The sequence below is a fragment of the Kribbella sp. VKM Ac-2569 genome (assembly GCF_004216905.1).
Lineage (GTDB): Bacteria > Actinomycetota > Actinomycetes > Propionibacteriales > Kribbellaceae > Kribbella.
Map to the genome: position 1 here is coordinate 115,344 of NZ_SGXJ01000003.1, position 57,671 is coordinate 173,014.

46 protein-coding genes (2 of these 46 cut by a window edge) are annotated in these 57,671 nt (G+C 68.0%); 27 read left to right on the top strand and 19 right to left on the bottom strand.

Annotation, left to right across the window (positions count from 1 at the left end):
- The 10 genes from EV649_RS20825 to EV649_RS20870 all read left to right on the top strand — a co-directional run.
- Nucleotides 1-2,425 carry the 3' portion of an alkaline phosphatase family protein gene (locus EV649_RS20825; RefSeq protein ID WP_241998485.1) on the top strand. The gene continues 242 nt to the left of window position 1, outside the view, so 2,425 of the gene's 2,667 nt are visible here — the last part of the coding sequence; the start codon falls outside the window, past its left edge; the stop codon is at nucleotides 2,423-2,425.
- Nucleotides 2,426-2,472: 47 nt separating this feature from the next.
- Entirely contained in the window at nucleotides 2,473-3,126 is a 654-nt protein-coding gene (locus tag EV649_RS20830) for a DNA/RNA non-specific endonuclease (RefSeq protein ID WP_130385229.1), read from the top strand.
- Complete coding sequence (locus tag EV649_RS20835) at nucleotides 3,123-3,515, top strand: immunity protein YezG family protein (protein WP_130385230.1); 393 nt, start codon at nucleotides 3,123-3,125, stop codon at nucleotides 3,513-3,515. Before EV649_RS20830 ends, EV649_RS20835 begins: the two co-directional genes overlap by 4 nt.
- A gap of 119 nt (nucleotides 3,516-3,634) precedes the next feature.
- Nucleotides 3,635-5,662, top strand: coding sequence for an AAA family ATPase (locus tag EV649_RS20840; protein ID WP_130385231.1), 2,028 nt, complete (start codon nucleotides 3,635-3,637; stop codon nucleotides 5,660-5,662).
- Between the two features lie 54 nt (nucleotides 5,663-5,716).
- Entirely contained in the window at nucleotides 5,717-6,985 is a 1,269-nt protein-coding gene (locus tag EV649_RS20845; RefSeq protein ID WP_241998487.1) for a hypothetical protein, read from the top strand.
- Between the two features lie 37 nt (nucleotides 6,986-7,022).
- Nucleotides 7,023-8,408: a glucose-6-phosphate dehydrogenase gene (locus tag EV649_RS20850; protein WP_198682609.1), complete on the top strand. Its 1,386-nt coding sequence runs from the start codon at nucleotides 7,023-7,025 to the stop codon at nucleotides 8,406-8,408.
- Nucleotides 8,409-8,498: 90 nt separating this feature from the next.
- The gene (locus tag EV649_RS20855; protein ID WP_157996270.1) at nucleotides 8,499-10,103 is read left to right on the top strand and encodes a carboxylesterase family protein; all 1,605 of its coding nucleotides are present in this window, start codon (nucleotides 8,499-8,501) and stop codon (nucleotides 10,101-10,103) included.
- Nucleotides 10,104-10,164: 61 nt separating this feature from the next.
- Nucleotides 10,165-12,627, top strand: a complete 2,463-nt coding sequence (locus EV649_RS20860; protein WP_130385234.1) for a X2-like carbohydrate binding domain-containing protein — start codon at nucleotides 10,165-10,167, stop codon at nucleotides 12,625-12,627.
- A gap of 169 nt (nucleotides 12,628-12,796) precedes the next feature.
- Nucleotides 12,797-13,714, top strand: a complete 918-nt coding sequence (locus EV649_RS20865; RefSeq protein WP_130385235.1) for a GTP-binding protein LepA — start codon at nucleotides 12,797-12,799, stop codon at nucleotides 13,712-13,714.
- On the top strand, nucleotides 13,711-14,310 hold the full coding sequence (locus tag EV649_RS20870; protein ID WP_130385236.1) for a TetR/AcrR family transcriptional regulator: 600 nt from the start codon (nucleotides 13,711-13,713) through the stop codon (nucleotides 14,308-14,310). The genes EV649_RS20865 and EV649_RS20870 overlap by 4 nt, the downstream gene beginning before the upstream one ends.
- Before the next feature lie 17 nt (nucleotides 14,311-14,327).
- Here the strand turns inward: EV649_RS20870 and EV649_RS20875 are convergent, their stop codons facing one another.
- Complete coding sequence (locus EV649_RS20875; protein ID WP_130385237.1) at nucleotides 14,328-15,128, bottom strand: NPP1 family protein; 801 nt, start codon at nucleotides 15,126-15,128, stop codon at nucleotides 14,328-14,330.
- 221 nt (nucleotides 15,129-15,349) lie between these two features.
- Here EV649_RS20875 and EV649_RS20880 point away from each other — a divergent pair, with 221 nt between their 5' ends.
- Nucleotides 15,350-15,631: a hypothetical protein gene (locus EV649_RS20880; protein ID WP_130385238.1), complete on the top strand. Its 282-nt coding sequence runs from the start codon at nucleotides 15,350-15,352 to the stop codon at nucleotides 15,629-15,631.
- Between the two features lie 10 nt (nucleotides 15,632-15,641).
- On the opposite strand, the gene EV649_RS20885 is transcribed toward EV649_RS20880, so the two are convergent.
- Nucleotides 15,642-17,144: an FAD-dependent oxidoreductase gene (locus EV649_RS20885; protein ID WP_130385239.1), complete on the bottom strand. Its 1,503-nt coding sequence runs from the start codon at nucleotides 17,142-17,144 to the stop codon at nucleotides 15,642-15,644.
- Nucleotides 17,145-17,198: 54 nt separating this feature from the next.
- On the opposite strand from EV649_RS20885, the gene EV649_RS20890 reads away from it, so the two are divergent.
- Entirely contained in the window at nucleotides 17,199-18,875 is a 1,677-nt protein-coding gene (locus EV649_RS20890) for an alpha-amylase family protein (protein ID WP_130385240.1), read from the top strand.
- Here EV649_RS20890 and EV649_RS20895 read toward each other — a convergent pair.
- Nucleotides 18,863-20,065 (bottom strand): MFS transporter, encoded by a 1,203-nt coding sequence (locus EV649_RS20895; RefSeq protein ID WP_130385241.1) that lies wholly within the window; start codon nucleotides 20,063-20,065, stop codon nucleotides 18,863-18,865. The genes EV649_RS20890 and EV649_RS20895 overlap by 13 nt on opposite strands.
- A 122-nt stretch (nucleotides 20,066-20,187) precedes the next feature.
- Here EV649_RS20895 and EV649_RS20900 point away from each other — a divergent pair, with 122 nt between their 5' ends.
- Nucleotides 20,188-20,757, top strand: coding sequence for a putative glycolipid-binding domain-containing protein (locus tag EV649_RS20900; RefSeq protein ID WP_130385242.1), 570 nt, complete (start codon nucleotides 20,188-20,190; stop codon nucleotides 20,755-20,757).
- Between the two features lie 7 nt (nucleotides 20,758-20,764).
- On the opposite strand, the gene crcB is transcribed toward EV649_RS20900, so the two are convergent.
- The 4 genes from crcB to EV649_RS20920 all read right to left on the bottom strand — a co-directional run bounded on the left by crcB (nucleotide 20,765) and on the right by EV649_RS20920 (nucleotide 25,107).
- A complete protein-coding gene (crcB, locus tag EV649_RS20905; protein WP_130385243.1) occupies nucleotides 20,765-21,136 on the bottom strand; it encodes a fluoride efflux transporter CrcB in 372 nt (123 codons plus the stop codon).
- Nucleotides 21,133-21,615 carry a CrcB family protein gene (locus tag EV649_RS20910; protein WP_206751587.1) on the bottom strand — a complete coding sequence of 161 codons (483 nt, stop codon included), beginning with the start codon at nucleotides 21,613-21,615 and terminating at the stop codon, nucleotides 21,133-21,135. Before EV649_RS20910 ends, crcB begins: the two co-directional genes overlap by 4 nt.
- A gap of 81 nt (nucleotides 21,616-21,696) precedes the next feature.
- Nucleotides 21,697-24,039, bottom strand: coding sequence for a GH92 family glycosyl hydrolase (locus EV649_RS20915; protein ID WP_130385244.1), 2,343 nt, complete (start codon nucleotides 24,037-24,039; stop codon nucleotides 21,697-21,699).
- Nucleotides 24,040-24,168: 129 nt separating this feature from the next.
- Nucleotides 24,169-25,107 carry a hypothetical protein gene (locus EV649_RS20920; protein ID WP_130385245.1) on the bottom strand — a complete coding sequence of 313 codons (939 nt, stop codon included), beginning with the start codon at nucleotides 25,105-25,107 and terminating at the stop codon, nucleotides 24,169-24,171.
- Nucleotides 25,108-25,475: 368 nt separating this feature from the next.
- Between EV649_RS20920 and EV649_RS20925 the strand changes: the two genes are divergently transcribed.
- Nucleotides 25,476-25,892, top strand: coding sequence for a hypothetical protein (locus tag EV649_RS20925; protein ID WP_130385246.1), 417 nt, complete (start codon nucleotides 25,476-25,478; stop codon nucleotides 25,890-25,892).
- Here EV649_RS20925 and EV649_RS20930 read toward each other — a convergent pair.
- Complete coding sequence (locus EV649_RS20930; RefSeq protein ID WP_130385247.1) at nucleotides 25,889-26,854, bottom strand: zinc-binding dehydrogenase; 966 nt, start codon at nucleotides 26,852-26,854, stop codon at nucleotides 25,889-25,891. The genes EV649_RS20925 and EV649_RS20930 overlap by 4 nt on opposite strands.
- 69 nt (nucleotides 26,855-26,923) lie before the next feature.
- On the opposite strand from EV649_RS20930, the gene EV649_RS20935 reads away from it, so the two are divergent.
- On the top strand, nucleotides 26,924-27,493 hold the full coding sequence (locus tag EV649_RS20935) for a TetR/AcrR family transcriptional regulator (RefSeq protein ID WP_130385248.1): 570 nt from the start codon (nucleotides 26,924-26,926) through the stop codon (nucleotides 27,491-27,493).
- A gap of 57 nt (nucleotides 27,494-27,550) precedes the next feature.
- Here EV649_RS20935 and EV649_RS20940 read toward each other — a convergent pair whose 3' ends face one another.
- The 3 genes from EV649_RS20940 to EV649_RS20950 form a co-directional block, all read right to left on the bottom strand.
- Entirely contained in the window at nucleotides 27,551-27,787 is a 237-nt protein-coding gene (locus EV649_RS20940; RefSeq protein ID WP_130385249.1) for an antitoxin, read from the bottom strand.
- Between the two features lie 15 nt (nucleotides 27,788-27,802).
- Nucleotides 27,803-28,141 (bottom strand): hypothetical protein, encoded by a 339-nt coding sequence (locus tag EV649_RS20945; protein WP_130385250.1) that lies wholly within the window; start codon nucleotides 28,139-28,141, stop codon nucleotides 27,803-27,805.
- Between the two features lie 160 nt (nucleotides 28,142-28,301).
- Nucleotides 28,302-28,877, bottom strand: coding sequence for a sigma-70 family RNA polymerase sigma factor (locus tag EV649_RS20950; protein WP_130385251.1), 576 nt, complete (start codon nucleotides 28,875-28,877; stop codon nucleotides 28,302-28,304).
- A gap of 241 nt (nucleotides 28,878-29,118) precedes the next feature.
- Between EV649_RS20950 and EV649_RS20955 the strand changes: the two genes are divergently transcribed.
- The gene (locus EV649_RS20955; protein ID WP_157996271.1) at nucleotides 29,119-29,565 is read left to right on the top strand and encodes a GNAT family N-acetyltransferase; all 447 of its coding nucleotides are present in this window, start codon (nucleotides 29,119-29,121) and stop codon (nucleotides 29,563-29,565) included.
- Nucleotides 29,566-29,622: 57 nt separating this feature from the next.
- Nucleotides 29,623-30,120 carry a DUF2505 domain-containing protein gene (locus EV649_RS20960; RefSeq protein WP_157996272.1) on the top strand — a complete coding sequence of 166 codons (498 nt, stop codon included), beginning with the start codon at nucleotides 29,623-29,625 and terminating at the stop codon, nucleotides 30,118-30,120.
- Here EV649_RS20960 and EV649_RS20965 read toward each other — a convergent pair.
- Nucleotides 30,112-30,990, bottom strand: a complete 879-nt coding sequence (locus EV649_RS20965; protein WP_198682610.1) for a LysR substrate-binding domain-containing protein — start codon at nucleotides 30,988-30,990, stop codon at nucleotides 30,112-30,114. The genes EV649_RS20960 and EV649_RS20965 overlap by 9 nt on opposite strands.
- 73 nt (nucleotides 30,991-31,063) lie before the next feature.
- Between EV649_RS20965 and EV649_RS20970 the strand changes: the two genes are divergently transcribed.
- Both EV649_RS20970 and EV649_RS20975 read left to right on the top strand, forming a co-directional pair.
- Nucleotides 31,064-31,444 carry a hypothetical protein gene (locus EV649_RS20970; protein WP_130385254.1) on the top strand — a complete coding sequence of 127 codons (381 nt, stop codon included), beginning with the start codon at nucleotides 31,064-31,066 and terminating at the stop codon, nucleotides 31,442-31,444.
- Nucleotides 31,437-32,981 carry a multicopper oxidase family protein gene (locus EV649_RS20975; RefSeq protein ID WP_130385255.1) on the top strand — a complete coding sequence of 515 codons (1,545 nt, stop codon included), beginning with the start codon at nucleotides 31,437-31,439 and terminating at the stop codon, nucleotides 32,979-32,981. Before EV649_RS20970 ends, EV649_RS20975 begins: the two co-directional genes overlap by 8 nt.
- Here the strand turns inward: EV649_RS20975 and EV649_RS20980 are convergent, their stop codons facing one another.
- Complete coding sequence (locus tag EV649_RS20980; RefSeq protein ID WP_130385256.1) at nucleotides 32,982-34,532, bottom strand: mucoidy inhibitor MuiA family protein; 1,551 nt, start codon at nucleotides 34,530-34,532, stop codon at nucleotides 32,982-32,984.
- A gap of 397 nt (nucleotides 34,533-34,929) precedes the next feature.
- Between EV649_RS20980 and EV649_RS20985 the strand changes: the two genes are divergently transcribed.
- Nucleotides 34,930-37,044 (top strand): DUF222 domain-containing protein, encoded by a 2,115-nt coding sequence (locus EV649_RS20985; RefSeq protein ID WP_130385257.1) that lies wholly within the window; start codon nucleotides 34,930-34,932, stop codon nucleotides 37,042-37,044.
- Nucleotides 37,045-37,255: 211 nt separating this feature from the next.
- On the opposite strand, the gene EV649_RS20990 is transcribed toward EV649_RS20985, so the two are convergent.
- Complete coding sequence (locus EV649_RS20990; protein WP_130385258.1) at nucleotides 37,256-37,627, bottom strand: hypothetical protein; 372 nt, start codon at nucleotides 37,625-37,627, stop codon at nucleotides 37,256-37,258.
- Between the two features lie 356 nt (nucleotides 37,628-37,983).
- Between EV649_RS20990 and EV649_RS20995 the strand changes: the two genes are divergently transcribed.
- Together EV649_RS20995 and EV649_RS21000 are read left to right on the top strand one after the other, a co-directional pair.
- Nucleotides 37,984-39,009, top strand: coding sequence for a LacI family DNA-binding transcriptional regulator (locus EV649_RS20995; protein ID WP_198682611.1), 1,026 nt, complete (start codon nucleotides 37,984-37,986; stop codon nucleotides 39,007-39,009).
- An 11-nt stretch (nucleotides 39,010-39,020) separates the two neighbouring features.
- Nucleotides 39,021-42,425: a sugar-binding protein gene (locus EV649_RS21000; RefSeq protein WP_130385260.1), complete on the top strand. Its 3,405-nt coding sequence runs from the start codon at nucleotides 39,021-39,023 to the stop codon at nucleotides 42,423-42,425.
- A gap of 46 nt (nucleotides 42,426-42,471) precedes the next feature.
- Here the strand turns inward: EV649_RS21000 and EV649_RS21005 are convergent, their stop codons facing one another.
- From EV649_RS21005 to EV649_RS21025, 5 genes are all read right to left on the bottom strand, one after another.
- Nucleotides 42,472-44,565, bottom strand: a complete 2,094-nt coding sequence (locus tag EV649_RS21005; protein WP_130385261.1) for a hypothetical protein — start codon at nucleotides 44,563-44,565, stop codon at nucleotides 42,472-42,474.
- A gap of 44 nt (nucleotides 44,566-44,609) precedes the next feature.
- Entirely contained in the window at nucleotides 44,610-45,728 is a 1,119-nt protein-coding gene (locus tag EV649_RS21010; protein ID WP_130385262.1) for an epoxide hydrolase family protein, read from the bottom strand.
- Nucleotides 45,725-46,555, bottom strand: a complete 831-nt coding sequence (locus EV649_RS21015; RefSeq protein WP_130385263.1) for an alpha/beta hydrolase — start codon at nucleotides 46,553-46,555, stop codon at nucleotides 45,725-45,727. Before EV649_RS21015 ends, EV649_RS21010 begins: the two co-directional genes overlap by 4 nt.
- A 77-nt stretch (nucleotides 46,556-46,632) precedes the next feature.
- On the bottom strand, nucleotides 46,633-48,621 hold the full coding sequence (ligA, locus tag EV649_RS21020; RefSeq protein ID WP_130385264.1) for an NAD-dependent DNA ligase LigA: 1,989 nt from the start codon (nucleotides 48,619-48,621) through the stop codon (nucleotides 46,633-46,635).
- 50 nt (nucleotides 48,622-48,671) lie between these two features.
- Entirely contained in the window at nucleotides 48,672-50,255 is a 1,584-nt protein-coding gene (locus tag EV649_RS21025) for a DHA2 family efflux MFS transporter permease subunit (RefSeq protein ID WP_241998489.1), read from the bottom strand.
- Nucleotides 50,256-50,532: 277 nt separating this feature from the next.
- Here EV649_RS21025 and EV649_RS21030 point away from each other — a divergent pair, with 277 nt between their 5' ends.
- From EV649_RS21030 to EV649_RS21050, 5 genes are all read left to right on the top strand, one after another.
- Nucleotides 50,533-51,354: a nitroreductase family protein gene (locus tag EV649_RS21030; RefSeq protein WP_198682612.1), complete on the top strand. Its 822-nt coding sequence runs from the start codon at nucleotides 50,533-50,535 to the stop codon at nucleotides 51,352-51,354.
- 78 nt (nucleotides 51,355-51,432) lie between these two features.
- Entirely contained in the window at nucleotides 51,433-54,651 is a 3,219-nt protein-coding gene (locus EV649_RS21035) for a BTAD domain-containing putative transcriptional regulator (protein ID WP_130385267.1), read from the top strand.
- A 63-nt stretch (nucleotides 54,652-54,714) separates the two neighbouring features.
- Nucleotides 54,715-55,878, top strand: coding sequence for a CoA transferase (locus EV649_RS21040; RefSeq protein ID WP_241998491.1), 1,164 nt, complete (start codon nucleotides 54,715-54,717; stop codon nucleotides 55,876-55,878).
- Nucleotides 55,879-55,921: 43 nt separating this feature from the next.
- Entirely contained in the window at nucleotides 55,922-56,938 is a 1,017-nt protein-coding gene (locus tag EV649_RS21045) for a LacI family DNA-binding transcriptional regulator (RefSeq protein ID WP_130385268.1), read from the top strand.
- A 155-nt stretch (nucleotides 56,939-57,093) separates the two neighbouring features.
- Nucleotides 57,094-57,671: the 5' portion of an extracellular solute-binding protein gene (locus EV649_RS21050; protein ID WP_130385269.1), read on the top strand. 760 nt of this gene lie beyond the right edge of the window; only the first 578 of its 1,338 coding nucleotides appear in the window; its start codon is at nucleotides 57,094-57,096; the stop codon falls past the right edge of the window.

Consider the following 57,671-nt stretch of genomic DNA (forward strand, 5'->3'; position numbering starts at 1 on the left):
CGCGATCATCGACCTCAAGAACTGGAAGGTCCAGCAGTACATCGGCAACAACGCCGCGGCGGATCTCAAGATCCCCGGCAACGACGTCGGCCAGGAAGGCCCGACGTACTCGCCGGACGGCTCGCAGGTCTGGCTCGGGCAAGCCGACGGCTACCGGAAGTTCACCGTGAATTCGGACGGCTCGCTGGCGAATCCGACGTTCGTGGCGATCCCGGCTGACGGGAGCAAGCGCGCGCTGGCCTCCGAGGCGGTGTTCTCCGCGGACAGCTCGACGGTGTACTCCGCGGTGAACGGCCAGAACAAGGTCGTCGCGATCGACACCGCGACCGGCGCGATCACGCAGAGCTGGGCGACCGGCAACGCGCCGCGCGACCTGGTCCTGGTCGGCGACAAGCTGTACGTGAGCAACGAGGGTGGCCGGCCCGCCAAGCCCGGAGACACCACGATCAATTCGTACGGCACCGACGTCGTCGCGAACCAGAACGCGATCACCACGACCGGTACGGTCAGCGTGATCGACCTGAAGAACCCGAGCGCCGCTGTCGCCGGCATCGACGTCGGGCTGCACCCGACCGCGCTGTACGCGAAGAACGGCGCCGTGTTCGTCACGAACACCGCGACCAACAGCGTGTCGGTCATCGACACGAAGAGCGACAAGGTCGTCCAGACCATCGCCACTCAGCCGTGGCCGGAGGCATCGATCGGTTACGAGCCGAACGGCGTCACACTCACCGATGACGGTCACCTGCTGGTGTCGCTCGGCCGCGCCAACGCGGTCGCCGTGTACAAGTTCAAGAACCCGCTGGAGCCGGTCAGCTACGTCGGTCTGATCCCGACGGACTACTTCCCGGCCGAGCTCGCACAGGTGGGCAAGGACATCGTCGTGTCCAACACCCGCGGTGTGGACGCGCGCCGTACGACGACCGCCGCCGGTCACGGCACGCACGACACCACGTCGAGCCTGACCAAGTTCCAGCTGCCGAACGACCAGGCGATCCGTGGACTGACCGCACAGGTCTTCCAGCAGAACGGCTGGACCCCGGGCTCGGCCACGGTGTCCACGACCGGGGGTGCGGTGCCGAGGCCGGTCCCGCTCCGGCTCGGCGACCCGTCGACGATCAAGCACGTCTTCCTGATCGTCAAGGAGAACCGGACCTACGACCAGGTGTACGGCGACATCCCGGAGGGCAACGGCGACCCGGCGCTGGCGCAGTACGGCGAGAACGTCACGCCGAACCAGCACGCGCTGGCCAAGCAGTTCGGGCTGTACGACAACACCTACGACATCGGCACGAACTCCGCCGAGGGTCACAACTGGCTGATGCAGGCGGACAACCCGGAGTACACCGAGTCGTCGGCCGGTGAGTACCTGCGCAGCTACGACACCGAGAACGATGCCCTCGGCCACCAGAAGAGCGGCTTCCTCTGGACCGGGGTCCAGGCGGCCGGCAAGTCGGTGAAGAACTTCGGCGAGTTCCTGTCGATCGAGCAGAAGCCGGCCGACGGGACCTGGCAGAACTACTACTGCGACACGAAGAACATCATCGCGACCGGGGCGGACACCAAGTACCCGATCACGATCGGGTCGGCGATCCCGTCCCTGAACAACGTGTCCGTGCAGGGCTTCCCGCAGTTCGACACCAGCGTCCCGGACATCTACAAGACGGAGATCTGGCGCAAGGACTTCCAGAAGTTCGGCCCGGCGAACCTGAACATGTTCTGGCTCTCCAACGACCACACCGGTGGTCCCGCCAACGGTCCGGCGCAGGTCGCGGACAACGATCTGGCCACCGGACGGATCGTCGACCAGATCACTCACAGCAAGTACTGGAAGGACTCGGCGATCTTCGTCGTCGAGGACGACTCGCAGGCGGGTCTCGACCACGTCGACGGGCACCGGGCGCCGATCCAGATCATCAGCCCGTACGCGCAGCACGGTGCGGTCGACAGCCACTACTACACGCAGATCATGCTGATCCGGACGATCGAGCAGATCCTCGGGATGAAGCCGATGAACCAGAAGGACACCGCGGCCACTCCGATGTACGGCGCGTTCACCAGCACGCCGAACTACACGCCGTTCACCGTGCTCCCGAACCGGGTTGCGCTGACCGACGGCCTGAAGACCCCGCCCCCCTGCGGTCTGGATGTACCGGCGGCGCAGAACCCGGCCGTCGCGGCCGCGCCGACGGTGACCGTCCCGGCCGGCATGGAGTCGATGGCGGCGCAGTGGTCGGCGTGGAAGGACCAGCAGCGGACCACCGGGCCGAACGCCAGGGCCGACTTCGCGAACCCGGCCCAGATGAACCACTACAACTGGTACGAGGCGCACAACTGGTCCCTGCCGTACCCCGGTGAGGCCCAGATCGTCGCCCCGCAGAACGTTCCGGGCGCGGTGATCCCGGCCGCCGAGAACGATGGGTGACACGCGCAAGTAACCACAAGTTAAGAACCAGCGTGTAGAACTACGACATGCCAGAACGACCGCGGGCGTCGGTCCGGATCGAGCAACCCGCCGATCCGGCCGACGTCCGCGCGGTCGGTTACGGCCCGGACGAGGTACCGGTGGTGCCGGAGAAGTACGCCGGACTGCCGGTGCACAAGGAGCAGTCCGGGCGGGTCGGCCACTGGAACGCCGACCTGATGGACCCCGAGCCGTCGGCCGTGTACGTCGTCGACGATCGGTACTTGTACGCAACCGACAAGGCGGGGCGGGTGGCCCACGCCGAAGGGTGGCTGGGCTGGCTGCCGACCGACGAGAACGACGACCGCCGCAACGTGTCCGCGCAACGGGAGGCCGGCGAGCCCGATCGGCAACGCACCGACGACGGCGGTCACCTTTTCGCGACGGTGTTCGACGGCCCGGGCGAGGCGATCAACCTCACCGCGCAGTCGCAGGAACAGAACCGGGCGCACGCCGGAAGCAAGAACTGGCGGGCGATGGAGCAGACCTGGCAGGCGATGCGCGCGTCCGGCATCCAGGTGCATGCCGCCATCGACGTCCGGCACGAGAACCGTAGGACGGATCGCCCGTCGTCCCGCGGCGTCGTGGACCGGCACAACGGCGAGCACTCCCCGCGGCGTATCTTCAGAGAGACCAAGCCGGCGTCCCGGGAGCGTGGATGAGCGAGATCGGTGTGATCGACACGATCGCCCGCGCCCTGGTCGCGGACCTGCCGGCGGGGTGGCGTGAGGTCAGCGCGGTCTACCGGGCCACCACGTCGTACGCCGAACTGGACGCGGACGTGGTGCTGCCGTCGGGGGAGACCCAGTTGGAGACGCTGCCCGAAGGTCTCGAGGATCATTTCGAGGAGTTGCGGCGGGAGATGTACCAGCCTGGCAAGGGGACCTGGCTGACGGCGAAGGTCACGGTGACGTCGACCGGGCACTTCGCGACGGACTTCGACTACGACCACGAACCGGCGTGGTCGATCCCTGTCGACGCAACGATCTACCCGGCCGATCTGGCCGCCTTTCCGCGGGACGCCGAGCACACGCCCGACTGGCTGAAATAAATCGGTGGCTGCCCACCCTGCCGGCTGGTAACGTCGCCGGTCTGTCTTTTCGGGATCGAATCGAACCGGATGGATCTGCTCCGGGGCGGGACCCAGCTCACGATTCGAGGCTCTCACCGATGGTCGAACCTGAATTAGCGTCCGAACGCGCCTTTCTCGCCACCGCCCGCACCGCACTCACCAAGATGTACGCCGAGGTCGTGGACCGTGACGTCCAGATCATCGGCGGCGAGGACAACGACGAACGCTTCACCAACGAGGCCAACCAGCGGGCCAAGGAGATGCGGACCCACGCGCTCCTCGACCTGCCCGACGTACCACTGTTCTTCGGCCGGCTCGACTACGAGCACGGCACGATCGAGGACATCGACCAGATCTACATCGGCCGCCGGCATGTCCACGACGGGTCCGGCGTACCGCTGGTGATCGACTGGCGCGCGCCGGTGTCGGTGCCGTTCTACCGCGCGACCCCGAGCGACCGGCGACGGGTGCTGATGCGCCGGCGGTACGGGTTCTCCGACCATGCGGACCTGACAGGGTTCGAGGACGAACCGCTGACCGGTGCGGTTGTGTCGGACCAGGCGGACAAGTTCCTGCGGTCCGAGATCGAACGGCCGCGCACCGGTCCGATGCGCGACATCGTGGCCACGATCCAGCCCGAGCAGGACGACCTGGTCCGCGCGCCGCTGCACCCGAGCGTCTGCGTGCAGGGCGCACCCGGCACCGGCAAAACCGCGGTCGGTCTGCACCGCGTTGCGTACCTGCTCTACACCGAACGCGAACGCCTCGGTCGTGGCGGTGTCGTGATCGTCGGACCGAACCGGTCGTTCCTCTCGTACATCCGCAAGGTCTTGCCCGCGCTGGGCGAGGTCGACGTACGACAGATCACGATCGACGAGCTGCTCACCCGGCCCACCGCGGCCACCGACGCGACGGAGGCCGAGCGGCTGAAGGGCGACGCCAGGATGGCCGACGTACTGCGTCGCGCGTTGTGGTCGTACGTCGGTACGCCGACCGAGGGAGTCATTTACAGCAAGGGATCCCGGCGCTACCGGGTCCACGAGTACGAGGTCGTCGACATCGTGTCGAACCTGCGCGAATCGACCCGGTACGCGCCCGGGCGGAACGCGCTCGCGCAGCGGATCGCGCACGTCGTCCTGGTCCGGATGGAGGAGCGCGCCGAGTCGCCGGACGACCGCGTGCAGAACGCGGTCGCACGCTCGAAGCCGGTGAAGGACGTCCTCGACTCGGTTTGGCCGCGCGTCTTCCCCGAGCAGGTCCTGCACCGGCTCCTGTCGGACGCGGACTTCCTGGCCGCCGCGGCCCCCGGCCTGACGGACGAGGAGCGTACGGCGTTGCTGTGGCCGAAGCCGCCGCGCGGGTGGAAGTCGGCGAAGTGGTCGTTCGCGGACACCGTCCTGCTCGACGAACTCGAGGACCTGATCGAGCGGCGTACCGGCTCGCTCGGGCATCTCGTCCTGGACGAGGCGCAGGACCTGTCGGCGATGCAGCTCCGGGCGCTCGGCCGGCGTTGCCGCACGGGGTCGGCCACGGTGCTCGGTGATCTCGCGCAGGCGACGACGCCGTGGGCCGCCGGATCCTGGGACCGCGTGCTCGGTCATCTCGACAAGGGCGACGGCGTCACGGTCGAGCTCGACCGTGGGTTCCGGGTACCGGAGCAGATCATCAGCTTCGCGGCGAAGCTGCTGCCCGAGATCGCGCCGACGCTCGGCACACCGACCGGCGTACGGACGGTCGCGGACGCCCTGAGCATCGTGTCGGCCGACGCGTCCACGTTCGCCGACCAGGTGGTCGCCGAATGTCGGGCGGCGCTCGCGGGCGAAGGTTCGGTGGCGCTGATCGCGGCGGACGATCAGGTCGTGGCCCTGCGGGACGCGATCGCGGCGGCCGGACTCGAAGTGGCCCTGATCGGCGAGACCGAGGACGAGATCGACACCGTGCGCCTGGTGTGCGTGCCTGCCACGCTGGCCAAGGGCCTGGAGTTCGACGCGGTCGTGGTCGCCGAGCCCGCCCACATCGTCGCCGCCGAGCCCCGCGGGTTGCACCGCCTGTACGTCGTCCTCACCCGAGCGGTCAGCCGGCTCCAGATCGTCCATGCCGAACCGCTGCCGAGTGCCCTGGCCTGATCCTGTTCCGGCGTTATCGTCCGGTGTGCAGGCAGCCGGGTCGGGGAGGCATACGTGAGCGGTTTGATCGTCTTGATGGTGATCGCGCTGCTGCTGGTCGTGGCTGCGATCGTGTGGGGGATCGTCGCGCTCGTGCGCCGGCAGCAGTACATCGGGTCGATCCGGCAGCGTGGCTGGAGCTTCGTCAACAGCCCGACGTTCGACACGGTGGCCCGGCTGAGCAATCCGCCGTTCGGGGTCGGGTTCGTGCGCAAACCCGACGACCAGATCACCGGACTGACCGCGAACGGCCGACCCTTCCAGGTGATCGAGTACAAGTCGGCGTACTGGTCGGGCTGGGTCGGCATGGTGACGTTGTCGCGACGGCTGCCCGAGCTGTGGATCACGGGCGGCGAGACCGCACCCCGGTACGGCGTTCTCGCGCACGGCGTCGTCGCTCCGGCGCAGCTCGGGCCGGGGTGGCAGGTCGGCGCGATGGATCCGGCGTTCGCGCACGAGGTGATGACCTCCACGCTGTGCGTGCAGCTGAACGCGCTGGCGGCAGCGCAACCCGGCGTGAACCTCGGCGTCGACGGCGACCAGATCGTCGTATTGAATCCACCCCGCAAGGAGCTCGATCAGCTCGGTCCGTGGCTGGAGCAGCTCGGCGCGATCGCGGCGGCGATCGACGCGACGCCGCTCGACCACTGGATCCAGCCGGAGCCGGAGCCGCGGCTGCGGTTCTACCACCACCCGGACTGGTACTGGATCGGCGTCGACGACAACCTGCTGCACTACACGCCGGTCCACAGCGGCGGTTACGGTCACCGCACCGACGAGGTGATCCGCGGGCGGGACGGTGACGGGCCGCCGTTCGTCGCGTTCAAGCACCACTGGAAGACCTCGCGCACCGAGAGCTACACCGACAGCAACGGCAATTCGCAGACCCGAACCGTGGTCGAGAACCACTCCGAGCCGATCCTCGGCTTCCAGTTGCCGGTCCGCATGCCCCAGCTCAGCGTCGGGCCGAAGGGTTTCCGCAATGGCATCAGCTTCGAGAGCGCGGCGTTCAACGATCGGTTCGCGGTCATCTCGGCGGACACCAAGTTCGCGTACGACGTGATTCATCCGCGCCAGATGGAGTACCTGATGGCGACGCCGGGCGCACCGTTCCGGATCGTGGAGGACTGGGTCTGGTTCACGCCGGGGGAGCACAGCCAGCCCGCGATCGCGGGCTGCTCGGCGTACCTGCGCGGTTTCCTGGGCTGGGTCCCGCGTTTCGTCTGGCGCAATCTCGGCCTGCCGGACACGCCGTACCCAACCTTCGAGACAACCGCCGGGTAGGGGAATGCGGTTGCCGCTCACGTGGTTGAGTTTGACCGTGTTGATTCAACGAACCGTCGTCATCTTCGGCGCCAGCGGCGACCTGAGTTCCCGGTTGCTGTTGCCCGGCCTGGGCAGTCTGCTCGCCGGCACACGCGCCACCGCTGTGCGGATCATCGGCACCGGCCGGTCCGCGCTCGCGGCGGACGAATGGACGGACCGCGTCCGGACTGCCTTCGAGTCCCAGGGCGAGATCGGACCGGTCGCGGCGGAGACCCTGGCAACCACGCAGTACGTCGCCGGTAACCCGACGGACCCCGCGCACCTGCGCGCGCTCCTCGAGCTCGCCGGGCCGGCGCCGGTGCTGTACTTCTCGCTGCCGCCTGCCGTGACGAACGCGATCGTGGAGACGTTCCAGCGGGTCGAGCTCCCGGAGGGCACCGAGCTGGCGTTCGAGAAGCCGTTCGGCACCGACTCCGCGTCCGCGGCTGCGCTGAACAAGCTCGTCGGCACGCTCGTCCCCGAAGAGAACGTGCACCGCGTCGACCACTTCCTCGGCCGCACCGCGGTCCTGAACCTGATCGGTCTGCGGTTCGCCAACCGGCTGTTCGAGCCGGTCTGGAACGCCGAACACATCGAGAGCGTCGAGATCGTGTACGACGAGACGCTCGGCCTGGAGGGTCGCGCGCAGTACTACGACAACGCGGGCGCGCTGGTGGACATGATCCAGAGCCACCTATTGCTCGTCCTCGCCCTGCTCGCCATGGACGCCCCGGCCACGATGGACGCGGTCGAGGTTCGCAGCGAAATGGCTCGTGCGCTGCGCAGTACGCACCTGTACCGCGGCTCCGCGACCGAGGCGAGCCGGCGGGCCCGGTACACCGCGGGCATTGCGGACGGTCGTGTGGTTCCGTCGTACGCCGGTGAAGCGGGTGTGGACCCGGATCGGGAGACCGAGACGCTGGCCGAGGTGACAGTCGAGGTCGGCACGAACCGCTGGGCCGGTGTCCCGTTCACGCTGCGATCGGGCAAGGCGCTCGGCGCCGCGCGCAAGGAGATCGTGATCAAGTTCAAGCCGCTGCGGCACCTGCCGTCCGGCCTCCACGGTGGGCGCGACGGCGAGACCCTGCGGATCGGTCTGAACCCGGGGGAGCTGTCGCTGTCCGTTCCGGCGCTCGGTGTCGACGGCCCGTACACGATGGGTCAGGTCTTCCTGGACGCGACGCTGCCGTCGTCGTCGGTGCTCCCGTACGGCGAGGTGCTGAACGGCATCCTGCGCGGCGACCCGCTGCTCTCGGTGCGCGGTGACGTCGCCGAGCGCTGCTGGGAGATCCTCGAGCCGGTGATCGACGCCTGGCACACCGACGAGGTGCCGCTGGAGGAGTACGAAGCCGGTTCCGACGGGCCCGCCGAGTGGCAGACCCCCAGGGAGTCCGCCGCCTGAAACCAGGGACTCTCCCTGGGGCGACGGGTGGTCGCGCGCTGAAGAGTGGTTGCGGTAACCAACCACTCTTCCAGACGAGGTGCCCGAATCGTGAGAATCATCCGTCCCCGGCGACCGCGAGTCCTCCTCCTCGCCGCCGCCATCCTGGCAATCGGTTCAGGCGGCCTACCCGTCGCCGACGCGACCACCGCCGCTCCTGTTGTTGCGACGGGCAACGGTGTCGTCCGCGGCCTGACTGTTGACGGCACGTCTTCGTTCCGCGGGCTGCCGTTTGCTGCGGCGCCGACCGGGAATCTCCGGTGGCGGCCCCCGCAGCCCGCGACGAGCTGGCAGGGTGTGCGCGACGCAACGTCGTACGGACCAGGCTGTCCGCAGGCACCGAGCGTGGTGACGCCCGCCCAACTGTCCGAGGACTGCCTCTACCTCAACGTCTCGACCCCGGCCCCGCATTCGCTCACCAAGCGCCCGGTGCTCGTCTGGATCCACGGCGGCGGCCTGGTCGGAGACACCGGCTCGAACTACGACGGCACGAAGCTAACCAAGGCCGGCGCGGTAGTCGTGACCATCAACTACCGACTCGGCGCCTTGGGCTTCCTCGCCCACCCGGCGCTGGCGTCGCGGCCCGGGGGACCGGCCGGCAACTACGGGCTGATGGATCAGCAGGCCGCGCTCCGCTGGGTGCAGCGCAACATCGGCCAGTTCGGCGGCGACCCGCACAACGTCACGATCGCCGGTGAGTCGGCCGGCGGCGTGTCCGTGCTCGCACACGTCACGTCCCGCAGCTCGAAGGGCTTGTTCCAGCGGGCGATCGTGGAGAGCGGCGCATTCGCCCTGGAGCAGGAACCGCTCGCCAAGGCTGAGACGTTCGGCAAGGAGTTCGCCACGAAGGTCGGCTGCCCCGACCAATCGGCGGACTGCCTGCGAAAGGTTCCGGTGCAGACGCTGGTCGACAACATCTCGACGGCGACCGCCCTCATCCCGGGCGTAGTCGACGGAGCGGTGCTGAAGGAGTCGATCGGTACGGCGCTCGCTGCTGGCCGCTTCAACGACGTGACGATCCTCAACGGCAGCAACCACGACGAAGAGGCACTCTTCACGCTCGGCGGCCGAGTCGTCAGCCGTGGGTACAACGTCCCTTACACCAGCCCGGTCACCGCAGCGAACTACGAGAGCAACATCGCCACCGCGCTGCGGGTCACGCCCGCCCAGGCCGCCGCGATCGCCAAGGAGTACCCGCTGTCGGCGTACGCCACCCCGGACAAGGCGTTCGGCACGCTGGTCGGCGACGCGACGTTCGCGTGCGGTGCGGCCCAGGTGAACACGTGGACCGCACGGCGAGTTCCGACGTACGGCTATGAGTTCAACGACGACACCGCGCCGTTCCTCTTCGCCCCGGCAGGCCTGCTCTCGGTGGCCACACACGGCTCGGAGATGTGGTACCTGTTCGACCTCCCGAACGCTCCCTTCCCGGTGCCGCTGAACGCGGAACAGACCGCCCTGGCCGACTCCATGCGCGCCGCCTGGGTCAACTTCGCGAAGACCGGCAACCCCTCGACGCCCTCGACGTACTGGCCGACCTCAGGGCACACCGGCCGGGTGCTGTCCCTGGTGCCACCGGCGCCGCAGCTCTCGACGGACTTCGCGGCGCGTCATCACTGTGCCACTTTCGCACAGAATCTTGACAAGGTTAAGTAATAGACCCAATATCCTATCCGATTCGGTTTTCTCCTGAGTTCTCTGGGAAGAGGTCACCGCCATGACCAGATCCGTTCGGAGCAGGGTGTTGCGGGCCGCGCTTGCGGGGCTCGTAGTCGCCGGGCTGCTGCCGGCAGGTTTGAGTACGTCGACAGCAGCACCAGCATCCACCACTACCAGCGTGACGACTGCCGCCGAGCTGTCCGGGCCGGCGGGGGACAAGGCTGCGCGGCCCTACATGGGCTGGAGCAGCTACAGCATGCAGGTCTACAACCCGAACGGCGGCAGCTGGATCACGGCGGATCAGCTGATCGCCCAGTCCGACGCGATGCACGCGAAGCTGCAGCCGTACGGGTACGAGTACATCAACATCGACGCCGGCTGGAACGACGGTATCGACGAGTACGGCCGGCCGACGCCGAGCAAGAAGCTCTACCCGAACGGCCTGCAGGCGGTCATCGACCACATCCACGCCAACGGCCAGAAGGTCGGGCTCTACACGATTCCGGGTATCAGCCAGGCCGTCATCGACGCGAAGCTGCCGATCTACGGCGCCCCGGGATGCACGACCGGCGACCTGCCGGTGCTGCCGCTGCAGAAGGGCGACTACTGGGGTATCGGCTACCGCATCGACTTCTCGAAGCCGTGCGCGCAGAAGTACATCGACTCGATCGCGGACCTGTTCGGCTCGTGGGGCCTGGACTTCCTCAAGTTCGACAGCGTCACCCCGGGCTCGGGGATCAGCGACCTGTCGGTGGACGCCCGCGACGACGTGAAGGCCTGGTCGCAGGCCCTGAAGCGGCACAACATCTGGTTCGAGCTGTCCTGGGCGCTGGACATCAACTACGCCGACACCTGGAAGCAGTACGCCAACGGCTGGCGGATCGAGTGGGACGTCGAGTGCTACTGCACGGGTACGGCGTTGACCGCCTGGCCGAACATCAACCGGCTGTTCCCGAAGCTCGCCGAATGGTGGCGGCACGCGGGACCGGGCGGCTGGAACGACCTCGACTCGCTCGACGTCGGCAACGGCCAGATGGACGGTATGACCAAGGACGAACGTCGTACGGCGGCAACGCTCTGGGCGGTGTCCGCGGCGCCGATGTACGTCGGCAACGACATGACCAGGCTGGACTCGTACGGCCTCGAACTGCTGACGAACCGCGAGGTGATCGCGGTCAACCAGGCCGGCCGTCCGGCGCACCCGCTGTCCATGAAGACGAATCGGCAGACGTGGTTCGCGCTGAACCCGGACAGCTCGTACACCGTTGCTCTGTTCAACCTGGGTCAGACCGACTCCGACATGACCGTGAACTTCGCCGACCTCGGCCTGAGCGGCGCCGGCAAGGTACGCGACTTGTGGGCTCACAAGGACCTCGGCACGTTCGCGTCCAGCTTCACCGCCAACGACGTCCCGATCCACGGCGTACGGCTGCTGAAGGTCACGCCGCAGAAGGGCGCCGCGATCAGCGTGAACGACGACGACCTCCGGATCGCGTACGACGGCGCGTGGCAGCGCAACAGCAACTACGAAGTACCCGCTGTTTCGCAGGCGCTGACCGTCGGCGTCACGGACTCGTCCGCCAAGTCCTTGGCGGCGGCCGACCTCCCGACGCGGACTGTGGAGGTCAACAACAACAGCCCGGAGATCGTCTACTCCGGCAACTGGAACTACAGCTCTGGTCGTGGTCTCGGCGACTACCAGGACGACGTGCAATGGACGGAAGGGAACGGCGACTCGTTCTCGTACAGCTTCGTCGGCACCGGCGTCGACTACGTGACCGAGACCGACCCGGGTCAGGGTGACGTCGACATCTACATCGACGGCGAGTTCAAGCAGACCGTGAGCACGTACCTGGATCCGGCGCAGGGACATAACAAACCGCAGCAGGTCGTCTACAGCGTCTCGGACCTGCCGAACGGCAGTCACACGATTCGCGGTGTGAAGAAGTCCGGCCAGTTCATGCTGCTCGACAAGCTGAATGTCCGGCAGGAGAGCCTGCTGAACCCGGACACCGCGGCGTTCGACAAGAACGCGCCGGCCGATGTCAGCGTGCAGCTCGGACGCGACCCGGGCGAGCTGGACGGGATCGCGAAGGCCGGCCAGGACGGTGCAGAACTCGTGAAGGGCACGGACTACACGGTCGACGGAAACGTGGTGACGATCAGCAAGGCGTACCTGGCGAACCTGCCGGTCGGGAACACGGCGCTCGACGTCCGGTTCCGCGGCGACTACCGCGACGACATCCATGCCACCAAGGCCGACGGCGCGTCGGTCAGCCTCACCTTCACCGGGACCGGCGTCGACTGGAGTACGGCGCTCGCACCCGATCAGGGCGACGCGGACGTGTACGTCGACGGCAAGCTGGTACGCCGGGTGAACCTGCACAACGACACCCGGGTGACGAACCGGACGGTGTTCTCCGCGACCGGGCTGAAGAGCGCCCAACACGTCGTACGCATTGTCAAGGTGAACGGCGACGTACTCCGCAACGACACGATCCGCTACACGATCGCGAAGTAGACACAGCGACGGCGGGTGGTGGCCCTCAGGGACCGCCACCCGTTCTGTTGCGGGGGTCACAAGCTCTGACTGACTGATCAGTCAGTTACTTTGTTAGGCTTGCCTCTTGGGGGGATCGAGCGCGCATCCCTGTCGGATGAATGAGGTGCCGCCTATGTGGTTGAGCGATATGACCGTTTCGCGCCGGCGCGGCCGCCGGCGGGAAGACTCCCGGCTTGCCGACCATGTCGATCGGCTGGGCGAGGAGCACCCGCCGATCCCGCTCGGCAGCGTCGACTACTCGATGAAGAAACCCAGCCTGCTGGCCGAGCGGTTCGGTCCGGTGCTGGCCTACATGACCCGCGTCGAGCTCGAGGTCGAGCGCAACGTGCTCGAACTGAACATCCTGCTGCCCGATCCGCCCGAGGTCGACCGGCACTTCTATGCGGACGTGTGGATGCCGCAGGAGACGCGCCATGGGCAGATCCTCGACAAGCTGCAGAATCTGCTCGGCGTGGAGCCGCACGAACCGAACCTGGCGGACGTCTCGTTCAGCCTCAAGTTCCTCGGCGCGCTCGGCCGGGTGCCCGGCGTCCAGGACATCAGCCGGATGCTCTACTACCTGACCGGGCTGGCGACCGAGCGTTCCGCGGTCCTTGCCTACAACAAGCTTCACGCCGGGCTGGTCGAGCTCGGCGAGCGGGCCGTCGCGGCCACGGTGGTCGCGCCGATCCGCCGCCAGGAGCCGGGGCACTTCGCGTACTACCAGATGGCCGCGCAGCAGCTGTGGGACCAGCTGTCGGGGTGGCAGAAGACGCTGACGCGCGGGTTGCGGAAGCGTACGTTCGAAGTGGTCGGTGCCTACAACAAACGTCAGGTGACCGAGTTCGGGGACGTGATGGAGGCGCTGAACATCAGTGAGGGCGGCGAGGCGGAACTGCGCGAGTACGCACGGCAGGTCGGGCGGGCCGAGTACGAGCTGATGTGGGCGCAGCGGCAGGGTATGCGGGTGCCCGACTATGTCTTCAAGTCCCTCAAGCGAGCCGCCGTGCTCGCAGCAGAACGGAAAGGTGAAGTCTGGCCCGCCGCCCAACCGGCAGGCACATGACCGCTCCCGCGCACACGCGCCATGCCACGCGACCGTCCAAACGGCAGCTCATCATCGAGACCGCCGAGCGGCTGTTCGCCGAGCACGGGTACGACGCCACGTCGACGGCCCGGATCGCGACCGAGGCCGGCGTACCGTCGGGGCTGGTGTTCTACCACTTCGCGACCAAGTTGGACCTGCTGCTCGCGGTGGTGCAGGAGCGCCCGGCTCCCAGTGAGGTACTGCGATCGACGGCACGCGGCCGGACCGTACGGCTGCGATTGCGGGCGATCGTGGCGACGATGGCCGAGGAACTGGAGCACGATCGCGCGGCCCGGATCATCGTGTTCCGGGAGGCGCAAGGTCGGCCCGAAATCGCGTCGCGTGCAGCTGAGTTGTTCGCCGAGGCGACCGAGACTGTGGCTTGCGTGCTGGCCGGCGCCGAGGACGTGGTGGCGGATGCGGCCCGGGTGCAGGCGGCTGCGGAGCTTGTGGTCAGCCGGGTGTTCCTCGACACGGTCGCGCTCGGGCAGGCCGAGACGGCGACCAATCGGCATGCCGCGATGATCGACCTGATCGCGGAGTCGCTGACGGACGGCGTGCGCGCCCACGAGTGAGCGCGCACGCCGGTCGGTCAAGCCCAGGGATCGAAGGGGATACCGGACGGCTTGGACGCGTTCAGCAGGTTGCGGAACCGGTCGTCCTTGTCGGTGATCTTGATCGTCGCGGACCCGAAGTCCGCGGTCATGAGGGTGTCTCGCAACGACGTACTGGGGTAGCCGTTCCAGCCGACCAGCGGCGGGTACCGCCAGTTGTGGTAGTGGTTCTCCGGCGGCTCGTCGTTGCTGTTGGCGAGCCGGAAGAAGTGCGTGCTCGCGCCGTCCTTGTGGTAGACGACCTTCGGGTGCGAACCGTCGAACCGGACCTGTGAACGGGTGTAGGTGACCTGGCTGGAGTGCTGCGTCGTGGTCACGTAGTCGACCTGGTTGGTCGACTGGTTCACCCAGGAGACGACGTGCTCCCAGTCGTGCCGGTGGCCGCCGAGGCTGCTGCCTGGCAACGCCTGGTCCTTCTCGAAGTAGCTGGCGTACACGATCGCGCACCAGCCGTTGTTGCACTTCTCGCGGGAGTAGGTCTGGGAGTTGTCCAGGTCGGACTGGTCGCGGCAGTTGCCGTTCACGTCGCCGGTCGGGTTGAGGCCCGGATTCAGAGTGCCGTCGGCTCCGATCGCGGGCGTCGCGTAGCAGCCGTCGGTGTCGTAGTCGTACGCCGGTGAGAACGACTGCTCGTACCCGTCGGCGTTCTGCGGCAGGCTCGGCGGCGGAGCGGCGTACGCCATCGCGGCCGAGGTGAGCATCAGGGCGGCGGTTCCGAGGACGACACCGAGCGTCCGGCGGAAGGATCGTGGTCGAGGAGGCGGGGCGGAATCCTGCATCGATCGCTCCTTGTCTTACTTGCACGCGGAAAGGAACGATCCGAGGATGCCAGGGCAGGACCACTTCCGCCTATACCTCACGTGACTACTGGTCGACGGTCCGTGAACGGCGGAAATCGATACGTGCCAGGCTCGATGAAGGTGGTGCAGAGTGGGAACCTGACGCCCGCCGCCGTGGGGAGACCGTGAGGAACGACCGGCGGGTGCCATGGGAGGAACACGTGTCTGTTGAGGATCAGACGAGTTTCGGTCAGCCGCCGCCGGCGCTGCCCGACGGCTCGATGCCGACGTACGACGGTCACCCGTTGCCAGGAACCGGCGACGGTGGGCCACCGTCGCCACCGTTCGGTTGGGGGCCGGATCTCGACCGGTTCGATCAGCTCGACGGCGCCGACCACCACGGATCACCGCACGCGGAGAGCCCTCTGCTGATCGTTGCCTTGATCATCCTTTCCGGCGTTGCCGTGTCCGTCCTGATCGCGGCCCTCGCCGTGCGCGTGTGAAGCCCTGGCTTCAGTCCTCCGGCTTTGCGAGGGGTTTGGTCGCCGGGCCGTCCAGGACGGCGCCGTTCGGCGCGAAGCGGGAGCCGTGGCAGTTGCAGTCCCAGGTGGAGTCGCCCTGGTTCCAGCGCAGCGGGCAGCCGAGGTGGGTGCAGACCGGTACGACGGTGTGCAGCCGGCCCTCGAAATCGGTGTACGCCCCGACCGTCTTGCCGTCGACGTCGTACAGGCCGCCTTCACCGACCTCCACATGGTCGAGCCCGGGACCGAGCAGCCGGCGGAGATGGCCGGCGGCGAACTCCTTGCCCACCTTCAGGTTGTCCTGCACGAGCTTCGCCACCGACCGCGCGTCGCCGATCCGGCCGGCGTCGAACAGCTCGCTCCACCGGTTGTCCCGGCCGAGCACGGCGTCGCGAAGGATGCCTGCGGCAACGGTTCCGTTGCTGAGTCCCCACTTGTGCATGCCGGTCGCGATCAGGGTCGGTGAGCCCGGCGCCTTGCCGACGTACGGCAGCTGGTCCGGGGTGCTGTAGTCCTCGGCCGCCCAGCGGTACTCCGGCTGCACCTTCGTGCCCCACACCTCGCCGACCCAGTCGACAAGGCTCTGGTACGACGTGTTGGTGTCCTCCTCCCCACCGGTCTCGTGGTTCGCGCCGACCACGACCAGGCCCCTCGGCCCACCGCCTGGCCAGGGCCGGGTGGACCGGGTCGGTCCGTCGGCGGAGATCGTCATCGCCTGGGGCGCCTCGATAGGTAGCTGAACCGCGATGCCGTGGGATTGGTTCGGGCGGCTCCGCGCGAAGTACCCACCGAGCGTGCCGAACGGCAACAGCGTCGCAACCACGGCATGGCGAGCCACGACGCGGTGGCCGGCCGCTGTCCGTGCCTCGACACCATCGCCCTTGGCGTCCAGGTCGGTCACGCGTGACTGCTCGAAGATGCGTCCACCGGCTGCAGAGAATGCGATCGCCAGACCGGCGAGGTAGCGGGCCGGGTGCAGGAGCACCTGGTCGTCGAAGCGCACAGCGGCGGCTGCGGTGATCGGCAACCCCATCTCCGCCGGGTCGGCCATATGCGCGGGAAGACCGAGTTCGCGCGCCACCTCGGCCTCGCGGGCCAGGTCGGTGTCACCGGTCGAGTAGACGAAGGACGGTCCGCGGCTGAGCTCACAGTCGATGCCGAGCCGACGTACCAGCTCCTCGACTCCATCGACCGCTTCCTGGTTCGCCGTGGCGTACTGCTGCGTCTTGTCGTGGCCGTGCCGGTCCAGCAGTCCGGCATAGATCGCACCGTGCTGAGACGTGACCTTGCCGGTGGTGTTGCCGCTGGTTCGCGTACCGATGCGGCCGCCCTCGAGCAGGACGACGCCGAGGCCCTCCTGCTGCAGGTAGATCGCGGTCGTGAGGCCGATCAGGCCGCCGCCGACAACCAGCACGTCCGTCTCCTGATCGGTATCGAGCACCTCGTACCGCGGCAGGTTCGCGGTGCCCAGCCATACCGAGTTCTGAATCGTCATGACCCCGCCGGTTCCCGGGCGTGTACTCCGCCAACCCCGGGGTACCGGCTGGGCATGCGCCTGACTGAAACAGCCGACGTGTGGTGGAAGAACGCGGTCATCTACTGCCTCGATGTCGAGACGTTCTTCGATACCGACGGCGATGGGCGGGGAGATCTGCGTGGGGTGTGCCAAAGGATCGACCACCTGGCCGAGCTGGGGGTGACGTGCCTGTGGCTGATGCCGTTCTACCCGACCCCGGACCGCGACGACGGTTACGACATCACCGACTTCTACGGCGTCGACCAACGACTCGGCACGCACGGCGACCTGGTCGAGCTGATCACGCTGGCCCGGGACCGCGGCATCCGGGTGATGGCCGATCTGGTGGTCAACCACACCTCGGACAAGCACCCGTGGTTCCAGAGCGCGCGGGCGTCGCGCGAATCGCCGTACCGGGGCTGGTACGTCTGGCGCGACGAGCCGCCGCCGGATGCGGACAAGGGCATCGTCTTCCCTGGACAGGAGACGAGCCTGTGGCAGTACGACGAGGAGGCGGGGCAGTACTACCTGCACCGGTTCCGCAAGTTCCAGCCGGATCTCGACATCGCGAATCGTGAGGTCCGCGAGGAGATCGAGCGCGTGGTCGGCTTCTGGTCCGAACTGGGGCTGTCCGGGTTCCGGGTGGACGCGGTGCCGTTCCTGATCGACACGGCCGGTAGCCAGGATGCGGCCGAACTGCCGGATCCGCACGACTATCTGCGGGACCTGCGGGCGTCCCTGCAGCGGCGGCACGGACAGTCGATCCTGCTCGGCGAGGTCAATCTGCCCTATCCCGACGTACGGCGCTTCTTCGGTGACGAGGACGGCGACGAGCTGACGATGTGTTTCGACTTCATCGGAATGCAACGGCTCTACCTGTCGCTGGCCCGCAACGACCCGGCCGAGCTGGTCAAGGCGTTGCGGGACCGGCCGGAACCGCCTGAAGAGGCGCAGTGGGGAACGTTCGTCCGCAATCACGACGAGCTGACGCTGGACAAGCTGTCCGAGGACGAGCGGCAGGAAGTGTTCGACGCCTTCGGGCCGGAGAAGAGTATGCAGATCTACGGCCGTGGACTGCGCCGGCGATTGCCGCCGATGCTGGGCAACGACCAGGCCCGGCTCCGGATGGTCTACAGCTTGCTGTTCTCGCTGCCGGGTACTCCGGTGCTGTTCTACGGCGAGGAGATCGGCATGGGGGAGAACCTCGCCGCCGAGGACCGGCACGCTGTCCGGACACCGATGCAGTGGACGGCTGATCCGTCCGGTGGCTTCTCCACGGCCGATCCGTCCCGGCTGCCCGCCCCGATGGTCGAGGGCGAGCTGGGCCCGGAGAACGTGAACGTGGCGGCGCAGCGGCGTGACCCCGAGTCCCTGTTCAACTGGATGAAGCTGCTCGTCCTGCGGTACCGCGAGTGCCCCGAGTTGTCCTGGGGGTCGTGCACGATCCTCGAGACCGGAGTGCGGTCGGTGTTCGCGCACCGCTCGGACTACGAGGACGGCACAGTCGTCGCCGTTCACAACTTCGCGCCGGAGGCTGTCCGAGTCAGCGTGGCCGTCGCAGGGAGCGCCATCGGTCTGCGTGCGATCGACCTGCTGGAGAACAACGGTACGACGGACGTTCGCGACGACGGTGTGCTGTCGCTCGACCTCGCGCCGTGCGGCTGCCGCTGGCTCCGGATCGTGCACCCGGGGGACCGCTACCTCGTGTGAGTGCTCTCGCGGGTGCTGAGGATCGTGAAGCCGACGATCGCGACAGCGGTCAGGCACGCCGGGATGAAGAAGACGTGCGGCAGGCCGATGGCTGCGACGCCGATGCCGCCGATGGTTCCGCCGATCGCGGAGCCGAGCGGGATCGCGCCCAGGAAGATCCCGGACGCGGTCCCGACTCCTTCGGGGTAGAGCCGCTGGGCGATCGAGACACCGAGGGCGCCGACGCACGCCCACAACCCGGCGGTCAGGGCCTGGCCGACGAACAGGCCGACGACCGAGGTGCTGAGCGCGTACGCGAGGTTGCCGGCCAGCCCCAGTACGGCGCCCGCCGTCATCGCCCGGATCGCGCCGAACCGGTCGGCGAGCCGCGCGACCACCGGGAGCAGCAGCAGTTCGAGGAGCGGCTGGATGCCGATCACGGCGCCACGCATCGCGTCGGACACGTGGAGTTGCTCGGCCATGTAGATCGGGAGATAGCCGAACTTGATCGTGTCGCCGGTCATCGCGAGTACGCAGACCGCGGTGAAGATCAGCAACGGCATCATCTGGTCGATCCGCCGGCGCTCGTCGGGCGTCTCGGCGGGCGGAGCGTCGTACCGCTCGACCCGTTGCCGGCCGAGCGGAATCATCTGGGCGAAGACGCAGACGGCTGTTGCCACCAGCAACGCACGGAGCCCGAAGACGCCGCCGAACCAGCTGCCGAACACCGGACCGAGGATCCAGCCGGTGGTGAATGCCATCCGGACGGTCGCGACGACCCGGTTCTCGGCCCGGGTCGGATGCCGGCTGAGCTCGTCACGGCAGGCCGCGAACAGCTGCGCCATCGAGCCGCCGGCCACGCTCAACGCCAGCGCGCTGATCACGAACGGCATCCAGACCGCGGTCGACCCCGCCATCGCGAGCCAGCCCGCCGCGCCGATCACCGAGCAGATCCGGAACCACAGGAGCCGGTCCTGGCTTCGGTCCGACCATCGCCCGACCAGGAACCCGGCGAGCGGCGCGGCCAGGTTCGTGACGTAGTACAGACCGGCGACGGGGAGTGGCGTGTGCAGCTCCCGCACCAGGAAGAGCGTCAGTTGCGGGGTCGCTGCCGACAGCCCGATTCCGGCCACCAGCAACGACAGGAACGCCGAACGGTAGAACCGTGACCGGAGAACAATCCCCAGCGCGGACTCGGACCGGTCCAGCATTCACCCCTCCACGGAAACGCCTACCTGCCAACGATAGGCGCACCTGCCCCATCCGACCGCCACGTGACGCATCGCGGACGGCTCCAGAATGCTCGACCCGGTGGCTTGGTTAGGGTCGGGACATGGAACTGCGTGCGCTGCCTGCCGCTGCGTCGTGGACGCATAGCGGGGCTCGAGTCGGATTCGAGGTGCTGTTCGCCGGTGCCGGCCGGTTGAGGGGTCGTACGTCGGCCCGCGAAGGCGACTCGACCTGGCATGTCGGGTACGACATCACCGTCGGCGCGGACTGGGCGACCGAGTCCGTGCACGCGGTGAACTCGACGAGCTCCGGTGATCTCGAGGTTGCGTTGACACGTTTCCCGGATGGTCGCTGGACCGTGAACGGTGAAGCTCGGCCGGATCTCGACGGCTGCCGGGACGTGGACTTCGAGTCCTCGGCGGTCACGAACACGCTCCCGGTGCACCGGCTCCCGTTCGTTCCCGGTACCGCGGTCGACGTGCCGGCTGCCTTCGTACAGGCCGATGATCTGACCGTGGTGCGACTCGAGCAGCGCTACACGCTCACGAGCTCCGACGAGCGCGGGCACGTGTTCCACTACGAGTCCGCGACGTTCGACTTCGAGTGTGAGCTGACGTTCGACGCTTCCGGTCTGGTGCTGGACTATCCGGGGATCGCGACCCGCGATCGCTGACGGGCTGTCAGCTCCAGATCGCCTGACTCACGGCCGCTCCGAGGAACGCGCTGCCGAGGCCGGCCACGATGCTCGCGGTGACGTTCGCGACCGCGAGGAAACGCGCCCGGTCCTCGTACAGGCGGATCGTCTCGTACGAGAACGTCGAGTACGTCGTGAGAGCCCCGCAGAACCCGGTGCCGACGAGGAGTTGGACGCCGTGCGGGAGAGCGGAGGACGCGCCGACCAGGAAACCCAGGATCAGCGATCCCACGACGTTCACGCTGAACGTGCCCCACGGAAACACTGAGTCATGTCGGGCCTGAACGGCGCGGTCGGCGATGTAACGCAGCGGCGCTCCGACCAGGCCGCCGGCGATCACGAGCAACAGCCGGGTCATCGCGTTCTCCAGGTGATCAGCGCGCGCGTCGCGCTCACCGTGGCCCGGACCGCGAGCAACGCGCCGACGACGGTCGTGGCGAGGTAGAGCAACGCGATCCCGGCGTTCCGTCCAATGACGAGCTGCTGGATGTCGACGGCGTACGTCGAGAACGTGGTGAACCCACCGAGTACACCGGTGCCGAGAAACGGGCGGAGGAGCCGTTGCCGGGTGAAAACGTCGGTCACCAGCACCATCAGGATCCCGATCAGGCCGCAGCCGACCACGTTGATGACCAGCGTGCTCATCGGAAAACCGCCGGGCGGTGTCGGCCAGCCGAGCCCGACCAGGTACCTCGCGGCGGCGCCGATCGCGCCGCCGGCGGCGATGGCGCCGAGGATCACCGGGTCGTGTGCACGCTGCGCCCGGCCGTCGATCCGCAGGTCGACGTCAGAGTCGACCGGTCCCCTGGGCAAGGGTTCGACGGGGTGGTGCTCCACAGACAGGCCTCCTATGGATCCGGCGAGCCCCACCGCCGGTCAAACTCCGAACAGCATAACTGTCGCCGTCCGGCGGCCCTCTCAGTGGTCCACGGGCGGCGTTCCCCACGCCGAGGGCGCGGCGCCGAGCTGAACGGTGATCCGGCCGCCGCGCGTCACGAACGACTCGGGCAGCCAGGACTCGCTCCGCGCCCCGCCGTTCAGCGACAGGCCTTGGACGTACTGGTTCGTGTCCGACGTTTCCGGTGCCTCGACAGTCAGGCGTACTCCGTTGCTCCGGCGTAGCTCGACCTTGGGAAACAGCGGGCTACCGACCAGCAACTCGGCCCGGCCCTGTGTCTGCGGGAAGAGCCCGATCGCCGCGAACACGTACCACGCGGAGAGCGTCCCGAGATCATCGTTTCCCGGAAGCCCCGACGGACCGGTGCCGTAGACGGTGTCGACGATCTCCCGCGTGGTCGCCTGCGTCTTCCACGGCGCACCGAGACCGTTGTAGAGCCACGGCGTGTGCAGACCCGGCTCGTTCGTCGGGTCGTACCGCACCGGGCTGCCGCCCTTCACCGCCCAGTTCCCTCCTGCATCGTGGAAGAACGCGTCGAGCCGCTGCACCGCGGTCGTCGGTCCGCCCATCAAGGTGGCGAGCCCGGACACATCCTGCGGCACCATCCAGGTGTAAGTCGACGTCGTACCCTGCGCGAATCCGACATCGGTCGACGAGCTGAACCCGTCCCGCCAGGTGCCGTCTGCATTCCGCGCCCGCTGGTACCCGACTGTCGGGTCGAAGGTGTTCTTCCACCAGTTGCCGCGGTCCTTCAGATCCGCCACGTCCGCGCCGAGCCGGGCGCCCCACTGAGCGAGCGAGAAATCCGCGAGAGCGTTCTCCAGCGTTTCCGCGGCACCGCCCCAGCAGTGGCACGCGTCCTGCGGCGCATAGTGCTTGGCGAGGTACGTGTTGAGCGCCGGCCGCTGTCCGGTGCATTGCCCTGGGCAGCCACCGTCGTTCTCCGCGTCCGCGTTCTGTACTCGTGCCTGGTGAACGAGCGAGTCGAAGGCGCCGCGGACGTCGAAGTTCGTGGCTCCCATGGCGACGAACGTGGCCAGCGTCGGCGCGGCCGGGTCGCCGGTCATCACGTGCGTGGCGCCGTTGTTGTGCAGCCAGCGGTCCCAGATTCCCTTGTTCTGCTGGGCGAACTGGTACATGGACTGCGCGTAGTCACCCGCGACGTCAGGCTTGAGGAGGGCGAGCAACTGGATGTGAGCCCGGTACTGGTCCCAGCCGGAGAACGTCCCGTACTGAGCTCTCTGGCCGCGCGCGAGGCGGTGGATCTTGAAGTCGGATCCGAGGTAGCGGCCGTCGACGTCGTTGAAGATGTTCGGCTGCAGGAGCGCGTGGTAGAGCGCGGTGTAGAACGTGGTCCGTTGCGCATCGGTCCCGCCGGTGATGCGGATCGCGTTCAGCTCGCGTCGCCAGTCGTCGTACCCGTCGGCGGCTACCTTGTCGGTGGTGGCGTCGGGCCTCATCTCGGCGCGCAGGTTCTGCTCGGCGCCGGCCAGGCTGACGTAGGAGATCCCGAGCCGCATCCGTACCTCGGAGCCCGGCGCGAACGTGACGTACCCGCCGGAGCCGCGCCCGGCTCGGTCCGCTCCGGTGGCGTAGCCCTCGCCGCCAGTCGTGCGCGTGCTGCCCGCGGCCAGAGTGCTGTCCTTCCAGGTGCCGTTGGCAACGATCGGCTGGTCGAAGGATGCCGTGAAGTACAGCCGGTAATACGTCTTGCGGTTGTTCACGCCGCCGTTCGCGCGGCGCCCGCAGAACGCGCCGGTCAGCACCGACCCGGTGACCTTGCGGTGGTTCGGGTCGATGGTGATCTCGGCGTCCTCGCTGCCGTTCAGCGAGTTCGACGTACGGAACAGCAGGTTCGCGGCCTGATCGGCCGGGAAGGTGAACTCACCGACGCCCGCGCGGGTGGTCACCGCGAGGTCGGTCTTCACACCGGAGTCGAGTGTCACGGTGTAACGGCCGGGGAGCGCTCGCTCGTTCTCGTGCCGGAAGTTCGTCGCGTACTTCGCGTCGGTCGTGTCGGCGGTCGGCGAGGAGTCGACCGCACCGGCGTACGGCATGATCGGGATGTCGCCCGCTGCGCCCGGGTTGCAGCCGGCGCCGCTGAGGTGGGTGAGGCTGAAGCCGCGTACGCGCGTGACGTCGTACTGGTACCCGTTCGCGGCGCCCGTGCTGGTCTGGTCGCCGCGGGTGCTGGTCGGGCTCCACGAGATCATCCCGAACGGCCGCACCGCCCCCGGCCAGGTCGTCCCGTCCCGCGCCGATCCGATCAACGGGTCGACGTACCCCGCCGGATCGAACGATGCCTGCGCCGGTACGGCGGGAACGAGCAGAGCAACCGCAACACCAACAGCGACCAAGCGCATGCGACAACCTTCCGCGGGCGGGAACGGACAGCCCTACGGTAAAGGAACTCGGTGGCCGCCGGCTGAACAGCCGACAACGTGCAAGGGACGCCGTCCCGCGTGCTGGAGGACGGCGTCCCGAAAAGTTGCCTAGCCGCCGTTCAGGACGTCGTACTTCGGGGCGATGCGGAAGTACTGCGGGTCGGAGAAGGTCAGGGGGACCTTGCCCAGACTCTTGATGACGGTGCTGGTGCCGTTGGCGTGACCAACGGCGTACAGGTAACCGGACTTGGTTTCCTTGTCGATGCCGAGCAGCAGCGTGCCGCTCGTGCCGCACTTGGTCGCGATCAGCTGCTCGAAGCCCTGCCAGGTCGTGCCGCGGACCACCTTGCTGGTCGGCGCGGCCAGGTACTTCGTCGGCCAGGTGACGGTGACGAGCGCGCCGGACCTGGTGTTGGCAAGGAACGTCTCCGAGGTCGCGGTGCGGCCGATGAGCGCGATGCCCTTGACCGTGCTCAGACCGCCGACGCCGGAGGTGATGCGCCAGCCGCTGCCGTCGGAGATCCAGCGCTGCGTGATGCCGTCGGTGCGCTGGCCGTACAGCAGAGTGCGGGCCGGGTCCCCGGCGTTCGCCGGGCGCAGGACCGACTGCTCGATCCAGCGGTAGTTGGACCAGCCGCCGCCGATCCGGAGGTTGTTGTGCGGGTAGTGCGGGTCGAGCTGGCTCTGGCTGTCGACGACGAACGAGCTGGAGTACAGCGCGCCGCCCATGACGGTGAGCCCGGACCGCGACTCGCCGCTGCCGAGCGGTGTGCCGGTGAACGTGCTGATGTGCTGGACCTGGTTCGCCGGGAACACCCCAGCCGTCCCACGGACCCCGCCGATGGTGATCGGTGCGGTGGCGTTGACCATCCGGCTGGTGAACGCGCCGGTCGACGTCACCGACCCGAGTCGCAGCGCGCACGCCGCGGTAGTTGCCGTCGTGCTCCCCGACGCGGACTGTGCAGCCTGGGCCGACGGCACCAGGGCCGCCCCGAGGCCCAACGCGAGCGCGCCGGCCGAGGCCAGACCTACGGTCTTACGAAACATCTGGATCGTCCTCCCCATTTACGCGGAGGCACCCCAGCCTCCGTCGTACCGCATTGGAGTCCAGCCGCCCCCGAAAAGTTGCCGGTCGCGTTGGAGCAAAATCCCGGCTGGATCCGGGGCGTTCTGCGCGTCCAGGTTCCCCTCGTCCTCGTGGTGTCGATGATCCCGGACCTGTTGCTCCTGGCTACCAAGTTCATCCCGGACGCCGGTCCGAAAATGTAAGGGCGATGTGACGTCCGCGACAGCGCCTGGAGGGCTCGGTCGGCCGTACTTGCTGGTAGACACGGGCGTGAGGACGTGTCGCCGACAGGGAAGCGGATTCGATGGTCATGGCGTGGCGGTTCGGTGCCGTTGACGTCGATGCCGTCATGTCGGTACTCCGTGACGCGGCAACCTTCGCGGACTGGATGGTCGCCGTACCGCCGGAGCTTCGCGCCGGACTCAACTGGCCGCAGGTGGGAAGCGTCATCCTGCGGGACGACGGCCGCGAACCGCGCGCCCGGCACGCCCACAACCGGCAGTTGCTCGTCGCGGTCGTCGAGCGTTGGCGACCCGACAGCGAACTCGTCGTACGACTGCGCAGTGGACTGGGCGGTTGGGTCCAGGTTGCGGTCAAGGTGCAACCGCGCCCCGGCGGTTCGCTGATCGAGGTCCGCTCCGAACCGCTCACCGCCAGCGCCCGCCTGCGCTACACCGGCACGTCCCGCGGCCGCGCCGAGGAACGCTGCGCCCAGGTTGCCGAGAACCTGATCGCCTTGGCCACCGTCGACGAGCCCGAGGACTAGACCGGCGTCAGGACGATCCTCCCGAAGACCTCGCCGTTCTGCATCTTCTGATGCGCTAGTACGGCGTCGTCCAGCGGCAACTGCTCATGAATCACCAGCGGCAGCCGACCGTCCGCCGCGGCTGCGAACTGCTCGGTTCTGACCGTACGTCGTTCCGCCGGCGAGACCGTGTCCGCGCTGAGGGTGGCGAAGGACACCGACTTGCGGAAGTTGGCCATCAACGCGGTACCCAGGTCGGCCGGTGGTGGGCCGGCGATCGCCCCGACCGCGACGAGCCGGCCGTTCGGTCGCAACTTGTCGAGGAACACCGGCAGCCCCGGGCCCGCCACGACGTCGATGATCACGTCGTACGCCGGGGGAGCGGTGGCATCGCCCGCCCCGGACCGGTCCAGAACGTGCGTCGCGCCGACCTCGCGCAACAGTTCACCCCGTGCCGCTGACGAGGTGGTGACCGCGACCGCCGATGCACCGCCCTGCGCGGCGAGGTGGACTGCGAGGATGCCGATGCTTCCGGCAGCGCCACGCACCAGAACGGACTCACCGGGGCTGAAGTGCGCGTGCCGCAAGCCGAAATGCGCTACGACGCCGGAGCTCCCGAGCGTCACCGAGCCCGCGGCGGACAGGCCGGTCGGCAGCGGTACGACGTCCTCGACCGCAGCGATCGCCTGCTCGGCGTACCCGCCACCGAGACCTGTGAACGCCCAAACGCGTTGGCCGATCCAGGAACTGTCCGTGTCGTGGCCGACAGCAATCACCGTCCCGGCAACCTCCGATCCCGGTACGAGACCTTCGCGGAATCCCCACGCGGCAAGGGAACCGCTGCGGATCAGCGCGTCGACGCCCCCGACCCCGATCGCCTCGACCGCGACCAGTACCTCACCTTCACCGGGCTCCGGCGCCGGTACGTCGACGACGCTCAGTCCTTCGGGACCGCCGAACGCCTTGATCACCACTGCCTTCACTTGTCGTCTCCTCTCGACTGTTTCCGAGGCTAAGTGGACGCACCCGTCCGGTTGGATAGAGTGAGAGGAGTGAAGGATCGATTGCCTCAGAAACTGCGCGCCGACGCGGAGGACAACCGCGAGCGGATCCTGGCCTCGGCCCGGGCCTTGTTCGCGAGCGAGGGGCTGGCCGTGCCGATGCGCGAGATCGCACGGCACGCGGGCGTCGGTCCCGCGACGTTGTATCGCCGCTATCCGACCAAGCAGGCGTTGGCGACCGCGGCCTTCGCCGAGCAGGTCCGTGCCTGTGAGGCGATCGTCGAAGAGGGGCTTGCGGCAACGGATCCGTGGCAGGGGTTCTGTCTGGTGATCGAGCGGATCTGCGAGCTGCACGTCCGCAATCGAGGGTTCACGGACGCGTTTCTGGCGACGTACCCCGACGCGGTCGACAGTTCGGCGAGTCGCGAGCTCACGTTGAAGTCCGTGGCCACTTTGGCTCGGCGGGCGAAGGCTCGGGGTCAGCTGCGGCGGGACTTCGAGTTGAGTGATCTCGTCATCATGCTCACCGCGCACCGGGGTCTGCAGGCGTCGACGCCGGCTCGGCGGTTGGCTGCCTCGCGGCGATTCGCGGCGCTGACCGTGCAGGCCTTCAGTGCTTGAAAATGCCTGAAGCGGCCGTGGGGAATCCCACGACCGCCTCAGTGTGCAGGCGTCCGATCAGCCCTGGTTGTCAGGGATGTCGTCGTTCTGGCCGTCCAGTCCGTCGAGCTGGTCCTTCGCCGCGCCGACGCCCTGGTCGATCTTGTCGCCGTACTGGCCGCCGGTCTTCTCGTCGGCGAAGTCGCCCGCCTTGTCCAGGCCGTCGGCGACCTTGTCACCGTGACCGTCGACCAGGTCCGCCGCCTTGTCCTTCAGGCCCTCGGCGGCGTCCTTGATGTTGTCGAATACGCCCATGTGCGTGATCCCCGTTCAGTTTCCGTAGTTGCTGTTGTCGTTGCTGTCGCCGTCGTTCGAGGAGCCGTAGCCGCCCTCCGACGAACCCTCGTTGCCGGACTCTTCACGCTGGCCGTACTCGCTGCCACCGTCGTTGGAGTCGTCACCGGAGCCGTAGCTGCTGCCCGACTCCTCGCGCTGACCGTAGTCGCCGCCCGACTCGTTGCCGGATTCCCCTCCGCTGGAATCCTGCCCGAAGTCGTTGCCGCCGCTGTTCGAGCCGTCGCCGGAGCCGAAGCTGGTGCCGGAATCCTCCCGACCGCCCTGCTCGCCGTACTCGCTGTCGTTGCTCTGCTCGTCGTAAGGATTGCTCATGCGCTATCTCCCCGTGAGATATGAGTTGCCGACCGCCCGGTGCTGAACGAAGCCGTCCAACGGGGCGGTCGTGAGCCGGATGGCACCCGCCCTTTCCTACCGGAACGTAGGATGCGGCGCAAGGACTCCGTCGCGTGTTTCGCGTGCCTTCACGAACCGGTCACTCGATGATCCGGCGCAGCCGGTTGGTCGCGCGGAACTGGAGTTGTTTGACGGCTCCGTCGGTCCGGTCCATCGCGGCTGCGGTCTCGCTGATCGACAGTCCGGCGAAGAACCGCAGGAGCAAGCACTCACGCTGGTCGTCCGGCAGCAGCGAGAGTGCGCCGCGCAGTGCGGCCTCGCTCACCGACGCCAGAGCGGCCTGCTCGGGTCCTATGGACTCGTCGACCTGCGGGTCGACCTCGTCGGTGACGATCGCCAGCCGGCTCCAGCCGGAGCGGTGATGGTCGATCACCACGTTCCGGGCGATCGTGACCAGCCAGGCCGCGAAGTTCAGGTGCGCCCGCGGCCGGCGGGCGATCGCGCGGAACGCCCGCAGGAACGTCTCGCTGGTCAGATCCTCGGCCGCGCTGCGGGACGAGGTCTTGCTGTAGGTGTACCGGTAGATCGACGGCAGGTACCGATCGTAGAGCCGGCCGAAGGCCGCTCCGTCACCCGCTTGCGCGAGCCGGATCAGTTGGTCCTCGTCGTCGAGATCGTCGGAAACTGCGACAGATGCGGCGGTGTGTATGGACATGTCTCGGTTACGCACCGCCCGGTGCGAAGTTGTTGATGGCCATGCGCTTCCTAAGCCCCGTTCTCAGTCAGCTACGCGGTGAACATCACGAAAAGGTTACACAATGTCGCCCACCGTGTCACCACCTATCCGCACAGTGCCTGAAAACTCAGTAGCTGCACCGCGGCGCACCGCTGCAATAGGCTGGAGCCGGGTCGAACCGTTCGTCCAGGTAGTTGCTTCAAGCAACGGTGTGGGAGCTATGGAAGACGTCCACCTCAGGCCGGCCACCACCGCCGACGACGAGTTCCTGTACGACCTGCACCGCCGCACCTTGGGCGACGTCATCGAGGCGACCTGGGGTCCGTGGGACGACGACGTACAACGAGAGTTCCACCGGAAGTGGTTCGCGCCGGAGACCGTCGAGATCGTTCTGGTCGGAGGCCGGCGGGCCGGCATGGTGCAGGCGGCAATGACCGATGCCGCCACCTTCTACATCTCCCGGATCGAGATCGCACCCGAGGTGCAGGGCGGCGGCGTCGGTACGACGTTGTTGCGCGGTCTCCTCGATCGCGCCCGCGCATCGGGTGCGAACGTCGTCGAGTTGCACGTGCTGCAACTGAATCGTGCGCGGGAGCTGTACGAGCGTCTTGGCTTTCAGGTGGTCGACGTAGAGCCTCCCAAGCTCCGGATGCGCTTGGCTCTGTAAGGCCGGAAGCTGCAGTGGTCGTGACCGTGTGTTGGCGGGCGGTGCAAGATGGGGCGCATGGATCTGTCTCTCGCCACGTCGTACGACGCCTCCCCGGAGGAAGTGTTCGCGATGATCACCGACGTCACGTTCCAGGAGCAAGTGTTCCAGCGGCTGCAGGCGCAGTCGTACGACGTCGTGGTGGGCGATGAGGGCGACGACCTGGCGGTGCAACTCCACTGGCAGACGCAGGTGTCCGACGTACCGGTGGTTGCACGCAGGTTCGTCGGGAACACGCTGGAACTGGAGCAGTCCAAGGTCTGGCATCGCCCCGACGTCGACGGTGCGCGGCTGGCCGAGGTCGGCGGAGCGCTCGCCGGAGTGCCGGTGAAGCTGACGGGTACGACGCGGATCGTTCCGGAAGGCCGCGGGACCACGCAGGCGTTCGACCTCCACGTGATTGCGTCCGTTCCGGTCGTCGGCACCCGTCTCGAGCTCCTGGTCGCGGAGGCGGTTCGGGTCCGGCTGGAGAAGAAGTTCGAGGTCGCATGGTCCTGGCTGTCCGGCTCACTCTGACCAGCTCCAGTTGGTGATTGCTGTGCGCATCAGTTGGGCGGCGGTGGTCAGGTTGGCGTCGGCACTCCAGAGCAGCGAGAGGGTACGGCGGCACTCGGGGTGGTCGACCGGGATGGCGGCGACGGGGTAGCTGGGGATCGAGCGGCGGGCGAAGTCGGGGTTGAAGCCGATGCCGAGGCCCGCGCGGATCAGTTCCTGGATGGCCGCGGCCTCGTCGCTCTCGCAGACGATCCGCGGCGCCACGCCGGTGTCGGCGAACAACCGGTCGAGCAGCCGCCGTTGCCAGTGGCCCTTGCGGGCGATGACGAACGGCTCGGCGACGAGATCCTCGACCGTCACCGACGTACGGCTTGCCAGCGGATGGTCGAGTGGCGTCACCACCCGGACGGCTTCGTCGAGCAGAACGGCTGATTCCAGGCCGGCGCTCGGCACCGGCTGGGACGCTACGCAGAGGTCGATGTCCTGGGCGCGCAGCCGTCGCGGCATCTCGTCGGCCGACATCTGCTGTAGCTCGATCTCGATGGCCGGGTGGTCGCGTTTGAAGCCGGCGACCGATTCGGTCAGGGCGAGGAACGTCTCGGCCGCGAGTCGCACACTGCCTGAGCCCTGCACGGTCGCCTCGGTCACGGCCCGCCGCCCGGCGTCGAGCTCGCCGAGCGCGCGTTCGACGTAGCCGCGGAACAGGACGCCGGCTGGGTTCAGCCGAAGCCGGGCCGCCCGGTCGAACAGCGGCGTACCGAGTTCGCTCTCGAGGCGGGCGATCGTGCGGCTCAGCGACGGCTGCGCGACGTGGAGTTCCTCGGCGGCGCGGCTGAGGTGCTCGAGGCGGGCGACGGCGACGAACTGGCGGAGCATGGTCAGGTCCATCATGACCCTTCCGTCATAACGAGATAGCGATATTGGTCTTGGACTCCCATAACTCCGGAATCATAGTGTCGCTCGCATGGTCAGTGGTTGGGTTCTGCGGGGCGTCGTCAGTGCGCACCTGGTAGCGGTTTTCGGTCAGCCGGTGTTCGCCGGGGTCTATCTCAGTGGCGACTTCGACGGTCTGCGCATGCATGCGGTGGGCGCGGACATCGTCACCTCTCTTGGGTATCTGCAGGTGATCGCGGCGGTAGTGGTGTGGGTTCGGCTGCGGCAGGTCTGGCCGTTCGTCGCGTCTCTGGGCGTGGTGGTGGCCGAGACAGTGCAGTACTTCGCGGGGCAGGACGGGGTGTTGTGGTTGCACCTGCCCTTGGGGGTGATGACGGTTGCGGCTGTCGTTGTGCTGTTCATTGCGGTCTGGCGGCAGCCCGTCGTACGGCGGGAGGTCGGGCATGCGTGAGCGGATGAGCCGGCGTCAGGTGCTGGGCATCGGGGGAGCGCTCGGAGTGGTGGCGTTGGGTGGGTTGTCGAGTGCCGCTGCGCTGTCGCGGCGTCCAGCGTCGACGGGTGCTGTGTTGCGTAGCGCCGTACCGCTGCCGCCCGCGTTCGCGGTGCCGTTGCCGATTCCGTCAGTGTTGTCCGGTGCTGAGATCGAGATCGTGCAGCGCGAGGTCACGGCGGAGATCCTGCCTGGTGTGCCGACCCGGTTGTGGACGTACGGCGGGACGTTCCCGGGACCGACGATCGAGTCGCATCGAGGGCGTGCGGTCACGGTTGCCCATCGCAACGAGTTGCCGGTGCCTACCGTCGTACATCTTCACGGCGGGCGGACGCCGGCGGAGTCGGACGGGTATCCGACCGACCTCGTGCTGCCTGCTGGGTGGGGGCATATGGGGCACGGGATGCATGATCCGCGGGCGGTGACTAGCGAAGTCACGCGGTCGTATACGTTCCCGTTGGATCAGCGCGCGACGATGCTCTGGTACCACGATCACCGGATGGACTTCACTGCGCCGGCGATCTGGCGAGGGCTGGCCGGGATGCATATCGTTCGCGACTCCGCCGAGGAGTCACTTGGGTTGCCGTCCGGGGTGCGCGAGTTGCCGCTGATGATCGCGGACCGGGCGTTCGCCGCTGACGGGTCGTTGGCCTATCCATCGATCGACCCGACGTTGCAGATGCAGCATGGTGTTCAGGAGCCTTATATTGCGGGGGTTCTGGGTGATGTGATCCTGGTGAACGGGGCGCCTTGGCCGGTGCATGAGGTCGACGCTGCGCGGTACCGGCTGCGGATCCTGAACGCGTCGAACGCGCGGCACTACGACCTCGAAGCGGTCCTCGACGACGGCCGTCGCCTCGACCTCGTGCAGATCGGCGCCGACCAGGGGCTGCTCCGTGCACCGGTGATCCATCGCAATCTGCCGATCGCGCCGGCCGAGCGGTACGACGTGATTCTCGACTTCGGTCAGGTGCCTCTTGGGAGCCGGGTTCGGATCGTCAATCGGTTGGGGTCCGGGCGTACGCGCGACGTGATGGCGTTCAGCGTCGTACGGAAGGCGGCTGACAGTAGCCGGATCCCTGAGGTGTTGTCCGACGATCTGCCGGAGTGGCAGCGCTCGGAGGCTGTGCGAGTGCGGGACTTCTCGTTCCGTGCCGGGCAGATGGGGGACGGGCATGGCTGGCTGATCGGCGGGCAGGCATTCGCGCCGGACCGCACGGACGTGACCACACGGCTCGGCGATGTGGAGATCTGGCGGTTGGTTGCCGACGTCCACCATCCCGTACACCTGCATCTCGTCGGCTTCCGGGTGCTGTCACGCGGTGGGCGTGCTCCCTTGCCGCACGACGCGGGTCTCAAGGACACCGTGTCGCTGCGGCCGGGGGAGTCCGCCGAGATCATCACCCGCTTCGACGGCTACCGCGGGCGCTACCTCTTCCACTGCCACAACGCCGAGCACGAAGACATGGGCATGATGGCCAACCTCGAGATCACCTGACTATTCGCGCCAGCCGGTGAGGTCGACGGATTTGGCGGTGTCTACGCGGAACGCGAGTTTGACGGTGGTTTCGTTGTCGGGGGCGAGGTCGAGTTTCCAGGTGATGACGCCCAGGTCGGTGGTTTCCGTGGGTTCGGGGTCGGCGGTCAGTCGCTTCACGGTGATCTCGTGGTCGCGGGCGACCGGGAACTGGTCGAGCACAGTGATCCGGGCAGTACGAGGAGTGTGGTTCTCGATCTTCGTCTCGTACTCGACCTGCCGACGTCGCGTCGACCCGAGCGTCGCCTTGGTCGCGTCCCGCCGTACCAGCTTCCGCTCGACGCGAATGCGGTCGTCCAGGCCAAGAGCGAGCTCGACGTCCTCCCCGGGCGCCCACAGCGGCAACGCGGCCGAGCCGACGAAGTCCGCCTCGTGGAAGACCGCGGCCTTGCCGGCCGGCAGCGTGTGGGCGGACGAGTTCACCACGGTGGCCCGCAGGTGTACGTCGGTGGACCGCACCGGCGCCGTGATGTAGTCCAGGTCCGCGTCGAGCTCGATCGCGGCGATCGTCGCCCGGTGCGTGGCGCCGTCGGCCGGTACGGCGACGGGTCGCGGTGGGGTGTACGTCGCCGCGGTCACGCCTTGTTCGACGGTCGCGGCCAGGTCGACGAACTCGGCCGATTGTTCGATGAATGCGGCCTGCGGTCTCACCGCGCCGCGGGACAGTGGAACCGCGGCCGGTGCGTGCGGCATCGGCGGGCGCGCGCGATCGAGGTACCAGGCGTCGAGCTCCGGCACCTTCGCGGTCACAGTCGGACGGGCCGTCGACAACGTGAGGTCGCACTCGGGCCAGTCCTCGCCGGTGCGCTGCGTGATCAGGCCGTACCAGCTCAACGTCAGCCGATCACCCTTGAGACGTACGTCGTACGAGCTGGTCCACCCCGCCGCGGGCACGACGTACGAGAGCTCGATCTCGACCTCCGCCTCGGATTCCAGCGCCAACGCGACAGCCGCAGTACGCCGGTCCGGCACGCGCTTCTCCGTGAGTGCAGCGAGCCGACGGCCCACGGCGGCGAGACGCTCCTCCACCTCACGTCGCTGCACAGTCAGCTCCCGGCGCGTCGCCCGTACGGCGGACAACCGCCCCGCCAGCGACTCCGTGAACTCACCGAGCTCCGCCCCCGGATCACCCGACGCCAACGTGCGCGCAAAACTTCCACCGGCCCGCTTCGCCAACTGCGCGAGGAAGGTCTCGAGTTGCACCTGTACGTCGTCCGCGTCGGTGAGAGCCGCGATCTCGTCCTGCGCGGCACGCTGGACTCGCTCGAGCTCGGCGACTGTCTCGTCCGGAGCCTGCGGATGATGCCGTGTCGCCACGTCCACCCCAAGCACCGTCGCCGGTCCGCGCCCCGACACCCGCACGGAGTCCTCCTCCAGCAACAGCGGCAGCGGTTCGACGTATACGACCTGATCCCCACCGGGCACCGTAATCCGCCCCCGCCGAGTAACCCGCGCCCGATCGGGATAAACAGTCACAGCAACAACCGGCGCCTCCACCACAAGCTCACTCATGCCACGACAGTAGGCCTTCAGAGGAGTAACAGCCCCCACCTGCGCTAGCCTGCCACGCCCTCGCCCCTCGACGCGCCCGCTTCGCACGCCCCACCCGCTACTGAACAACCAACCCGGCGACCCGAGGGCGGGTCTATCGGCTCAAGGCTTGTGGCGCCGTGTTGACCAGCCGCCGGGGTGACTGGCATCGACGCCCGCCGTGCCTCCCGTCACGCGCTCGGTGGTCGCGGCCGGCCGCCAACGGCGAGGCCGGAGACGAGGGCAACGCCTGCCGCTCCCGGTCGCCGTATACACGTTTTCGGGTAGGTCGATCATGTGACGTTTCCCCTTGTGGATAAGGGAAAACCGACTGCCGCCAACTTGCCCCGCCCAGGCTGCTTGGCATAGAATCGAACACATGTTCGAGGAAGATCTGGAGTCGCTGCCCACCCGCGACCTGCTGGAGCAGGCCGCGGAATGCCGCACGGTCGCCAGCCGAGCCGACGCGCGGCTGCTGGAATCCGCCCAGATCTACGCCGACCGCTTCCACCCCTCCGTGTGCGAACCCCGCCCCACCCGCAGGTCCTATGAAGGCCGCGAACGCGCCGTCGTCCTGGGCGGCGAGGGTTGTCCGGAGATCGCCGAGTTCGCGATCGCCGAATTCGCCGTCGTGCTCGGGGTCTCGCCCGGCGTCGGCCGCGACCTCCTCGCCGACGCGTTGGCGTTGCGGCACCGGTTCCCGCGCACCTGGGCCCGGATCCAGGTCGGCGAGGCCACTCCGTGGAAGGCTCGCCAGATTGTGCGGGCGTGTATGAACCTCGACCACGCCGCCGCGGAGTACGTCGACCGCAAGGTCGCCGCGATCGTGGACAGCATCTCGCCGTACCGGCTGGAAAAGATCGTCCGCGCGGCCCGCAAACACGCCGACCCCGCCCGCGCCGCCGCCGAGGCCACGGAGGCCGCCGACGACCGCGGTGTCTATATCGGGCGCGGTGACGGTCACGGCAACAAGACCATCTACATCAAAGCCCCCGCCGGCGCGGTCAACCGGTGCAACACCACCATCACCGACATCGCCGAAGCCCTCAAGAAGTTCGGCGACACCCGCCCGTTCCAGCACCGCCGCGCCGACGCCATCGACATCCTGTCCGACGCCGCCTTCACCCAAGAACTCCTCGCCCAAGCCCAACACCAGCCAGACCCGCCGGACCCGGCAACCAGCCCCACCGAACCCGAGCCAGCCACCACCCACGAACCCCACAACCCAGCAACGCCCGACACTCCGGCGGCGCCGAACGACGCCGCGATTCTGGGCAACCCGGTGCTGCAGGAGAACGTGGTGGTTGAGGACAAGGCGGTCGTGCCGGGTGATGCGGTGGTGCCCGGTGATGCGGTGGTGCCGGACGACGAGATGGTGCGGGACAACCCGGCGGCGGACCGCGACGCGGTGGTGCAGATTGGTGAGAGCGGTCAGACTGGGCCGCGGATCGTCACCCTCGGTCTGCCGCTTCCCGGCTCTCGACGTCTGCCAGACCTGCCCGGGCCACCGGACTCGCTCGAATCATCGGATGCTCGCGAACTGCCGGACTCGGTTGAACTGCCCGGGTCGCTCGAGTTCGAGCCGGTGGAGCCGGTGGGTCCGTTGGAGGATCCGTGGCTGGAGGCTGCCGCGCCCTTGGACCCGGATCCGCCGACCGATCCGTTCGACCGGCGAACACGAGTTCAGGCCGCAGACGCGGTCAGGGACGGGTGCAACGAACCCGGTGAGGGTTCGTCGATGGATGCTGCTGCGTTGCGGGCGCTCCGTGCCCGGCTCGCGCAGATCAAGCAGGACGCTTACGCGAACCCGAGCTATCCCACCCACCCGAGCTACCCCGACCGCCCGGGCAGTCCGTCCGAGCCGGGCAGTTCGCCCGACCCGGGTAGCTCAGGTGAGTTGACGCGTCCGGGTGTGCCGGTGCGACCGGAGAGCGGGGCCAAGGGGCAGATGCGTCCGGTGCAGGTGCCGGTGCCGGCAGGACGGACACGGGCACGGCAGGTGCGTCCGGGGCAGACCGAGGTGGTCGTGCATCTCACCGACCACACCCTGGCCACCGGCAGCGGCGTGCTGCGCGCCGAAACCATCGGGCCGTTGCTGGCGGCTCAACTGGCCGAACTGATCGGTTATGGCCCGTACACGGTGAAGCCGGTGATCGACCTCAACGACGCCAAGAGCGTCGACGCGTACGAGATCCCGACCTGGATCCGGGAGCGCGTCAAGCTGATGTATCCGGCCGAACTGTTCCCGTACGGCACTCGTGAAACCACGGACAGCATCGACCTGGACCACATCGAGCCGTATGACCCTCATGGGCCAACCGGGCAGACGAGTACGACGAATCTTGCGCCGCTGGGCAGGTTCGGGCACCGGGTCAAGACCCATGCCCGCGGATGGAGCGTGCACCGGATCGACTACAAGACGCTCGAATGGACCACGCCCCATGGGTTCATCTTCCACGTCGATCCCACCGGCACCCACCGGGTCGACCCGTGAAGCCTTGCTGGGGCGAGACCGAATGCCCGTGGGTAAGGCGCAACGTGCGGCAGTTGCCACCTGGGCGGGAGCGAGCGGCTCGGCGGAAGACGCCACCAGGACGACAACAACGCCGAATCTGGCCCGATCAACATGTCGCTCGGAGGCGAGGGGGACGGGTCCGTGTGGCGGTTCCTGCGGCACCGGGAAAGTTGCCGTGGGCTAGGAATGATCAGCCGCTGGGGCAGGGAAGGCCGGAGCCGTCGAGGCCGTCGGAGGGTTTGGATGGGGTGTCGGTGAGTACGACGGTGCCGCCGAGGCCGCCGAGCAATGCGGCGGTCAGGAGGATGCCGGCGAGAGCGGTCAGGCCGCGGCTGGATCGCAGGAGGGCGACACTCGAACAGGCGGCTGCCACCAAGCACATTGCGATGCCGGCCAGCGTCACGACGCCGACTTGGGGGAGTGGCGGGACGTGCCGGCAGTCTTGGGCGAGAACGGTTTCCAGCCAGTGTTGCCGGCGGGACCAGCGGTCCCAGTAGGCAAGTGCGGCCACGGTCAACGCCAGCACGCCGCCGAGGGTGAGTGCGAGGGAGCGTCGCCTCATGCCTGCGGAGCGCCACCGGGGGCGGTCCCGGGGAGCGGCCCGATCGCCGGGATCAGTTCGACCAGCATGACCTCTCTCCGTTCTTCCGCGTGAGCGTATGACCGCATGACCGCATGAGCCTAGGTCTCCCGGGGGTCGACCCGCATTGACGCCGGGGTCGTCCCCTCCGCGGGCTTCGTAGCAAAGTCGCGCTCGAGGTCCGAGACATTAGCGTTAAAGGTTCTGTCCAGTCGCGAGCTCTTGACGGCGTACCGAATGACTCAGTAGCTTGCAGGCGTTGTTTTTAACGTTAATATCAGGCAGGAGGCGGGATGGGTCCGCAGCACACCAGTCGGGGGCCGGTTCCGCATGGTCATGTGACGCTTGCGCAGGTCGCGCAGCGGGCCGGGGTCTCGGCACAGTCGGTGTCGAACGCGCTCAACAACCCCGACCGGCTGGCGGCAGAGACACGGAAGCGGATCCTGGCCGCGGTCGAGGAACTGGGCTACGAGCCGAATCTGAGCGCCCGCGCCCTGCGCAACCGGAGCTCGTCGCTGATCGCCTTCAAGATGCGCCCGTCCCGCCCGGACAAGGCGTCGCTCCTGATGGACGACTTCCTGTACGTGCTCAACGCGGCCGCCGTCGAGGCCGGCTACCACCTCATCCTGTGCCACGCCGAGGACGGCCCGGCCGGCGAGATCAAGGCGTACCGGGACCTGCTGAAGAAGACCTCGATCGACGCGTTCGTCCTGGCCGAGACGCATCACAACGACGACCGGGTCGCCGCGTTGCGTTCCTGGGGTGTGCCGTTCGCCTCGTTCGGCCGCTCCTGGGACGGCGACGACAGCCTCGCGTGGGTAGACGTCGACGGCCGCGCCGGCACCCGCGCCGCGACCGACCACGTGGCGGCGCAAGGACACACAAGGATCGGCCACATCGGCTGGCTCGCGGAGTCCGAGCTCGGCCAGGACCGCCGTGAAGGATGGCTCGACGCCTGCCGCGAGCGCGAACTCGAGGCCGATTTGCAGGCCGCGGTCGTGGACTCACTCGAAGCCGGCTGCCAGGCCGCACACCGCATGCTCGATGCCTCGCGGCCCGCGACCGCGCTCGTCTGTGCGTCCGACACGCTCGCGCTCGGCGTGATGCGGGCGCTGCACGAAAGAGGTCTGCGGCCCGGAGTCGATGTCGCGATCACCGGGTACGACGACTCGCCGACAGCCGCCCTGGTGAGTCCGGGTCTGACCACCCTGCGCCAGCCGATCGACGAGGTCGGACGGCAGCTGATCCAGGCCATCGACAACCTGATGGCCGGCGATCCCCGCCAGCCGCAACACGTCCTGCTCGAACCGGAACTGGTGGTCCGCGGATCCAGCCTGCCCGGACCACGCATGCGTACCTCCTGAAGGGACCCAAGATGAGGCACGGAACCAGACTGCTAGCGGTGCTAGGCGCCGCAGCGCTCGTGGTGACCGCAGTGATCTCCGCCCCGGCCGCACCCGCGGCCGCCCCGCCCGCCGATCCGTTCGTGGTGAACGTCGAGAACCTCCCGAACGGTCGCGGAGTCGGCGGCGCCATGGATCTGACGTCGTACGGCGACCTGGACTGGGTGCACGTCACCGGTACGGGGATCGACCGCAAGGCCGGCGTACCGCAGGCGATCGCGGTCGACGACCTGAATCCCGACGGCGGCCGGACCACGCTCGACGACAGCCCGATCTCGTTCGGGTGGTCGGACGGACCGTCCGCGGCCACGGGCGTCACCACCGGAGGCGTGTTCAACTACGACACGACGACCGTGGGCGACACGACGGCCCACGACGCCGGCTACCGGATCACCGTTCCGGCCGCAGACTCGCCACGACGTCTGGTGTTCGTGGGTGGGATATGGCAGGCCACCGGAGCCGTGACTGTCGCGGCGGTTGACGGCAGCGGTACGGCGTACACCACGCAGATCAACGCGAGTGGTACGGCGGCCGCCAAGCGTTATACCGTGACGATTCGCCCGGGAGAGGGTGTCGTTGTGACGGGCAAATATTCGAGCAAACTCCAGGCGGCGGGCAACCTGTCCCTGTCGGCCGCGGCGCTCTCGACATTGTCGTCCGGCCTAACGACAACCGCGGCACCAGTCGCTATGAACCTGACGGCCGAGGGTGTCGACGACTGGTTGCATCTGGACGGATCGACGGTCAATCGTCGCGCCGGCGTGCCGGATTCGACGCCACGACTCGCGGTCGCGAACCGGCAGACGGGCGCCGCGATCGGCTCGCAGAGCGACAACCCGGTGAGCTATTCGTGGACGAACGGTACGCCGACCGCGTCCCAGCCGGGCACCCGTCACGGTGGGATCTTCTTCGCCGACGGCGCGAACACCGACGTCGACCTCACCGATCCGTACGGGTACGACCTCACGGTTCCAGCGGCAGCGGAACGCCGTACGCTGCGCTTCGTCTCCGGGGTATGGCGTGCCTCGGCGAAGATCTCGGTCTACGTCAACGGAGCGCCGGCCTTCGTGAATACTGATCTGGTCAGCACCGATCCGTCGGTCACCAGGCTCTTCGAGCTGAACCTCGCGCCCGGCGACTCGGCCCGGATCAGCGCGCAGTTGACCCGCAAGACGCATGCCTCAGGCAACGTCACATTGGCAGGAGTAGCGTTGGCAAGCGACTACCGACAGCTGATCCAGAACGTTATCGACGAGGCGGCGTCGGCCGATGTGTACGCCGCGAGCGCGTCGGCGCAACGTCAACTGGACAACGAGATCACGGCAGCGACGGCGACTCTCGCGGACGGCGGCGCACAGGAGGACGAGCTGCGACTGGCATACACGTTCCTCAAGGCGGCCTTCGACGAGGCGTTGTCGTCTGCGGCGAACGCGCAGTACACCTCCGTGACGAACCCGGGACTCACGTCGTCGTTCGGTTGGGAAGGTGACCTCAACGCGCCGATCGCCTTCATCGACGGCAGCTACCGGCTGCGCAGCCGGGGCGACGCGATGATCACGTTCGGGGTGCCGAACATCCCGGGAAAGATCAAGTGGTCGAACGCCGAGGGGTACCTGCCGGCGTTCGTCAGCGAGTACTCGAAGGACGGGCTCGGGATCAAGGTCGAGAACTTCGCCGATCTGGTCGTTGTCGGCGGCAACCGATTCGAGGTCGCGTACTCGCGGATGACGGTCACCAACACCACGTCGACATCGGCCCGGCTGCCGCGGGTGTCGAACCTGTTGACGCCCCTGAATCCAGCAGAGACCACAGTGGGCGCCGGGCAGACCGTCGTACGCGACTATGCAGTGGCTGCCGATCGATTCGGTGGCACGTACGACTGGCCGACCGCGGTCCAGTTGCAACAGCTCGGCGGGTTCGACCAGCATTACAGCCACATGCGCCAGTACTGGAACAACCGCCTGTCGGCGATCGCGAACATCACCGACCTGCCGGACAAGCGGCTGATCAACGCCTACAAGGCCGGGTACATCTACACGTTGATCATCCGTGACGACATCAACGGCGCGAAGGAACTGCACGTCGGTGAGAACGGGTACGACGAGATGTTCGATCACGACACGATCGGCATCGTGTCGACCCTGCTGACGATCGGCGACTTCACCTATGCGCGCGACTACCTGTCCACGCTGCCGGCGCAGCTGCAGTACGACGACGCGAAGTGGAAGTACAGCTGGCCGTACGCCCTGTACCTGCAGCGCACCGGCGACAAGGACTTCATCCGCAGCCGGTTCGAGACGATCAAGAAGAACACTCACACGATCGAGACCGACCGGATCGACGGCGGCACCGGGATCATCAAGCAGACCGACGCGATCGACTCCCACGGGTACTGGACGATCGACAACTGGTCCGCGCTGACCGGACTCACGACGTACCGCTATCTCGCCACGGCACTCGGGGAGACCGCGGAGGCCGCGTGGGCGAAGGCGGAGTACGACGACCTGCTGAAGGTGGCGACCGCCCGTATCGATCAGACGATGAAGCAGTACGGCCTGGACTACATCCCGATCTCGATGGTCGAACCGAACGAGACCGGTCCGCGTAAGGATCCGCGGGACGCGAACTGGGCCTCGATGTTCCTGTTCGGGCGATGGGCCTGGGACGGGTACCTGTTCGGCGCCGCGCAGAGCGGGACGATGTTCGACAAGATCGACGACACGTACACGCACGGGTTCGAGCGGCGTAAGGACGTCTCCGACACGATCTACAACTTCGGCGGGTATCCGCACGGGTACTTCTCGAGCGCGTACAACGCCGGGTACGGGAGTGCCGCGTTGCGTGGCGAGGAGTATCGCGATCTGGGCATCAAGTCGTACCAGTACATGATCGACAAGACGATGAGTGGACCGTTCGGCTGGTGGGAAGGCGTCGACTACCCGAGCGCCGACTCGCCGTGGAACATCGACCATGCGCGCGGTGGTGGCGGGTCGAACCAGCACATGTGGGGTCAGTCGACCGCGACGAAGGTCCTGTTCGACTCACTGATCGCGGAGAAGTCCGACGGCACGGTGATCATCGGACGCGGTGTCCCGAACGAATGGATCCGCACTCAGCAGAAGATCGGTCTCAACGGCTACCCGGTGACCAACGGCGGCCGCCTCGGCTACCAGCTGACCACGGCCGGCAAGACCGTGACCCTCCAACTCACCGGCAACACCTCAACCCCCACCGGCTACAGCCTCGAACTCCCGGCGCTGCGCAACAACATCGCGTACGTCGCGGCCAAGGGCGCAACCATCAACCAAACTGCCGGCACCATCCACCTACCTCGCGGCACCACCCACGTGACAGTCGTTCTACGTCACACCATGTGAGACCCACAGGCCGGGACCCCAGCATCCGTTGGGGTCCCGGCCACGGTCAGAATCTGAGCTCGATGGGTGTCCCGGCAGGAACGCCGGGATGGCGCAACCACGCGACACCGGCCTCCGCGTCGTACCGCAGCTCAGCTCCGTCGACCGACACCGGCTCGCTCGGCACGCGCAGAGCCGTCGTGACCTGCACGCCAAGCGGTGCCTCGCAGGAGAAGTGGATCCTGGTCTCATCCTGCTGCCAGTTCACGACCCGCCCGGCAGACGCCAGCAGCGGCTCCTCGTCGTAGGTGAGGTCGCGGAGCCAAGTCAGCTCGCCCGGGCCGAGGGAGCGATGCAGGACGATGCTCAGCTGTGGGTCGAGCAGGTCGAGATAGGTGCCTTCGACAACATGTGAGCCGCCGCTCTCCTTCAGTACGGCGCCGATGAGGTACGGCCCGCGCTGCACCGACAGCCAGTTGGTCGATTCCCAAGACTGACCGGTCAGCTCCCGGATCGCCGCGACCAGCTCGGCAGCGCGCTCCGGTGATTCGGTGAAGTCCGCCGGACGAGACGGAATGAACCGCACCCGACCCTGACCGATCGGCTGTACGCCGTCCTGCTTGCGATCAGCCCCGAGCGCCTCGGCCAGATGGTCCGCGCAGGTGTCGTACCGGCCGGTCCACCAGGAACGGATCTCGTGGTACGGGTCCGCGCCGTCGCCGACGTACAGCAGGCTCCCGCCGCGACTGACCCACCCGGCCAGCGCGTAATGGATGCCCGGAGCAAGAGGTTTCTGGAACTCGTAGCTCAGGACGAGTACGTCGATATCGTCCAGCGCATCGGGGGTGTCGATCACGTTCTCGAGTTGAACCGGGCAAACCCGCTGCCCGTCGTACAGCGGCGGCAGGGCCAGGCCGTAGAAGTCGGAGAAGTGCAGCTGCTCGCGACCCTCCAGCGCCAGCGCGTCCTGCAGACCGTCGTAATGCCCACTCTCCCCGCCCGGCGACCAGCGCTGGAACATAGCTGTGTCAGAGAGCGCAATCCCGATCCGTGGGCCTTCCTGAGCCCAGCGCACGTCGGGCTGGTCGAGGTCGCGCAGGCGGTTCATCGCGATCAGGTAGCTGGTGGCGGTGTCCGGCGGAATGAGCTCCCGCTTGGTGGATCCGTCGCGCAGGTACGGGCGGTTGAAGATCCGGTTGGGCCACGGCGCCACCTCGTACCGCGCGACGCCGGGGTGCAGCAGCGACGCGATAAGAGTGCGCTGCCAGTTGGCCAGGTAGTCCTCCCAGGTGCGGTCCGGGTGGTCCTCGATCGGGTCGTGCAGGAACCACATCCGCCGGTCCGTGCCGCGGGTGAGGTCCTGCGCGATGCCGTATTCCAGGTACGCCGTCTCGAACGTGCGCTCGGCGACCTTCCCGGCGTACACGTTCGGCGTCCGGGACGTTCCGGTCCACACCTGCGCGATCGCGCCGTCGATCGACGGCAGCGTCCGCAGGCGTGATTCGGGGCTGATGATCTGCCACTGCGTGTAGTTCAGGAGGCTGTGCGTCGGCACGTAGAAGCGCACCTGCCGACCCTGCTGGAGCGCCTCGTCGCGCAGCACCGAGGTGACGCGGTCGAGGCTGCGCGAGAGCAGGTGCTGCTTGAGTTGCCCGGAGCGGAAGTGCGCTTCGGCCGTGCTGTGCGGAGGCTGCCACGGCTCCTTGAAGTAGGCCTGCCACTCGCGCTTGAACGACTCCGAGTAGCCGGCCCGCGCCCAGAACTCCGGCTCCTCGAGATGGATGCCTTCGACACCGAGCTCGATGATCGGGCGGAGCTTCTGCACCAGGTACTCGGTGAAGTTGAAGGTCGGGACCATGTACGGGATGTCGGTGCTATCACCGTGCAGGATCGGCGACCCGTCACCCGCGGTCTGCGCGTCGTCCCAATGGCCGGAGCCGTCCCACCGCCCGTCGAGGTAGTCCTGATAGGTACCCCAGGAGATCCCGGTCATCAGGTGAACGCGATAGCCCGCCTCGCGCCAGCGCGCGATCCGCTGCGGTGTCGTGTCGTTGAGCCCGTAGACCATCACGAAGTCGGTACGGAGGTCGATGGATTCGTCGTACGGCGCCTGCTCCTGAAAGCCCGTCAGCTCGCCGTCCTTGCCGGTGCTGTTCGCCATACGTCCACCCTGTCCGGTCCGGCCCACCGGGCGCCAGTGCGACGTCAGGAACTGGACAGCCGGTTTTCGTAGAACGTGCGAATGTCCTGGACCAGGAGATCGGTGGCCTGGTGGGCGGCGTAGTGACCGCCTCGGTCGTGCACGGTCCAGGAGACGATGTTCGCGTGGTCGCGTTCGGCGTAGGCGCGAATCGAGCGCAGGTCGTCCGGGAATTGGGCCAGGGCGAGCGGTGCCGTGGTCGGTTTGCCGGGCGCGATCTGCCGTTGATGCTCGGCGTAGATGCGGACGGCTGAGGTCGCCGTTCGGGTCAGCCAGTACGCCGTGACGTCTGTCAGGAGCGTGTCGCGGTCGAGGTCACGCAGTAGCTGGCCGTTCCAGGCGAGCAGACCGACGGGGGAGTCGGTCAGACCGAACCCGAGAGTGTGAGGCCTCTGGGCGTGGACGTGGGCGTAGGAGCCGTAGTCGCGCTGGAGGCCGCGCAGCGCGTCGAGGGCCTCGTTGTCCTCGGTCGTCAGCGCGTCGCGATCCGGATCGGCGTTCGGGGGATAGGCGAGCCACTCGCCGTCCGGGAACGAGAACAGCTGGGTCACGTGGACACCGACGACCGCGTCCGGGGCAGCGCGGCCGAGCTCGGGAGCAACGTGCGAACCCCAATCGTTGCCAACGGCACCGTAGCGGTCGTACCCGAGCCGCTCCATCAGGACCGCCCATGCCCGGGCGATGCGCTGCGGTCCCCAGCCGAGGTCCGGTGTCGGCCCGGACCAGGCAAATCCCGGCAGCGACGGGATCACCAGATCGAAGGCGAGGCCTTCGGCCGGATCGGTCAGCGGTTCGATGACGTCGAGGAACTCGACGACGGACCCGGGCCATCCGTGCGTGAGGATCAACGGCAGTGCGCCGGGCCGGGGCGAGCGGATGTGCAGGAAGTGGACGTTCGTCCCGTCGATCGTGGTCGTGTACTGCGGGTACCGGTTCAGCCGCGCCTCCCACGAGCGCCAGTCGTAGCCGTCGCGCCAGTAGCCGACGAGTTCCTCGATCCACCCGTGCGGTACGCCGTACCCAGCCAGGTCACCGACCGGTTCCTGAGCCCATCGGGTGTTGGCCAACCGGTGCTGCAGGTCCGCGAGGTCCGCCTCCGGTACGTCGATCGTGAAGGGCCTCATGCGACGACCCCTGCCAGCCAGTCGAGGCCCGACTCGGCGTGCTCGACGATCGTGAAATGACTCGCGCCCTCGCACACCTGCAGGGTCGCTGTCGGACAGTGCGCCGCCAGCCAGTGGCCGTGGCTCACCGGGATGATGCCGTCCGTGGTGCCGTGCAGCAGCAGAACCGGAGCCGTGATCGTGGTGGGGTCGCATCCCCAAGGACGCGTGTACGACGCGTCGTCGTCGATCTGCCCGTACGGACCGGCATCGAGCCCCGGACCTGCGACCTTCCCCAGCCAGCCCCACGGACCATCGAACATCGCCAGGTCGTCGGCGGTGAAGCCGGCGTCGTACTCGAAACCCGAATTGTGCAGGGCCTCGCGTACGTCGGCACCGGCCGCCGCGCTGCCCAGCGCTGCGATCGACGACGGCACCATTCCGTCGTACCAGGTCAGTCCGTCGACGCCGTACGGCGCTATCGCCGCCAGCGTGACGACCGCGCGGACACGTTCGCCCAGCGCAGCGGCCATGCCCAGCGCGAACGTGCCGCCACCGGAGTACCCCGCGACCGCGAACTGCCCGATCCCGAGCGAGTCCGCCACCGCGGCCGCATCGCCGGCGACCGAGGCGACGGTCCGCCCGCGTTGCGCCGTCGAGCCGCCGTACCCGGGCCGATCGAACGACACCCAGCGCAGTCCCAGCCGGTCGGCCGCGGCGAACAGCGGCTCCGGCGGCGCGCCGACGTTCGGCGTCCCGTGGTTCCACAGCACCGGGAAGCCGTCGCCGCCGGTGTCGTAACTGTGCAGCGTGCGGCCGTCGGCCAGTTGCAGGTCGCGCTCGATCATCTCAGTCCGCCTCCTGGGCTGGTTCGTGTTGTCGAACGGGACATCGGAACCGACGTACGGACCTCGACAAAACGGGCTCAGCCGAGCAAGTCGGCGGATCGGAGTTGTTGCCAGATCTCGGACTGGTCGACGACGGTGACGCCGAGCTTCTCGGCCTTGGTGAGTTTGGACGCGCCGACATCGGCGCCGGTGATGAGCAGGTCGGTGCTGGCCGAGACCGAGGAGGCGATGGTCGCGCCGGCCTTCTCGCAGAGTCGCTGGAAGGCGGGCCTAGCCACCTTCTCGCCGGAGCGGGGATCGCTGATGGAGCCGGTGACGACGACTGTCTTCCCAGCCAGCGGTGCGCCGGCAGCCACGACCGGCGGCAGGTCTTCCTCGCGTACGTCGAGTGAGACGCCAGCTGCCCGGAGTCGTTCGAGCTCAGGCCTGAGGCGGGTCAGGTGCTCGATCAGTGAGGCGGCGACCTTCGGACCGATGTCCTCCACGGCGACCAGGCCGTCCTCGCCCGCGTCGACGACTGCTTCCAGCGAGGCGAAGCCGGCCCGGCACAACCTGGCCGCGGTCCCTTCGGACGCCATCGGGATCGCGAGGCCGATCAGGGCGCGGCGCAGGCCGACCTGCCGGCTCGTCTCGATCGAGTCGATCATCCGGGCGGCCGAGACCTCGCCGATGCGGTCGAACTCGAGCAGTCCCTCGGCCGTCAGTTTGTAGAAGTCCGACGGGTTCTCCAGGATCCCCGCCTCGGCCAGGCGCTCGATCCAGACTCCGCCGATCGCGTCGATGTCTGCTGCCGCGCGGGACGCCCAGTGGATCAACCGCCGTACGGTCTGGGCCGGGCACGCGACGTTGGTGCAGAACAGTTCGCGGCTGTTGCCCTGCTCGGTCAGCGGCTGCTCGCACGACGGGCACGTGCTCGGCGGCACGATGTCGCGCTCTTCGCCGGTGCGCTTCGACGCGTCGAGTACGCCGGCCACGAACGGGATCACGTCACCGGCTCGGCGTACCAGGACGGTGTCGCCGATCTTGATGCCGCGGGCCTTGATCACCTCCTGGTTCGCGAGCGTCGCGCGAGTGACCGTCGTACCGCCGACGAAGACAGGCTCGAGCCAGGCGACCGGGGCGATCTTGCCGGTCTTGCCGACGTCCCAGACCACGTCGGCGAGCACCGTGGTCTTCTCCTCGGCCGCGAACTTGAACGCCAGCGCACCACGGGGTGAGCTCGACCGCGTGCCCGCGGCAGCGAAAGCATCGCGATCGGCAAGCCGCAGTACGGCGCCGTCGAGGTCGTAGTCGAGCTCGTTGCGTTGCTGCTCGATCGTGGTGATCACCGCCTGCGCCGCGGCGGCGTCGTCGCAGTGCCGCATGTCGGCGACCGTGAACCCCATCGTCTGCAGCGCGCGCTCCAGATCGGCGTCGGCCTGGTCGCTGAGCAGATCGAACGCCAGGAACTGCAGACGTCGCTCGGACACGGTCGCGGCGTCCTTGGCTCGTAGCGTCCCGGCCGCGGCGTTGCGCGGGTTGATCAACGGCTTGTCCGCGTGCGCGGCGTTGTAGGCGGCGAACGTGGAGCGCAACATGACGGCCTCACCGCGGACCTCGACCCGATCCGGTACGTCGAGCCGGTCGGGGACGCCGTCCGCGAGGGCCCGCACGAGCGGCGTCACGTCGTCGCCGGTGGTCCCGTCACCACGGGTGATCGCCCGCGCGAGGCGACCGTTCTCGTAGACGAGGGCCAAGGACAGGCCGTCCAGCTTCGGCATGACGACCACCGACTGGCCGGGGAAGCGGCCGAAGAAGGCCTCGACCTGCTCCGGGCGGGTCGCCTTCTCCAGCGACAGCATCGGTCGAGAGTGCCGGATCGGCGCGTGCAGCACCGTCGGCGCGCCTACCTGCTCCAGCGGGTTCGGGTCGGGCGCGAGCTCCGGGTTGGCCTCGACGAGCGTCCGCAGTTCGTCCTCGATCGCGTCGTACTCCGCGTCGGCGACCGTCGGCGTACCGCGGTAGTAGGCGTCACGCAGTACGACGATGCGATCAGCAAGTTCCTGGATCCGCTCCCCAATGTCCACGCCAGGACACTACCGAAGCACTCCGACAATCCGCGCGATCTCCTTGCCGGTCAGTCGATCACAGAGTCCTTGTCGGCGAGATGAGTCACCTCGCGCTTGCGGGGGAGCATCAAGGCCGGCACCAACGTGAGGAGCACCAGCGCCCACGCCACCCAATAGGTGTGGGCGAACGACGAGGCGGCGTCGACCAGCCCACGCGCGATCGCGGCCGGGTCGAGGTGGAGCGCGGCAACGTTCTCCGGACGGGTGTTGGACAGGATCGCCGCCTGCGTCTCGCGAATCCCGTCGCCCAGCCCGGGGATGTCCTGGGTGCCGGGGATGATCGGCGAGTCGTTGAGCTGGTTGGTGAGGATGACCGACATCGTCGCGACGCCGACCGACGACGCGATCTGCTGGCTGATGTTGAGCAGTGTCGAACCGCGCGCGACCTGGGGCCCGGAGAGCGTCCGCAGCGCCGTCGTGAACAGCGGCATCATCGTGCCGCCCATCCCGAAGCCCATCACGACCAGCATCGCGATGATCACGATGTACGGCGTGGTGGCAGTGATCTGGGTCAGGCCGAACATGCCGATCACGATGCCCGCGAGCCCGAAGGGCACGATCCGGCCCACCGGTATCTTGTCGACCAGTCGTCCCGCGATCGGCATCGTCACCATCGCGCCCAGGCCCTGCGGTGCGACCAGGAGGCCGGCGTGCAGCGTGGACTCGCCGCGGATCTGCTGGAAGTACGTCGGCACCAGCAGCAACCCGCCGAAGAACGCGGCCGCGAACAGGAACATCGTGATGATCGAGACCGTGAGGTTGCGGTCGCGGAACAGCCGGAGATCGAGCAGCGGGTGCCGCGGCCGGAACGAGTGCCAGACGAACGCGCCCATCAGCGCCACGCCGATCAGGATCGAGACCCAGACCCGCGGCGCCCCGAAGTCACCGCCCTCGGCGGGCAGCGACGAGACACCGAACAGGAACAACGCCAGGCCGGGGGACATCAGCACGACACCCAGGAGGTCGAGGGACTCGGTGCGTTGCGCCGTGTCCGGGGCCAGCGCGCGCCAGGCGTAGACGAGCGCGATCACGCCGAGCGGCACGTTGATCAGGAAGATCCAGTGCCAGCTCGCGATCTGGATCAGCCAGCCGCCCAGGATCGGGCCGAGGATCGGGCCGAGCAGCATCGGTACGCCGAGGATGGCCATCAACCGGCCCATCCGGTGCGGTCCCGCGGCCCGCGTCATGATCGTCATGCCGAGCGGCATCAGCATGCCGCCACCGAGACCCTGCAGGACCCGGAAGCCGATCAGCATGTCGATGCTCGTCGCGGTCGCACACAGCGCGGACCCGGCGGTGAACAGGAAGATCGCCATCATGTACAGCCGCTTGGTGCCGAACCGGTCGGCGGCCCAGCCTGTCAGCGGGATCACGGTCGCCAGCGCGAGCGTGTACGCCGTGACCGTCCAGGCGACGTGCGAATACGCGATCGGACTCTCAGGCGTGCCGAACTCGTCCTGGAAGGTCGGCAGCGCGACATTCACCACGGTGATGTCGAGAATCGACATGATCGCGCCCAGCACCACGACACCGGCGATCTTCAGCACCGCGGCATCGATGTGGTCGGGATACTCGGTAGCGCGCTCGCTCACAGTCTGTCCCCCCTCGGCACGAAACATCCTGTGCAGACCCTACGCCCGAAACCCCACCCAAAAGCTAGCCCTTTCCGCACGCGATACACGGCGCGTCGCGACCTGACAACACACCGTGTCCGTCTCGGGCGGTGAGATGGGGTCGGATATGTCTAGTGGATCGGTAGACTTTGAGGTGGATCGCGTCCCGGGGGATTTGTTGCCATCGGCCCCGTTCACCAGGCGGGACCGCGGGTGCCGGGGCGCGGTCCGTGCGACGAGGAGAATGAGAGATGTGATGACTGCGGATGATGCCTATCGGCTGCGCTACGGATCGAGTACGGCGGCGTTCGCGCCGCCGGCGGAGTGGAACGACGTACTCGCCCAGCAACTCGGTCACCGGTCGGTACGGGCGTACCGCTCGGATCCGGTGCCCGACGCGACGTTGACGGCGTTGATCGCGGCGGCGCAGTCGGCTCCGACGTCCGGCAACCTCCAGCTGTGGAGTGTGGTCGCGGTGCGCGACGAGCAACGCCGTACCCGATTGGCGAAGCTGGCAGGGGAGCAGGACTTCATCGCGCAGGCTCCGCTGTTCCTCGTCTGGCTGGCCGACCTCGCCAGGGCACGACAGATCACCACCGAGCTCGGATCGGCGACCGCCGAGGCCGCGGACTTCGTCGAAGCAGCGGTCCTGGCCTTCGTCGACGTCGCCCTGGCCGCCCAGAACGCCGCACTGGCCGCGGAGTCGCTGGGCTTCGGCACGGTCTTCGTCGGCGCGATCCGCAACCGCCCCCTCGACGTCGCGGACGAGCTCGGCCTGCCACCGAACGTGTTCCCGGTCTTCGGCCTGACCGTCGGCCGCCCCGACGGATTCGAGGAGACCGCGGTCAAGCCTCGTCTACCGCAGCAGGCCGTCCTGCATCACGAGCAGTACGAGCTCGAGCCGCAGGCGGCGTACGTCGAGACCTACGAGGAGGTGCTGAACGCCTTCTACGCCGACGCCGGACTCCCGGCCGGATGGATCGACCGCGTCGCCACCCGCTTCGGCACGGTCGCAGGCTTGAAGGGCCGCGAACACCTCCGCGAAGCCCTCCGCACCCGCGGCTTCGAACTGCGCTGACCGGACGACGACGCGCTGGCGGCCGTTGCTGAAGGCCCATAATCCGAGTGACCTGGTCGCTTCCGTAGGATCGTGCTCGTGCCCCGCAGGCGACAGGAGGAGCCGACGATCGGGTTCGGTGCGCTGTTACGGCGACTGCGCCAGGGCGCCGGAGTCACCCAGCGGGACCTCGCCGAGCGGGCCGGCGTGAGCATCGCGGCGATCCGCGACCTGGAACAGGGCAGGACCCGGAGCCCGAAAGTCAGCTCGATCGAGGCCCTCGCGAACGCGCTGGACCTGACTGCACCGGAAACCGAAACCCTTCAGACCGCCGCCAAGACGCACCGCCCGGTCGCCGTCCCCGGCGCAGCCGGACCGGTGTACGTCGGCGTACTCGGCCCTCTCGAAGTCCGCACCGGAGACCTCGCGGTGCCGGTCAACTCGGCTCCACAACGAACTCTGCTGGCGCGCCTGGCTCTCACCGCCGGTACGACGGTCGCCCAGGACGAACTGGTGGACCTCCTCTGGCCACGCGGCGCACCCAGCAACGCCGTCAACCTGCTCCAGACCCGCGTCGCCCGGCTGCGACGATTGCTCGAGTCTGGCCGGCCAGCTGTCATCGTCGGCGGCCGCACCGGCTACCGACTGGCGCTCGATGACCTCGACCTCTTGCAGTTCCGCGAGCTCATAACCGAGGCAGCACGCGCCGACCCGGAGATCGCGCTGGCCAAGCTCGCTAGCGCCGTGGACCTGTGGCGCGGCGACAGTGACGTGGACGCGATCGCTCACAGCCCTCTCTATGCGGCCGTCGTCAACGAGTACACGGCCGCCGTTCGAGCCTTCGCCGCGCTCGCACGCGACCTCGGCGAGCCGGAGCAAGCACTCGAGCCGCTGCGCGGACTGGCCCTGCGGCATGAGTTCGACGAGCCGTTGCATGTCGAGCTGATCCAGACACTCGCTGCGGCGGGACGGCAGGTCGAGGCGCTCGCGGCGTACGACCGGATTCGGACCGCGCTCGTGGACCACCTCGGCATCGACCCGGGGGAGCGGCTCCGCGCAGTTCACCTCGAGGTGCTGCGGCAGCAGACCGGTTCTCCAGCTGAGCCGTCGACGCGCGTGGTCGTCCAGCAGGCACCGTCCGCGCCACCGGACTTCGTCGGTCGGGCAGCGGAGTTGGAGACGATCCGTACGGCGCTCGGCGGGTCCAGCGGGGTGTCGTCGCGAGCCGTGCTGATCAACGGCATCGCCGGCGTCGGCAAGACTGCATTGGCCCTGACCGCCGCGCATCAGCTCCGCGAGCAGTACCCGGACGGGCAGCTGTACGCCGATCTGCGTGGCAGTGACACGACTACGCCCGCGCCGGTCCACGTACTCGGCCGCTTTCTGCGTGCTCTCGGCGTACCTGGTCGGCGTATCGGCACAGACGAAGCCGAGGCGGCGGCTTTGCTGCGCAGCGAGCTCGCCGACCGGCGGATGCTGGTACTGCTCGACAACGCTCAGGATGCGGCGCAGGTGCGGCCGCTGCTGCCAGGAGCGGGCCGAAGCGACGTGATCGTCACCAGTCGGCGGCGGATGCCGGACCTGCTGGCCGCGGGCGTTGTGAGTCTGGAGCCGCTGCCGCAGGAGGACGCCGTACGGCTGATCGCTTCCACTGCGCGGACACCTGGGCTCGATGCCGACCTCGAGGGTGTGCGTGCGCTCGTCGAGGCCTGCGCCCGGCTCCCGCTTGCGCTGCGGATCGCAGGCGCGCGGCTCGCCACCCGGCAGGAATGGACCGTCGCCGATCTGGCCGGTCGCCTCGACGACGGCAACCGCCGGCTCACCGAACTCAGCCTTGGCGAGTCGAGCGTGCTCAACAGCTTCCAGCTCAGCTACGCGGATCTAAGTGCGGACGCCCAGCGCGCGTTCCGGATGTGCAGCCTGCATCCCGGCGACGACTTCAGTGCCGAGAGTACGGCGATCCTTCTCCGTACGTCGACGGCCGAGGCGGAGCGCGTGCTGGAGTCGCTGCTCGAGGCGAACATGCTCCTCCAGCACTCGAAGGACCGCTACCGGTTCCACGACCTGCTCGGCCTGTACTCGCGACGCCTTCTCGCCGAGGATCCCGAACACGAAACCGCCCGGACCCGGCTGCACAGCTGGTACGCCGAGGCCGTGACTGCCGCGATCGACTGGGCGTATCCGCAACTCCTGCGCCTCGATGCCCACGGCGAAGCGGACTGGTACTTCGCCTCCGAGGACGAGGCGCTCGCCTGGCTGGATCACGAACTGCCCGCCTTGCTGGCTGTTGTGCAGGGTGCAGCGAAGTCCGGTGAGGGGGAGCTGGCCTGGCGGATCGTGGACCAGCTCCGCGGGTACTTCCTGCTGCGCCGGGACGCGGACGGGTGGCTTCCTGCGGCCCGTGCCGGGTTGGACGCCGCCACTGCGGCCGGCGACGACCGCGCGTGCGTTGCCATGCTGATCAACCGGGCGCAGGCTTTCGGGGCGGTCGGACGTGACGCGGACGCGCTGTCCGATTGCCTGGCGGCGTCGGCCCTCGCGGTCGGTGTCGGGTGGAGCGAGGCCGCAGCCTATGTGGCTCATCAGACCGGGTGGCTGCAACTCGAGCGCGGCATGCTCGTCGACGCCGAGCTCTGGATGCGCCGCGCGACGGAGCTGACCGCCGACGACCAGCGCGGCCACATCCGCGCCATCGTGGTCAACGGACTCGGGATGATCCGGCTCCACCAAGGCGAACTCGCCGAAGCGGCAGACCTGTTCGCGGCCGCGCTGAAGCTCAACGAGACCGGTCGCGAGACGTCGGCGCTCGCGAACCGGGGCAATCTGGCGAGCGCGTTGCGGCAACTGGGCGAGGTCGACCGTGCGGCGGGCCTGCTCGACGACGTCCTGACGTCGTACCAGCGCCGCTCGCACGTCCGCGGTGAGTTGTCGACGCTGGACGAGCTCGCGCGGTTGTACAGCCAGCGCGGCGAGGGTACGGCGGCTTTGCGTACGGCGCTGCGAGCGCATCAACTCGCAATCGTCGTACGCGATCGCAAGGCCCAGGCACAGACTGCGTCGGCGGTTGCCGAGGCGCACCTGGCGTTGGGTGATGCCACGGCAGCCATTGACTGGATCGAAGACTGCCTCACGATCGCCCGCGCAACGTATCCCTTCCTCGAGACCCACGCCCTACTGACCCTCTCGACCGCCCAAACCCAAGCCGGCAACCCAACGGCCGCCGTCAATGCCGCCACTCAAGCGGCATCGATCGCCCACACTCACGGCTTTCACCTCCTCAATGCCCAAGCCGCGGCCGTCCTCCCACTCCACACCTGAGATTGGTTGCTCCTCGGGTAGCGGTTGGCTTATCGTTGCGCAAACGATTGAGCAGGTGGTGGCGTGCGAGCGGGGGATGGGATGCAGGCGGCGGAGCTTCCGTTGGCGGGAGTCGTGGTGCTGGACTTCAGCCAGTTCCTGGCGGGTCCGGTCGCGGCGCTGCGGCTGGCTGATCTCGGTGCGCGGGTGATCAAGATCGAGCGGCCGGTGACCGGCGAGATCGGCCGCACACTTGCCTTCGCGGGCCGGTGGGCGGACGAGGACACGGTCTCGTTCCACGCCATGAACCGGAACAAGGAGGCGGTCGTTGCCGACCTCAAGGATCCCGGCGAACTCGAGCAGGTCAAGAGCCTCGTCGCGCGCGCCGACGTACTGATCCACAACTTCCGGCCAGGCGTGATGGAGCGACTCGGCCTCGACTACGAGTCCGCGAGGGCGCTGAATCCAGGACTCGTGTACGCCGCCGCGTCCGGGTACGGCGCCGACGGGCCGTGGGCAAGCCGCCCGGGCCAGGACCTGCTCGCGCAGTCCGTCTCGGGTCTCACGTGGGTGAACGGAGGCGATCGCCCTGTCACGGTCGGCCTCTCGCTGGCCGACCACCTACTCAGCTGTCACCTCGCCGAGGGCGTGACAGCCTTGCTGGTCCGCAAACTACGCACGGGCCGCGGCGGCCTGATCGAGACAAGCCTCCTCGAAGGCATGCTGGACCTGCAGTCCACCCTCCTCACCGCCCACCTCAACAAGTCGGCACCCGACCCCGCCGACACCCTCACTCCACACTCCCTCTACCCAACTGCCGACGGCTACCTAGCCATCGCCCCAACCCGCCGCGACAACCTAATCCAAGCCCTAGTCAACAACTCCGCCTCCGCTCCCGCAGCTGGACCGGCGGGGAGCGAGAGTTGGGTTGCGGAGCAGCTCTTGGCGGCCGGTACGGCGTACTGGCTTGAGGTTCTCGGGGAGGTCGGGATCGAGTGTGCGCCGCTGCGGACGCTGGACGAACTGATCGCGTCGCCCGAGTTCGCTGCGATCGAGATGACGCAGACCGTGGAGCGTCCGCCGGCCGAACCAGGTGGTGAGTCGCTCCGGCTGACGACCACGCGCAGCCCGATCCGCATCGACGGCAAGGTGCTCCGCAACCACCGAGCGGCACCACGCCTCGGAGCCCAAGGCCGCCTACACAACGGCGCCGACCCACTCGCCGAAGCCGGTCCCGTTGATGAGTGAGTCGGGTGGGGCGCGGGGTGGGGGCGTCAGTAGGGTGGGCGGTATGGCCACCCTGGGAGACGTCGCCGCCCGTGCCGGCGTCTCGATTTCTGCTGTGTCGCGGGTGCTCAGCGACGCACCGGACTCACGTGTGAGTGCGGCGACTCGTGAGCGGATCGTCGACGCGGCGCGGGAGCTGAACTACCGCCCCAACTTCGCGGGTCGCGCGCTCAAGTCCGCGCGTACCCAGGTAGTCGGTCTGGTCGTCCCGGACATCACCAACGCGCTGTTCACCGAACTCATGCACGGCGCCGAGGACGAGGCCACCGAGCGGGGGTACACGGTCCTGCTCGGCCGCTCGGACGACGTACGACCAGGCGGCGAGGTCATCGCCCGCCTGATCGGCGAAGGCCGGGTCGACGGTATGGCGCTCCAGGTCGGGGACGCGGTGCAACCCGCGGGTCTGCGCGACCTGCTCACCGCGCAGGCCCCGATCGTGCTCGTCAACTCCTCCATCCCGGGTCACGTCGGCTCGGTCACCCTCGACGATCATCACGGTGCGCTGATCGCGACGCAGCATCTCCTCGAGCTCGGGCACGAGCGGATCGCCTTCGCCAACGGGCTCCCGCGGTCGTTCACTGCGAAACGGCGACGTACCGGGTACAAGCTGGCGCTCGCAGGCGCCCGCGTACGGGTGCCGAAGGAGTACGAGACCAGGATCGGCTACACCGTCGACAACGGACGTACGGCGCTGCACCGGTTGATGGCGCTCGACCCGAAACCGACAGGCGTCGTGGTCGCGAACGTCAACGCCGCCGTCGGCCTGCTGGGGGAGGCGCGCAAGGCCGGGATCCGCGTCCCGGAAGACCTCTCCGTCGTCACAGTCCACGACTCATGGACCGCCGAGAACACCTGGCCACCCCTCACCGCGGTGAAGATGCAGTTCTACACCGTCGGCCGCACCGCCGTCCGCAGCGTCATCCGCCGCATCGAAACCGGCGAAACCTCCGACGAGGTCGTCACCGACCCGCCACCGGAACTCGTGATCCGCGAGTCCACCGCATCACCTCGCTCCGCCTGACCGCGGTGTCCCCGGGGGGTGTGCAAAAGTCCGTGCGCAAACGATTGACCAATCTGGGGTCTGCGGTTTAGCGTTTCTGCTCTAACGTTTGAGCAGATGGTGCTTCGGCTTGGATTTGCCGCCCCGCTCGGGACACGAAGCGAAGGAGTTCGTTCATGAAGTCACCCGGAGTACGTCCCGGGACAGTGCGCACTGTGGCTGTTGCGGCGGTTGTGTGTGCGGTGGGTTTGCTGGCTGCTTGTGGTTCGTCGGGGGGTGGGGCGGGCGCGGATGTCAAGCAGACCGACTCCGGTGGGGCGATCACGGTGTGGGTGGATCCGCCGCGGGTGCCTGCTGCCAAGGCGTTTCAGAAGGCGCATCCTGAGATCAAGGTGACGCTGAACCAGATCGACGGGACCGTCGGCGGCAAGTCGTTGCAGCAGCAGTTCGCGCAGTTCAACCAGGCCGGCAAGGGCTGGCCGGACGCGATCTTCTTCCCGTCCAACGACGACATCGCCTGGGCAGCGGGTGCGCAGGTCAACTTCACGGCCGACCTCACGGACCTGGTCCCGGACGTGATCAAGGGGTATGAGGACGCCGTGATCGCGCCGTGCAAGATCGACGGCAAGATCCGCTGCCTGCGGAACGACGCCGCGCCTGACATCTTCTGGTACAACAAGGCCTTCTTCACGCAGAACGGGTACCAGGTTCCCAAGACCTGGGAGGAGTACGGCGACCTCGCGGTGCGCATCGC

Excerpts from the sequence above, each read along its gene's own strand:
- EV649_RS20895 (WP_130385241.1), bottom strand. The coding sequence starts at position 20,065 with ATGCTGGACCGGTCCGAGTCCGCGCTGGGGATTGTTCTCCGGTCACGG.
- EV649_RS20960 (WP_157996272.1), top strand. The coding sequence starts at position 29,623 with ATGGATCTGTCTCTCGCCACGTCGTACGACGCCTCCCCGGAGGAAGTG.
- EV649_RS20980 (WP_130385256.1), bottom strand. The coding sequence starts at position 34,532 with ATGAGTGAGCTTGTGGTGGAGGCGCCGGTTGTTGCTGTGACTGTTTAT.
- EV649_RS20830 (WP_130385229.1), top strand. The coding sequence starts at position 2,473 with ATGCCAGAACGACCGCGGGCGTCGGTCCGGATCGAGCAACCCGCCGAT.
- EV649_RS20835 (WP_130385230.1), top strand. The coding sequence starts at position 3,123 with ATGAGCGAGATCGGTGTGATCGACACGATCGCCCGCGCCCTGGTCGCG.
- EV649_RS20890 (WP_130385240.1), top strand. The coding sequence starts at position 17,199 with ATGCGCCTGACTGAAACAGCCGACGTGTGGTGGAAGAACGCGGTCATC.
- EV649_RS21045 (WP_130385268.1), top strand. The coding sequence starts at position 55,922 with ATGGCCACCCTGGGAGACGTCGCCGCCCGTGCCGGCGTCTCGATTTCT.
- EV649_RS21010 (WP_130385262.1), bottom strand. The coding sequence starts at position 45,728 with ATGAGGCCCTTCACGATCGACGTACCGGAGGCGGACCTCGCGGACCTG.
- EV649_RS20965 (WP_198682610.1), bottom strand. The coding sequence starts at position 30,990 with ATGATGGACCTGACCATGCTCCGCCAGTTCGTCGCCGTCGCCCGCCTC.
- EV649_RS20945 (WP_130385250.1), bottom strand. The coding sequence starts at position 28,141 with ATGAGCAATCCTTACGACGAGCAGAGCAACGACAGCGAGTACGGCGAG.
- EV649_RS20860 (WP_130385234.1), top strand. The coding sequence starts at position 10,165 with ATGACCAGATCCGTTCGGAGCAGGGTGTTGCGGGCCGCGCTTGCGGGG.
- crcB (WP_130385243.1), bottom strand. The coding sequence starts at position 21,136 with ATGACCCGGCTGTTGCTCGTGATCGCCGGCGGCCTGGTCGGAGCGCCG.
- EV649_RS20950 (WP_130385251.1), bottom strand. The coding sequence starts at position 28,877 with ATGTCCATACACACCGCCGCATCTGTCGCAGTTTCCGACGATCTCGAC.
- EV649_RS20985 (WP_130385257.1), top strand. The coding sequence starts at position 34,930 with ATGTTCGAGGAAGATCTGGAGTCGCTGCCCACCCGCGACCTGCTGGAG.
- EV649_RS21030 (WP_198682612.1), top strand. The coding sequence starts at position 50,533 with ATGACTGCGGATGATGCCTATCGGCTGCGCTACGGATCGAGTACGGCG.
- EV649_RS21005 (WP_130385261.1), bottom strand. The coding sequence starts at position 44,565 with ATGGCGAACAGCACCGGCAAGGACGGCGAGCTGACGGGCTTTCAGGAG.
- EV649_RS20955 (WP_157996271.1), top strand. The coding sequence starts at position 29,119 with ATGGAAGACGTCCACCTCAGGCCGGCCACCACCGCCGACGACGAGTTC.
- EV649_RS20900 (WP_130385242.1), top strand. The coding sequence starts at position 20,188 with ATGGAACTGCGTGCGCTGCCTGCCGCTGCGTCGTGGACGCATAGCGGG.
- EV649_RS20970 (WP_130385254.1), top strand. The coding sequence starts at position 31,064 with ATGGTCAGTGGTTGGGTTCTGCGGGGCGTCGTCAGTGCGCACCTGGTA.
- EV649_RS20915 (WP_130385244.1), bottom strand. The coding sequence starts at position 24,039 with ATGCGCTTGGTCGCTGTTGGTGTTGCGGTTGCTCTGCTCGTTCCCGCC.
- EV649_RS20865 (WP_130385235.1), top strand. The coding sequence starts at position 12,797 with ATGACCGTTTCGCGCCGGCGCGGCCGCCGGCGGGAAGACTCCCGGCTT.
- EV649_RS20975 (WP_130385255.1), top strand. The coding sequence starts at position 31,437 with ATGCGTGAGCGGATGAGCCGGCGTCAGGTGCTGGGCATCGGGGGAGCG.
- EV649_RS20885 (WP_130385239.1), bottom strand. The coding sequence starts at position 17,144 with ATGACGATTCAGAACTCGGTATGGCTGGGCACCGCGAACCTGCCGCGG.
- EV649_RS20990 (WP_130385258.1), bottom strand. The coding sequence starts at position 37,627 with ATGAGGCGACGCTCCCTCGCACTCACCCTCGGCGGCGTGCTGGCGTTG.
- EV649_RS21000 (WP_130385260.1), top strand. The coding sequence starts at position 39,021 with ATGAGGCACGGAACCAGACTGCTAGCGGTGCTAGGCGCCGCAGCGCTC.
- EV649_RS20940 (WP_130385249.1), bottom strand. The coding sequence starts at position 27,787 with ATGGGCGTATTCGACAACATCAAGGACGCCGCCGAGGGCCTGAAGGAC.
- EV649_RS20870 (WP_130385236.1), top strand. The coding sequence starts at position 13,711 with ATGACCGCTCCCGCGCACACGCGCCATGCCACGCGACCGTCCAAACGG.
- EV649_RS20925 (WP_130385246.1), top strand. The coding sequence starts at position 25,476 with ATGTCGGTACTCCGTGACGCGGCAACCTTCGCGGACTGGATGGTCGCC.
- EV649_RS21015 (WP_130385263.1), bottom strand. The coding sequence starts at position 46,555 with ATGATCGAGCGCGACCTGCAACTGGCCGACGGCCGCACGCTGCACAGT.
- EV649_RS20875 (WP_130385237.1), bottom strand. The coding sequence starts at position 15,128 with ATGCAGGATTCCGCCCCGCCTCCTCGACCACGATCCTTCCGCCGGACG.
- EV649_RS20840 (WP_130385231.1), top strand. The coding sequence starts at position 3,635 with ATGGTCGAACCTGAATTAGCGTCCGAACGCGCCTTTCTCGCCACCGCC.
- EV649_RS20920 (WP_130385245.1), bottom strand. The coding sequence starts at position 25,107 with ATGTTTCGTAAGACCGTAGGTCTGGCCTCGGCCGGCGCGCTCGCGTTG.